Annotated in this window: 62 protein-coding genes (2 of these 62 running past the window's edge); 38 read left to right on the top strand and 24 right to left on the bottom strand. The window is 35.7% G+C overall.

Annotated features, from left to right (window positions below; genetic code table 11):
* On the bottom strand, positions 1-68 hold the beginning of the coding sequence (locus tag ND855_RS00620; RefSeq protein WP_012390137.1) for an LIC10235 family protein. The gene continues 220 nt to the left of window position 1, outside the view; 68 of the gene's 288 nt are visible here — the first part of the coding sequence; it begins with the start codon at positions 66-68; the stop codon falls past the left edge of the window.
* 214 nt (positions 69-282) lie between these two features.
* Between ND855_RS00620 and ND855_RS00615 the strand changes: the two genes are divergently transcribed.
* Both ND855_RS00615 and ND855_RS00610 read left to right on the top strand, forming a co-directional pair.
* Positions 283-618, top strand: coding sequence for a DUF962 domain-containing protein (locus ND855_RS00615; RefSeq protein WP_265356731.1), 336 nt, complete (start codon positions 283-285; stop codon positions 616-618).
* A gap of 1 nt (position 619) precedes the next feature.
* Positions 620-1,210 carry a hypothetical protein gene (locus tag ND855_RS00610; RefSeq protein ID WP_265356730.1) on the top strand — a complete coding sequence of 197 codons (591 nt, stop codon included), beginning with the start codon at positions 620-622 and terminating at the stop codon, positions 1,208-1,210.
* Here ND855_RS00610 and aat read toward each other — a convergent pair.
* Both aat and ND855_RS00600 read right to left on the bottom strand, forming a co-directional pair.
* On the bottom strand, positions 1,188-1,853 hold the full coding sequence (gene aat, locus ND855_RS00605; RefSeq protein ID WP_265356729.1) for a leucyl/phenylalanyl-tRNA--protein transferase: 666 nt from the start codon (positions 1,851-1,853) through the stop codon (positions 1,188-1,190). The two genes, ND855_RS00610 and aat, sit on opposite strands and share 23 nt — an antisense overlap.
* Positions 1,850-2,581 carry a hypothetical protein gene (locus ND855_RS00600; protein ID WP_265356728.1) on the bottom strand — a complete coding sequence of 244 codons (732 nt, stop codon included), beginning with the start codon at positions 2,579-2,581 and terminating at the stop codon, positions 1,850-1,852. The genes aat and ND855_RS00600 overlap by 4 nt, the downstream gene beginning before the upstream one ends.
* A gap of 12 nt (positions 2,582-2,593) precedes the next feature.
* Between ND855_RS00600 and ND855_RS00595 the strand changes: the two genes are divergently transcribed.
* From ND855_RS00595 to ND855_RS00535, 13 genes are all read left to right on the top strand, one after another.
* Complete coding sequence (locus ND855_RS00595) at positions 2,594-3,766, top strand: hypothetical protein (RefSeq protein WP_265356727.1); 1,173 nt, start codon at positions 2,594-2,596, stop codon at positions 3,764-3,766.
* The gene (locus tag ND855_RS00590; protein ID WP_100716893.1) at positions 3,763-4,137 is read left to right on the top strand and encodes a hypothetical protein; all 375 of its coding nucleotides are present in this window, start codon (positions 3,763-3,765) and stop codon (positions 4,135-4,137) included. Before ND855_RS00595 ends, ND855_RS00590 begins: the two co-directional genes overlap by 4 nt.
* 86 nt (positions 4,138-4,223) lie before the next feature.
* Complete coding sequence (locus tag ND855_RS00585) at positions 4,224-4,706, top strand: RNA polymerase sigma factor (protein ID WP_407658685.1); 483 nt, start codon at positions 4,224-4,226, stop codon at positions 4,704-4,706.
* On the top strand, positions 4,690-5,046 hold the full coding sequence (locus ND855_RS00580; protein ID WP_265356726.1) for a hypothetical protein: 357 nt from the start codon (positions 4,690-4,692) through the stop codon (positions 5,044-5,046). Before ND855_RS00585 ends, ND855_RS00580 begins: the two co-directional genes overlap by 17 nt.
* A gap of 6 nt (positions 5,047-5,052) precedes the next feature.
* Positions 5,053-5,433 (top strand): hypothetical protein, encoded by a 381-nt coding sequence (locus tag ND855_RS00575; protein ID WP_265356725.1) that lies wholly within the window; start codon positions 5,053-5,055, stop codon positions 5,431-5,433.
* A 71-nt stretch (positions 5,434-5,504) separates the two neighbouring features.
* On the top strand, positions 5,505-6,179 hold the full coding sequence (locus ND855_RS00570; protein WP_015676633.1) for a response regulator: 675 nt from the start codon (positions 5,505-5,507) through the stop codon (positions 6,177-6,179).
* On the top strand, positions 6,172-7,536 hold the full coding sequence (locus ND855_RS00565; RefSeq protein ID WP_265356724.1) for a HAMP domain-containing sensor histidine kinase: 1,365 nt from the start codon (positions 6,172-6,174) through the stop codon (positions 7,534-7,536). Before ND855_RS00570 ends, ND855_RS00565 begins: the two co-directional genes overlap by 8 nt.
* A gap of 51 nt (positions 7,537-7,587) precedes the next feature.
* Complete coding sequence (gene argJ / locus ND855_RS00560; protein ID WP_265356723.1) at positions 7,588-8,742, top strand: bifunctional glutamate N-acetyltransferase/amino-acid acetyltransferase ArgJ; 1,155 nt, start codon at positions 7,588-7,590, stop codon at positions 8,740-8,742.
* Entirely contained in the window at positions 8,739-10,007 is a 1,269-nt protein-coding gene (locus ND855_RS00555; protein ID WP_265356722.1) for a hypothetical protein, read from the top strand. Before argJ ends, ND855_RS00555 begins: the two co-directional genes overlap by 4 nt.
* Positions 10,004-12,373, top strand: coding sequence for a PP2C family protein-serine/threonine phosphatase (locus tag ND855_RS00550; RefSeq protein ID WP_265356721.1), 2,370 nt, complete (start codon positions 10,004-10,006; stop codon positions 12,371-12,373). Before ND855_RS00555 ends, ND855_RS00550 begins: the two co-directional genes overlap by 4 nt.
* 18 nt (positions 12,374-12,391) lie before the next feature.
* Positions 12,392-13,270 (top strand): M50 family metallopeptidase, encoded by an 879-nt coding sequence (locus tag ND855_RS00545; protein ID WP_291874707.1) that lies wholly within the window; start codon positions 12,392-12,394, stop codon positions 13,268-13,270.
* Positions 13,271-13,327: 57 nt separating this feature from the next.
* On the top strand, positions 13,328-14,260 hold the full coding sequence (locus ND855_RS00540; protein WP_108960553.1) for a UDP-glucuronic acid decarboxylase family protein: 933 nt from the start codon (positions 13,328-13,330) through the stop codon (positions 14,258-14,260).
* A 1-nt stretch (position 14,261) separates the two neighbouring features.
* Positions 14,262-15,389 (top strand): Re/Si-specific NAD(P)(+) transhydrogenase subunit alpha, encoded by a 1,128-nt coding sequence (locus ND855_RS00535; RefSeq protein ID WP_265356720.1) that lies wholly within the window; start codon positions 14,262-14,264, stop codon positions 15,387-15,389.
* Between the two features lie 133 nt (positions 15,390-15,522).
* Here ND855_RS00535 and ND855_RS00530 read toward each other — a convergent pair whose 3' ends face one another.
* The 5 genes from ND855_RS00530 to ND855_RS00510 are packed head-to-tail and all read right to left on the bottom strand — an operon-like array spanning position 15,523 to position 21,446.
* A complete protein-coding gene (locus ND855_RS00530) occupies positions 15,523-16,440 on the bottom strand; it encodes a lysophospholipid acyltransferase family protein (RefSeq protein WP_265356719.1) in 918 nt (305 codons plus the stop codon).
* The gene (locus tag ND855_RS00525; RefSeq protein WP_265356718.1) at positions 16,437-16,970 is read right to left on the bottom strand and encodes a phosphatase PAP2 family protein; all 534 of its coding nucleotides are present in this window, start codon (positions 16,968-16,970) and stop codon (positions 16,437-16,439) included. Before ND855_RS00525 ends, ND855_RS00530 begins: the two co-directional genes overlap by 4 nt.
* Positions 16,967-18,280, bottom strand: coding sequence for a histidine--tRNA ligase (gene hisS / locus ND855_RS00520; protein ID WP_265356717.1), 1,314 nt, complete (start codon positions 18,278-18,280; stop codon positions 16,967-16,969). The genes ND855_RS00525 and hisS overlap by 4 nt, the downstream gene beginning before the upstream one ends.
* Positions 18,281-18,307: 27 nt before the next feature.
* The gene (locus tag ND855_RS00515; RefSeq protein WP_100725787.1) at positions 18,308-19,432 is read right to left on the bottom strand and encodes a DUF1577 domain-containing protein; all 1,125 of its coding nucleotides are present in this window, start codon (positions 19,430-19,432) and stop codon (positions 18,308-18,310) included.
* Between the two features lies 1 nt (position 19,433).
* Positions 19,434-21,446 carry an OmpA family protein gene (locus ND855_RS00510; RefSeq protein WP_265356716.1) on the bottom strand — a complete coding sequence of 671 codons (2,013 nt, stop codon included), beginning with the start codon at positions 21,444-21,446 and terminating at the stop codon, positions 19,434-19,436.
* A gap of 93 nt (positions 21,447-21,539) precedes the next feature.
* On the opposite strand from ND855_RS00510, the gene folP reads away from it, so the two are divergent.
* Positions 21,540-22,355 carry a dihydropteroate synthase gene (gene folP, locus ND855_RS00505; RefSeq protein ID WP_265356715.1) on the top strand — a complete coding sequence of 272 codons (816 nt, stop codon included), beginning with the start codon at positions 21,540-21,542 and terminating at the stop codon, positions 22,353-22,355.
* Between the two features lie 71 nt (positions 22,356-22,426).
* Here folP and ND855_RS00500 read toward each other — a convergent pair whose 3' ends face one another.
* Complete coding sequence (locus ND855_RS00500; protein ID WP_265356714.1) at positions 22,427-23,350, bottom strand: tetratricopeptide repeat protein; 924 nt, start codon at positions 23,348-23,350, stop codon at positions 22,427-22,429.
* A 1-nt stretch (position 23,351) separates the two neighbouring features.
* Positions 23,352-24,257, bottom strand: a complete 906-nt coding sequence (locus ND855_RS00495; RefSeq protein WP_265356713.1) for a tetratricopeptide repeat protein — start codon at positions 24,255-24,257, stop codon at positions 23,352-23,354.
* A gap of 108 nt (positions 24,258-24,365) precedes the next feature.
* Here ND855_RS00495 and mpl36 point away from each other — a divergent pair, with 108 nt between their 5' ends.
* The 3 genes from mpl36 (at position 24,366) to ND855_RS00480 (ending at position 29,341) form a co-directional block, all read left to right on the top strand.
* A complete protein-coding gene (gene mpl36, locus ND855_RS00490) occupies positions 24,366-25,241 on the top strand; it encodes an RlpA family plasminogen-binding lipoprotein MPL36 (RefSeq protein ID WP_265356712.1) in 876 nt (291 codons plus the stop codon).
* Between the two features lie 124 nt (positions 25,242-25,365).
* Entirely contained in the window at positions 25,366-28,590 is a 3,225-nt protein-coding gene (locus ND855_RS00485) for a SpoIIE family protein phosphatase (protein ID WP_265356711.1), read from the top strand.
* A 226-nt stretch (positions 28,591-28,816) separates the two neighbouring features.
* Positions 28,817-29,341: a DUF2147 domain-containing protein gene (locus ND855_RS00480; protein ID WP_100725780.1), complete on the top strand. Its 525-nt coding sequence runs from the start codon at positions 28,817-28,819 to the stop codon at positions 29,339-29,341.
* 64 nt (positions 29,342-29,405) lie between these two features.
* Here the strand turns inward: ND855_RS00480 and dcd are convergent, their stop codons facing one another.
* The gene (dcd, locus tag ND855_RS00475; RefSeq protein ID WP_265356710.1) at positions 29,406-29,930 is read right to left on the bottom strand and encodes a dCTP deaminase; all 525 of its coding nucleotides are present in this window, start codon (positions 29,928-29,930) and stop codon (positions 29,406-29,408) included.
* Between the two features lie 3 nt (positions 29,931-29,933).
* Positions 29,934-30,707 carry an enoyl-CoA hydratase-related protein gene (locus ND855_RS00470; RefSeq protein WP_265356709.1) on the bottom strand — a complete coding sequence of 258 codons (774 nt, stop codon included), beginning with the start codon at positions 30,705-30,707 and terminating at the stop codon, positions 29,934-29,936.
* A gap of 69 nt (positions 30,708-30,776) precedes the next feature.
* Between ND855_RS00470 and ND855_RS00465 the strand changes: the two genes are divergently transcribed.
* Positions 30,777-31,469 (top strand): LIC10067 family putative lipoprotein, encoded by a 693-nt coding sequence (locus tag ND855_RS00465; protein ID WP_265356708.1) that lies wholly within the window; start codon positions 30,777-30,779, stop codon positions 31,467-31,469.
* Here ND855_RS00465 and ND855_RS00460 read toward each other — a convergent pair.
* Entirely contained in the window at positions 31,466-32,947 is a 1,482-nt protein-coding gene (locus tag ND855_RS00460; RefSeq protein ID WP_265356707.1) for a hypothetical protein, read from the bottom strand. The genes ND855_RS00465 and ND855_RS00460 overlap by 4 nt on opposite strands.
* 44 nt (positions 32,948-32,991) lie before the next feature.
* Positions 32,992-33,342, bottom strand: a complete 351-nt coding sequence (locus tag ND855_RS00455) for a VOC family protein (protein WP_012390172.1) — start codon at positions 33,340-33,342, stop codon at positions 32,992-32,994.
* A gap of 100 nt (positions 33,343-33,442) precedes the next feature.
* Between ND855_RS00455 and ND855_RS00450 the strand changes: the two genes are divergently transcribed.
* Together ND855_RS00450 and ND855_RS00445 are read left to right on the top strand one after the other, a co-directional pair.
* On the top strand, positions 33,443-33,946 hold the full coding sequence (locus ND855_RS00450; protein WP_265356706.1) for a hypothetical protein: 504 nt from the start codon (positions 33,443-33,445) through the stop codon (positions 33,944-33,946).
* A 3-nt stretch (positions 33,947-33,949) separates the two neighbouring features.
* Positions 33,950-34,870, top strand: coding sequence for a hypothetical protein (locus ND855_RS00445; protein ID WP_265356705.1), 921 nt, complete (start codon positions 33,950-33,952; stop codon positions 34,868-34,870).
* Positions 34,871-34,904: 34 nt separating this feature from the next.
* Here ND855_RS00445 and ND855_RS00440 read toward each other — a convergent pair whose 3' ends face one another.
* Positions 34,905-36,128, bottom strand: coding sequence for an MFS transporter (locus ND855_RS00440; RefSeq protein ID WP_265356704.1), 1,224 nt, complete (start codon positions 36,126-36,128; stop codon positions 34,905-34,907).
* Positions 36,129-36,215: 87 nt separating this feature from the next.
* On the opposite strand from ND855_RS00440, the gene ND855_RS00435 reads away from it, so the two are divergent.
* Both ND855_RS00435 and ND855_RS00430 read left to right on the top strand, forming a co-directional pair.
* Positions 36,216-36,995 carry an SDR family NAD(P)-dependent oxidoreductase gene (locus ND855_RS00435; RefSeq protein WP_265356703.1) on the top strand — a complete coding sequence of 260 codons (780 nt, stop codon included), beginning with the start codon at positions 36,216-36,218 and terminating at the stop codon, positions 36,993-36,995.
* A gap of 1 nt (position 36,996) precedes the next feature.
* Positions 36,997-38,190 (top strand): pyridoxal phosphate-dependent aminotransferase, encoded by a 1,194-nt coding sequence (locus ND855_RS00430; RefSeq protein WP_265356702.1) that lies wholly within the window; start codon positions 36,997-36,999, stop codon positions 38,188-38,190.
* Here the strand turns inward: ND855_RS00430 and ND855_RS00425 are convergent.
* A complete protein-coding gene (locus ND855_RS00425) occupies positions 38,172-39,140 on the bottom strand; it encodes a patatin-like phospholipase family protein (protein ID WP_265356701.1) in 969 nt (322 codons plus the stop codon). The genes ND855_RS00430 and ND855_RS00425 overlap by 19 nt on opposite strands.
* Positions 39,116-39,400 (bottom strand): LIC_11321 family protein, encoded by a 285-nt coding sequence (locus ND855_RS00420; protein ID WP_265356700.1) that lies wholly within the window; start codon positions 39,398-39,400, stop codon positions 39,116-39,118. Before ND855_RS00420 ends, ND855_RS00425 begins: the two co-directional genes overlap by 25 nt.
* Before the next feature lie 167 nt (positions 39,401-39,567).
* On the opposite strand from ND855_RS00420, the gene ND855_RS00415 reads away from it, so the two are divergent.
* Entirely contained in the window at positions 39,568-40,524 is a 957-nt protein-coding gene (locus tag ND855_RS00415) for a YjgN family protein (protein ID WP_265356699.1), read from the top strand.
* A gap of 3 nt (positions 40,525-40,527) precedes the next feature.
* Positions 40,528-41,724 carry a M48 family metallopeptidase gene (locus ND855_RS00410; RefSeq protein WP_265356698.1) on the top strand — a complete coding sequence of 399 codons (1,197 nt, stop codon included), beginning with the start codon at positions 40,528-40,530 and terminating at the stop codon, positions 41,722-41,724.
* On the opposite strand, the gene ND855_RS00405 is transcribed toward ND855_RS00410, so the two are convergent.
* Positions 41,682-42,602 (bottom strand): GDP-mannose 4,6-dehydratase, encoded by a 921-nt coding sequence (locus ND855_RS00405; protein WP_265356697.1) that lies wholly within the window; start codon positions 42,600-42,602, stop codon positions 41,682-41,684. The two genes, ND855_RS00410 and ND855_RS00405, sit on opposite strands and share 43 nt — an antisense overlap.
* 86 nt (positions 42,603-42,688) lie before the next feature.
* Here ND855_RS00405 and ND855_RS00400 point away from each other — a divergent pair, with 86 nt between their 5' ends.
* The 4 genes from ND855_RS00400 to ND855_RS00385 are packed head-to-tail and all read left to right on the top strand — an operon-like array spanning position 42,689 to position 46,998.
* A complete protein-coding gene (locus tag ND855_RS00400) occupies positions 42,689-43,702 on the top strand; it encodes an LIC_10202 family protein (RefSeq protein WP_265356696.1) in 1,014 nt (337 codons plus the stop codon).
* 1 nt (position 43,703) lies between these two features.
* Positions 43,704-44,774 (top strand): glycosyltransferase family 4 protein, encoded by a 1,071-nt coding sequence (locus tag ND855_RS00395; RefSeq protein ID WP_265356695.1) that lies wholly within the window; start codon positions 43,704-43,706, stop codon positions 44,772-44,774.
* Positions 44,771-45,820 carry a glycosyltransferase family 4 protein gene (locus ND855_RS00390; protein ID WP_265356694.1) on the top strand — a complete coding sequence of 350 codons (1,050 nt, stop codon included), beginning with the start codon at positions 44,771-44,773 and terminating at the stop codon, positions 45,818-45,820. Before ND855_RS00395 ends, ND855_RS00390 begins: the two co-directional genes overlap by 4 nt.
* Positions 45,821-45,822: 2 nt before the next feature.
* Positions 45,823-46,998, top strand: a complete 1,176-nt coding sequence (locus ND855_RS00385) for a glycosyltransferase family 4 protein (RefSeq protein WP_265356693.1) — start codon at positions 45,823-45,825, stop codon at positions 46,996-46,998.
* Here ND855_RS00385 and ND855_RS00380 read toward each other — a convergent pair.
* From ND855_RS00380 to ND855_RS00370, 3 genes are read right to left on the bottom strand one after another with little or no spacing between them, the layout of a single operon-like run.
* Positions 46,979-47,791, bottom strand: coding sequence for an inositol monophosphatase family protein (locus ND855_RS00380; protein WP_100728983.1), 813 nt, complete (start codon positions 47,789-47,791; stop codon positions 46,979-46,981). The two genes, ND855_RS00385 and ND855_RS00380, sit on opposite strands and share 20 nt — an antisense overlap.
* Positions 47,791-48,660 carry a DUF4870 domain-containing protein gene (locus ND855_RS00375; RefSeq protein ID WP_265356692.1) on the bottom strand — a complete coding sequence of 290 codons (870 nt, stop codon included), beginning with the start codon at positions 48,658-48,660 and terminating at the stop codon, positions 47,791-47,793. The genes ND855_RS00380 and ND855_RS00375 overlap by 1 nt, the downstream gene beginning before the upstream one ends.
* 1 nt (position 48,661) lies before the next feature.
* Positions 48,662-49,732 carry a toxic anion resistance protein gene (locus ND855_RS00370; protein WP_265356691.1) on the bottom strand — a complete coding sequence of 357 codons (1,071 nt, stop codon included), beginning with the start codon at positions 49,730-49,732 and terminating at the stop codon, positions 48,662-48,664.
* A 190-nt stretch (positions 49,733-49,922) separates the two neighbouring features.
* Here ND855_RS00370 and ND855_RS00365 point away from each other — a divergent pair, with 190 nt between their 5' ends.
* From ND855_RS00365 to ND855_RS00350, 4 genes are read left to right on the top strand one after another with little or no spacing between them, the layout of a single operon-like run.
* Positions 49,923-50,540, top strand: a complete 618-nt coding sequence (locus ND855_RS00365) for a site-specific integrase (RefSeq protein ID WP_265356690.1) — start codon at positions 49,923-49,925, stop codon at positions 50,538-50,540.
* A gap of 55 nt (positions 50,541-50,595) precedes the next feature.
* Positions 50,596-50,934, top strand: coding sequence for an STAS domain-containing protein (locus tag ND855_RS00360; protein WP_002975971.1), 339 nt, complete (start codon positions 50,596-50,598; stop codon positions 50,932-50,934).
* Between the two features lie 7 nt (positions 50,935-50,941).
* A complete protein-coding gene (locus ND855_RS00355) occupies positions 50,942-52,375 on the top strand; it encodes a dolichyl-phosphate-mannose--protein mannosyltransferase (protein WP_265356689.1) in 1,434 nt (477 codons plus the stop codon).
* On the top strand, positions 52,372-53,019 hold the full coding sequence (locus ND855_RS00350; protein WP_265356688.1) for an SGNH/GDSL hydrolase family protein: 648 nt from the start codon (positions 52,372-52,374) through the stop codon (positions 53,017-53,019). The genes ND855_RS00355 and ND855_RS00350 overlap by 4 nt, the downstream gene beginning before the upstream one ends.
* Here the strand turns inward: ND855_RS00350 and ND855_RS00345 are convergent.
* Complete coding sequence (locus ND855_RS00345) at positions 53,008-53,799, bottom strand: type III pantothenate kinase (protein ID WP_265356687.1); 792 nt, start codon at positions 53,797-53,799, stop codon at positions 53,008-53,010. The genes ND855_RS00350 and ND855_RS00345 overlap by 12 nt on opposite strands.
* Positions 53,800-54,555, bottom strand: coding sequence for a biotin--[acetyl-CoA-carboxylase] ligase (locus ND855_RS00340; protein WP_265356686.1), 756 nt, complete (start codon positions 54,553-54,555; stop codon positions 53,800-53,802).
* Positions 54,556-54,616: 61 nt separating this feature from the next.
* Between ND855_RS00340 and ND855_RS00335 the strand changes: the two genes are divergently transcribed.
* Positions 54,617-55,432, top strand: a complete 816-nt coding sequence (locus ND855_RS00335; RefSeq protein ID WP_265356685.1) for an SDR family NAD(P)-dependent oxidoreductase — start codon at positions 54,617-54,619, stop codon at positions 55,430-55,432.
* A gap of 12 nt (positions 55,433-55,444) precedes the next feature.
* On the top strand, positions 55,445-56,332 hold the full coding sequence (gene metF, locus ND855_RS00330) for a methylenetetrahydrofolate reductase [NAD(P)H] (RefSeq protein ID WP_265356684.1): 888 nt from the start codon (positions 55,445-55,447) through the stop codon (positions 56,330-56,332).
* On the opposite strand, the gene ND855_RS00325 is transcribed toward metF, so the two are convergent.
* Positions 56,297-56,794, bottom strand: a complete 498-nt coding sequence (locus tag ND855_RS00325; protein ID WP_265356683.1) for an MORN repeat-containing protein — start codon at positions 56,792-56,794, stop codon at positions 56,297-56,299. The genes metF and ND855_RS00325 overlap by 36 nt on opposite strands.
* 80 nt (positions 56,795-56,874) lie before the next feature.
* Here ND855_RS00325 and ND855_RS00320 point away from each other — a divergent pair, with 80 nt between their 5' ends.
* Both ND855_RS00320 and ND855_RS00315 read left to right on the top strand, forming a co-directional pair.
* Entirely contained in the window at positions 56,875-57,240 is a 366-nt protein-coding gene (locus ND855_RS00320) for a response regulator (RefSeq protein WP_265356682.1), read from the top strand.
* A protein-coding gene (locus ND855_RS00315; RefSeq protein WP_265356681.1) for a chemotaxis protein CheX crosses the window boundary here: on the top strand, positions 57,237-57,671 show its 5' portion. 174 nt of this gene lie beyond the right edge of the window; the window shows 435 of its 609 coding nt (coding positions 1-435); it begins with the start codon at positions 57,237-57,239; the stop codon falls past the right edge of the window. Before ND855_RS00320 ends, ND855_RS00315 begins: the two co-directional genes overlap by 4 nt.

Raw genomic sequence — 57,671 nt, 5'->3', positions numbered from 1 at the left:
TCCTCTCCTTTTTTTAATTCGGAAAAAATCTTGTTTAACTCATCCGGCTTAATCGATTTAGGCTTCATACATTCTCCTACTTTTTGCTAAATTTAACTCTCTGTTAGATTCTAAATGTTAATGCACATTAGTTTCTACCCACTAACGTGCAACTCTATTTTAAAATCATATCTGAATTCTCGAATATAGATTCAAAAACTAGGGACAAACTCTAATATTTGGAATGATTTTTGAGTTGGCAAAGTGAAAAGATCGACTAAGGTTTAGAGAAAGGACCAATTTATGGAAAAGAAGTACAAAACACTCAAAGATTTTTTCCCATTCTATTTAGAAGAACATAGCCATCCGTTTAACCGTGCGTTACATTTTGTTGGCTCAAGTCTTGCCTTCGGTTGTATTCTAGGATTTATCGCAACTACTAAGTTGTATATCTTAGGTTTGGCACTTGTTAGTGGGTATTTCTTTGCATGGATCGGACATTTCTTTGTCGAAAAAAATCGCCCTGCGACATTTACCTACCCAATTTATTCCTTCGTTTCTGATTGGATGATGTACTTCAAAATGTTAATGGGACGTATTGATGTTGAATTTGCCAAAATTAAGTCAAAAAAAAATTAAGATGAATCTAGTTCTCAATTTGATGATAACTCTTGTTTTGCTCTCGGGTTGTCGCCCGAGAGAAATCACAAAAGAAGAAATCACTTCAATACGGGATCAAAACAAAAATTCACTCATACCTTTTGCCGAATCAATATTACCCAAGATACTTGGTACTGAATTTAAAAACATTGAATCAATGCTCAATAAAGACAAACAGAACGAAGTTCATGTCACATATGGAAGTAACAGTGCGTTAACATTCAATGATCCTTCTGAGTACCGCAAGGTGATGACCGAATACCATAGTTTGGTTTTACTACGCATAGGATATGTTTTGAACCTCCACCATTTTGATTTATTGTCACTTAGCCTTTCCAAACCTTTCTTCATCCAAGGTGAAAAAAATCCAGAAACAGAAATCCAAGAAGCTGAGATTTACCGAACAACGATGAAACAAATGGAGATGACGAATTTTTTTGAGAACCATCCAAACTTCGATCCATTCAAAGCACCTATGATTGGAGAAAAAGAATGGGAAAAGCTAACAGAAGAAGTACAGAAACTTTGGAAAGTAGAATTAGATGAAATCAGTCGTGTGAAGGTGGAATGACCCAAGGAACCATATCTTTGATAGAACGTTCCAATCGATCTAAATAAGATAGTTTTGGAATTTCATAAGCACCCAATTGCCAAGTCACATGGTTGAGCTGTTGGGTGTCAAATAACTCAAATTTTGATTCTTTCAGTTTTGCAAACAAATGAAAGAGCCCAATTTTTCCTGCATCTGATTCAAACGAAAACATACTTTCCCCTGCAAAAAACTTACCGATGGCAACACCATACACACCACCCACTAAAACATTTTCCGCATTCCATACTTCCACTGAGTGCGCCCAACCTTTTTTGTGGAGTTCCAAATAACCATCGATAAAACCTGGAGTGATCCAAGTGTTATCCTTTTCCCGATAAGAACAAGCTTGCATGACGATCGGGAATGCTTCGTTAAAACTGATACGAAATTTTTTTTGTCTTACTTTGCGAAGAACGGTTTTAGAAAAATGAACTCGATGAATGTCAAAAATGGCACGAGGATCCAAACAATACCAACGAATTGGATCCTCAGACCAAGGGAAAATGCCATGTGTATATGCGTATAACAGTCGATCAACGGAGAAATCACCGCCGACTGCAACCAAATCTTCCCTCCATTGCCGAGGGTTTTTAAAAAATTGGTCAAAACTCCTTTTTGTCAAGGTTCCAATACATCCTTTGGATAATCATAAACAATTTTCACTTTCAAACTTTTCCCATTTTCATCATTGATATTGGAAAGACCTTCGAATTGTAAAATACGACGAGTTTGTACATCATACACCAAAAGAAATGGTTTCACAACTTGTTTCAAAAGAAAGTTATCAATTTCTAATCTGAGGTAAAGGGCAGGTCTTCCTTTCCACTCACCATCCTTGATTTTTAAAACCGCAAATTTATAATCATCAAGTTGTACTGGAGCGATGAAGTGGAAAGACATTCTCTCTCCTCTAGACAATGGTTCCCAATTGTTCCTTACAAAATAATCGAAACCTCCATCCATCACAGCGGGAGATTTTGGAGTATATGTTTTTTCAGAAAGAGGATCTTCTTTTTTCCGTTTAAAAAATAAACGAACCGATTTTCCTTTTACATCAGCTCCTTCCGTATAACCATCTCTATCATCAACTGTCTTAAAGGTTGGTACTTCCGAATTTTGATCAAACTCAATGTGTTTGGAACCAAATACTTTTCCATTGGCATCTTTGTATTGGATTTCGGAGTGAGTGTGTTTTCCATTATTATAATATTCTTTATGATTGTCCGAATAAATGTACTTTCCTGTGTTTAGGTCATATGCCTTACCAAAATATTGGTATTTAGGTTTTTCTGCCAAAAGAGGCAAAAAGGATGGAAAAACTATGGCGAAAATTAGGATTTTACGTATCATACTCATTAGACCATGAAAAAATACAGACTGACTGACCAAAGGACACTTTTAGGGATTGTTTCCAAACTGACAACTACGGTTCTACAAGACCGTGACACCAATCAAAAATTCACACTTACCAATCCAGTCGCAGTCAATGATATCTTAAAATCTGTGCACATCACAATCGAAACAACGGAACCCATGGTTTCAAAACCGAAATCCTTGGTTTGTGTCCTAAAAGAAAATCGTGTGGAACTTAGAGTCAAACCTGTGAATCCGTACCAAGACGATTTGTTACAAGTATACGAAATTTTAATCGAACCTTTAGAACGTTCCGCAAAACGAGCAGCGATCGAAGACATTTCCGCATATGATTTAAAGATGGCACAAACTGCGGATTTAGGCACCGTAATTTCTATTTACGGAAAAACCTCTATCATCAACCAAACATTAAATCAGTGGCAAATCCACCTAGAACAAGTGCTAACGAATTTTGGTTACTTTATCAAAAAAGTCCAAATCGGTTTTTATTATGCGGCTGACACACAGTTAATGGAAGCCCTAGCTACATCGAAAGCTCCGTATTATGTCCGTGATGCGAATCGTAGGATTTTTTATACCGATCGCGGATTTTATAGTCCTAAAAAATTGAGTGAAATGTACGTCCGTTCCTATTTGGATTCGTTATTACTCAGCAATACAAAATCTACATTAATTTTTCCATTTTTTGCCAATGGTAAGGTACTCTTAGGTTACTTCGAAATCATCAGCAATTTACCTGATTTAGGTAATCCGGTTTTACAATCTAATATCGAAGGTCCCGAAGGTATTGGCCCCTTACTTAGCTTTTTAGACCAAAAAGCAGAAGAATTTGTTTTCCAACTTGAATTTGCTTATGCAAAAGATTGGGAAACAATCATTCGCACAACACCCGTTAGAGACATTAGCCAAGATGGACGTGGAATTGGAATGACACTTCCGAAAGGAACAAATATCGATGGAAGACCCATAGGTTCACCAGTTTCCTTTCAATTAAAAATCAACTCATCTCCTTACACATTTTTTGGAAGTTTGCGAAGTCTAAAAAAAGGAGACAACGATACTACGAATATTGGATTACAAATTTTCCAATGTGACAAATCAGAAGGTATGTCACTTCTTAGTACATACGCATCAAATTTAATTGGAGAAGCTGTTTCATGACACCTGAACAGTATGAAACAATCGTTACACTATTAAGAGAGATACAAAACCAAGGTGGTTCCGATCCTTACCGTTTGGCTTTGTATTTAGTCCCTCACATTGGGATCATTTTTGGGACCACATTTTTGTTTTTTTTGTTCCAATGGTGGCATAAACAGAAAATGGCATTAATCCAATCAGGACAGTACAAACCGTGGAGTTTTGACATCAGATTGTATTCATTTTTACTAGGTCTTTTGTTGACATTCACTGGATTTACGTTATCGTTTGTATTTATACTCGTCTTAGGTCGTTCTATGGCGATGTTAGGAGGGTTAATCCCATTCGCAATTGGACTCGGTCTCTTGACCTTTTACAAACTGAGCCGTTAACAGAGACCAAACGGAAATGTAACGACGAAGACTGGAATTCCATCCAGCTCGTTTTACGTGGAGATGTTTCTCAATTTGAAGTACTGATGAAACGTTACCAAGGGATGGTATTTTCCCAAGCACGCAAAGCTTTTTTATCGGAAGAAGAAGCAGAAGATTTTACCCAAGAAGTTTTTCTCAAAGCCTATGAATCCTTAAGCCAATTCCGTGGAGAAGCTCAATTTTCTACATGGTTATTTCAAATTGCGAAATTTCGCTTAACAAAAGTTAATAAAAAGAAATCTCATCTCATCACAGATTGGACAGAAGAAGTTTCGAGTCTTGCAGACAAATCAAAACCTTCTGTTGCCGAAATTTTGGACAAAGAAGAAACTCATCATACATTACATTCCCTCATTGCAAAACTCCCAAAATCATACCAACTGCCGATCCATTTGCATTATTTTGAAAACAAACCTTTAAAGGAAATTGCTAACGATCTCAATATCAAACTGAATACAATTAAAAGCCATATCTCGCGGGGTAAGGAACTTTTAAGGAAATGGTGGTCTCATGAAATCGAAGGATAAAAAGATTATTTTTCCTGACGAAATTTTCTCTGAGCCAGATCCATTTCTAAAACACATGGAAGTTCAGTCCATCATTAGGGTCAGAGTGTTAAGCCAAATTTTGCCTCTTAAGTTTTTATTCTCTTCTCTCTTTGTTTCCTTTTTATTATTACTCATTCCCTTTGGAACGATGCTTTTTTCCATCCAACAAGATGAAAGTTCCATTTATTTACTCCCTCTCCTCATCAGCTCAAGTTTGTTTTTTTGTTTTTATTCCTTAGTGCTTGGCTTTTTACTCCTCAACACAAGAATTCCTTTTCTGAATGCATGGAAAGAGAAACTTGGATTTGAAGAGGTTTAAACGTTTGTGAAAGGTCTTTTAATTTCCTTCTTATTTTTATTCGTATCCGCATTGTCTGCAGAACCACTCCCATCGGCAGAAGAATTTTTGAATATGGACCTAGACAAGTCGATCCGATTAGTGGAATCTCTTTCCAAAGAAGAGGCAAAGGTTCTAGTCTCCGAGCTACGGTTGGAAGTGAAAAAATCCTACCCGAAGGCAGATCATTTTTACTTTCTCATTTCGCATTTAGAAGAAATCCAAGCGATCGAAAAAGAACAAGCACGACTTAAATCATTACTCTGGGTGTACGTACTGGCTTTCTTTTTGTTCACTGGATTTTTAGGGTTGATCCTACTCCGCCAACGAAAAGCAATCCGAGACATCAATCAAATGCTTGGCAAATGATCAGGAATCGATTTTTTGTCATCATTTTGTATTCTTTTTGTAATGAATCCCTGTTATTTTAAAGGCAATTCATGAAAATATTGATTGTAGATGACGAAGAAGACATTGCCGGTCTTATCCAATTTCATTTGGAAGAAGAAGGTTTCCAAACAGAAGTCTGCCATAATGGAATGGAAGTCCTCCCACGTTTAGAAAAAAATCTCCCTGATGGCATTATCTTAGATTTAATGTTACCTGGTATTGGTGGTATGGATCTATGCAAAAGGATCAAAGAAAAGTACCCACAAATCCCGATCCTAATGGTCACTGCCAAAACAGGCGAAACCGATGTGGTACTCGGACTTGAGTTAGGTGCAGATGATTATATCCGTAAACCTTTTAATATCAGGGAACTTGTTGCACGAGTACGAACTGTTACAAGAAGGACAACAGATCCAAACCAAGAAGTACAGGGAACCATAACCACTGGAAAAATCCAAATCAATCCAACTGCTCACAAAGTTTTTGTTGAAGGAACTGAGATTGACCTAACATTAATTGAGTTTAAGTTATTACAGCTGTTTGCTGGAAATCCAGGAGTTGCCTTTTCCAGAGACAAACTTTTGGATCGAATTTGGGGCAAAGACGTTTTTGTCACTGACCGTACTGTAGATGTGAATATCAAACGACTAAGAGATAAATTACTCTCCGAAAAAGAACGACTCGAAACGATCCGCGGAGTCGGTTATCGATTCCGAGATGCGTAGTTTTTTTTCAACACTTCTCCTTCTCAATTGGGGTCTCTTACTTGTACTTTTGACCCTAGCATTGGGTGTATTTTATATTTATGATTTAGTTGTTCCAGCCGTAAGACCACTTATTCTTTTTGGTTTTGTACTCATTGCCATATTTGGGACATTTTATATTTCAACAAACATTGCAATGCGAATCACAGATCCTCTTGCAACGGTTGAGAAAAAAACAAAAGAAATCAATGCGGGTGATTTTGGTGTTGAATTGTCATCACCTGACATTCGTGAATTGGCAACTCTTGCATCATCTATCAATGAAATGGCAAGGCGACTTAAAGTTCAATTTTTAGATCTTACCGTTGAAAAGGAAAAATTTAATTACCTACTTCAAAATTTAAAAGAGGGTGTTTTTGCAATTGATAGAAATCATAAATTTCTATTTTTGAATCGAAATATTGCCGAAACCTTAATTGAAAAAAATTCACAATTCAAAGAATTTGTACCTTCAATTAAAAACAAAGAACTACTCAGTTTTATCACCGACAAAATCAAATCTGGAAAAGAAGGAAAAACAGAATTCCAGGATGGAATTCATTTTTATACAGCAAGAATTTATCCAATTAAATCAGATGCGATGGTTCAATTATATATTGGAGTGATTTCTGATATAACAGAAGACAGACAAAACCAGTTGATAAGAGAACAATTCTTCCAAAACGCATCCCATGAATTAAAAACCCCAATTACATCTATTAAAGGTTATGCGGAGACTTTAGAATATAAACTAAAACTACCACCTGATTCAAATGAACGAAAATTTTTGGATGCCATTCTTCGTAACACAGATCGGCTCATACGCATTGTAGAAGATATGTTAACGGTTTCAAGATTAGAAAACCACAAAACAGTTTTAAATCTGACTGATGTTTCCATTTTAGAATTGGTCAAAAATGTTTCAGAATCTCTTGGTGTGATTTATTCTCAGAAAAAACAAAACCTGGTTCTCGACATTCCATTTGACCTAAAGGTTCGAGCGGATCGATTGTTATTGGAAGATTTACTCGTAAATTTGATATCAAACGCTTCTGCTTATAGTCCAGAAGGTTCCAGTGTCATTGTCAAAGCATCCACCACAGAGGAACAAAATTTGATCCAAGTCATCGACCAAGGCATTGGCATTTCTTCTGAAGATGCAGAAAGGATCTTTGAACGTTTTTTCAGAGTAGATACCAACCGATCGAGAAAAGAGGGTGGGACTGGGCTTGGGCTTTCCATTGTAAAACACATTGCAAGGTTACATTCTGGTGAGGTTTCTGTTTCTCCCAATCCGAAAGGTGGCTCCATTTTCTCCTTTGTTTTTCCTAAAAAATAGATTCTCGTAAGAGAAGTCCCCGGATAGAATATTGGTATCCGGTAGGTAATTATGAAGTATCCTTTGGGATTTTACTCCTTTGGCAAAAATATTGGAATCAAAGATACAAGTTTAGATTTTGCTGTGATTTATTCTGAAGTTCGTTGCCATGCGGCAGCGGTATTCACAAGGAATAATTTTCCTGGAGCTCCCATTTATGTTGGCCGTGATCATATCAAAGATGGTTACTTACAAGCCATTGTCATCAATTCCAAAAATTCCAATGTCGCAACTGGAGAGAAAGGGATAAAGGATTCGTATCAAATTTGTGAAACCTTAGCCAAATCATTAGGGATAACCAAAGAAGATATTTTACCATCTTCCACGGGAGTGATTGGTGTTCCTCTACCCATCGAAAAAATCTTAACCGCTTGCACAACTGCCAAAGAAAACTTAAAACCTGGAAATTTAGATGAAGTAGCTGAAGCAATAATGACAACAGATACCAAGAAAAAAATATCCTACCGAACATATTCGCATAACGGAAATGAGGGTGTGATGTACGGAATTGCAAAAGGTGCCGGTATGATCGAACCAAACATGGCGACGATGTTATCCTACATCCTTTGTGATTTTTTACCTGAATCAAAAGATTTAAATGGAATTTTAAAACGTGTTGTGGACCAAACTTACAATTGTATCACAATTGATTCTGATACATCCACAAGTGATACCGTTGTATTGATGTGTTCTGGTAAACTAGGAAACATCCCAGATCAGGATTTTGAATCTATGTTAAAAGACATAGCAACAGAACTTTCCAAAAAAATTGCTAGAGATGGTGAAGGTGCGAGTAAATTAATAGAACTGACTGTTAAAAATGGAAGAGATGATCTCCAAGTAACAAAAATTGGAAAATCAATTTTAAACTCACCTCTCGTCAAAACTGCCATATATGGTGGGGATCCAAACTGGGGACGTTTCATCATGGCAATTGGTAAAGTTTTTGACGAACCAATTCCATATGATCACTTAGAAATCCAATTGGGTGGGATTTCCGTAAAAGGTGCAAACAATGAGACCAAATCAAAGTTAGCCGAGTATTTAAAATCGAATGAAGAAATTTTCATTACGGTTGATCTCAATACAGGTAACTTTCAAAAAACTTTTTGGAGTTGCGACTTTACTGAAGGATACATCCAAGAAAATGCCTATTACACAACATGAGTTTAGCTAAGTTAAAAAATTCATTGAAATTTTTTTTACCGTCAAGTTACCAATTAAAACTTTCGGTTACAAACTTATTCACTCGTACTGTTTTCATTTTATTAGTTTATGTTTCGTATTTTATTATTTTAGTACAAATACCTGAATCCATGTCTTATCGATTAGAATTAGCACTGCTATTGACAAGCGCTTTTGCTCTCATTTTATATCTGCCTTTAATTGAACGATTAGCAAGGTATATGCGAACAAAGTTTTTGTCTGAATATTTGACAGAAGACGCAGAGTCATATCGCCAAGCTATCAAACGATTTAATTTCGATGCATTGATCAAAAATGTTTTTCCCGATATGGTGAAAATTACAGGCAGTCAATCGGGTACGATGGCGGTTTTGACCCAAAATGGAACTTTTGCCTTTCACTCGTATTTTCGCGGAAGGCAAAAAAAATTAAGCCCCACAAAAGACATTTTAGTAAAAGCGAGTTTTCAATCGTTTTTATTAGCGAATCGTAATGGGGCATCGGTCGCCAATACATTCTCAAATGAAAACATTAACAATGACTTCATGGAACTACATGCCAATTATATTTATCCCTTTATCTTTCGAGAAAAATTATTTGGATTCATTGCAGTATCTAATATTCCCAATTCGGACGCAAGCCACAGTTTGTCGTTATTAGCTGGTCAATCTGCACTCACAATCCATAATCATATCCTCTCTTATCACATCTCTGAAAATAAAAAATACCAAAAAGAAGCTGAGTATGCTGTACGTGTACAAAATTTATTAGAAACAGGGACAATTCCAAATATTCTTGGTTGGGAAATTACACCGTTCAAACGAACCAATCGAAACTTAATCGAATTTTTCCAAGTAGAAGATGGGAGTTGGTTTTTTGTCATATTAAATGCAGGAAAATCCTACCAACACATTGGTATTATTCTTTCTTATATTTTAGGAGTTGTATACTCACAATCCAGATTAAAATTATTGAAGGGTTTTTCTGATATTAAAACACTAATCCAGTCCACCTTTCAAAAGTTAGATTGGAAAGAAAATTACGAAATGATCATTGGTAAAATTGGTTATTCTGAACTTTATATTATCCAAGAAGGAAAACAATTTAAGATTATTCGAAATTCTGAAGAAGTTGTGGCGAGTATGGGTTGGAAAAACATGATTAGCATGGACAAAGGTCCCATCATTATACAACAACGCGGAGAACCTGTATTAAAGTTTAATTTTAAAGAGTTGGAAGTCCAATGAGAGAACTGGCAATCACAATCCTCTCTTCTTTACTATTTTTCCTAATCCTATTTTTTTCGTTTATTGGAATTCAAAATAGCTCCAAAAAACTTCCCTTTTATTATTACCCTTCAGGTTTAATTGTTAATATTGGTGAAGAAAATAAAACCCATTGGGGAAATTCAATTGTAACTTCTGATTTGGAAAAGTTTGAATCCATTAGTGATTTTTCTAGTATAGATTCCTATAAGTTAAAACTTAAAAACTCAAATGGAGAAATTTACGAAGAAGAATTTAAATTAAAGAATATTCGCAAAACAGATGTTTTGGGCGTATTTTTTTCTGATTTATTTTTAGCGTTTTTTAGCCTAGCAATTGCTGTATATTTTTACTATTCAACAAGAGATGCATTAATATTTGGATTTTTCTTTAATTTTGGAATAATCATTTTATCTAATGTTTTTGTACTCGCTTTCAAAAATTCCATTTTTTTATTCATTTTAACATTATATTTAGGAAGTTTTTTGCAATACCATTTGATCTATCGCCTTCGAGGAAAGGAAATTAATTCAAAATGGTTATTACCTCAAGTTTTGATATCTTTCATTATGGCAATGATTGCATCACAAGAAAAGTATGACTTAATTCTGATTGAACGAATCGGAATTGTTGCGCATGCAATTACAGTTTTGTTTGGATCGATTAATATCATTGCAAATGTCGTTGAGTTAATACGATCAAAACCTCAAGAAGAAGCACTTCTGAAACGTTTGGTTTTGGTATTTTCTATTGTCATCTATGTGGCCTTACCTACGAGTATTTTGTTTTTTGATGGTTTTCCTTGGTTTTATGTTCACCGATCTTTATTTATATTTACGTACTTATTATTTATACTCAGTTTTTTCTATGGGACATACCGTTATACTTTTGTTCCATCGTTTGTAATCTTTACACCGAGTATTATTACTTTAATTTTAGTTGCTATTATTTTAGGAACCTATGTCGGTTCAATTTTTGTTTTAGATTATCTTTTACCGATACGTTACTTAAGAGACAGATGGGTTTTCAATTTTATATTTTTATTTTTGGTAACTGCGTATTTAATTCCCCTGAAACTGAAAGTGAAGGAACTTTTTGATTATTGGTTTTTTGAGAAAAATCCAATACTCAGTGCCGGTATCAACAAAATCACTGCGTTATTATCTTCTCCATTATCAATGAGGAAAACCATTCTCACGATCAACAAAACTGTTAAGGAAACGGTAAATGTTTCTAATTTAATCATCCTAATCCCAGGTGATCAATTCGCAAATACTGATCTCAGAAATATTGATTTTATGAGAATTTCTCCGCAATCAGAGATTTGGAATTATTTCAAAAGTACTGATCGTGTCACTGTCACCTCACATTTAGAATATGGAATTGGACTTAGAGAAACACTTTATAATTTTCTAAAAGGATTACATGTTCAATTGGCATTTCCAGCTTATGATTCTTCTTCAAACAGAAAAAATATCCAAGCTATGATTTTGATCGGTGAAAAATTAGATAAAAAATATTTTTCCATTGGAGAATTAAAATTCATTAATGAAGTTGTGAAAATTTCGGGAATGTTACTTGAGAACTATAGTTTACTCGAAGATGAAATTCAAAAACGTAAAATTGTAAGAGATATCCAAACAGCTTCCATTGTAGACAACACATTACGATTGATTTTACCTAGTGAAGTAAAAGGGATTGATTACGGTTATATATCAAAACCCGCTGTTGGTATTTCTGGAGATTATTTAGACATCATTCCTATTTCTAACACCAAAATGATTGTTTTGTTAGGTGATGTTGCTGGTCATGGACTTGGAACTGGATTTTTAGTGAGTGCTATTAAAGGTATTGTTAGAGAACAACTTAGAAATGGTACTTCGCTGGAAGGTTTATTCCGAGAGATTAATTCCTTTTTTCGTGCGAGATACAAAGGGAATGAATTTATGACCTTACTTGGTGGAATATTCGACTCCACTGAGAATGTATTTAAATATGTAAATGCAGGTCATCTTTCCTTAATTGAAATGCGTGCTGATGGCCAAATCAAATTACATTCTAAAACCCAACGTGTGTTAGGAATTTTAGAAACAGATTACCATGTTCAAGAATTAAAACTTTTACCCGGAACCAAACTATTTTTGTATTCAGATGGGATTACAGAAGCCTTCAGTGAACGGGATGAAATTTTTGGTGAAGACACTCTCATTGATTTTTTGCATTATAATGCAGACAAAACGGTCAAGGAACTTCCCAGTTTGCTCGACCAAAGAATGACACAATTCAGAGGAAATCGGGAACAATCAGACGATATTACATTTATTGGTCTTTCTTTTAGCCCCAACTAGCCGATACTTAAACCGATGATGGCAGAAAAACCCGTTAAGTTTGTCATTTTTTTATCGCTTATCCTTAGTTTAGTCGCGTTTTGGGACCACCAATTCACTTCGTACTTAAAAGAGTTTGTGGTTTTGATTCACGAAATCTGCCATGCGACGGCTGCTCTTTTTAGCGGTGGTGTTGTGAAAGGAATCGCTCTACACGGTAATGAAGGTGGAGAGACCATTGCAGTTCCAGCATCCTTTCGAGGTTCTTTTATCTTAGTCGTATCCGCAGGGTACATAGGCTCTTCCATTGTTGGAGCATTTTTATTACGATTGGGATTCCAAGGCCGACATGCTCGCCAAACAATGATTTTATTTGGTTTGTTTCTGATTTCTGTCAGTGTGTTATATTCAAAATTAGGTGATCTAGCTTATTTTACAGGTATTTTCTGGGGAGTTGGAATTTTAGTTCTAGGGATGTTAGGCGAAACGACATCAATCCTATCCCTCGTTTTTTTAGGTACCAGCATTTCTTTGTATTCTTTATATGATTTATCTGATTTTGCGGAACGACTTGCTGAAACCGATGCTGGAATCCTTGCCTTTTGGATGGCTGGACTTGGACCTGAAGATTTACAAAATGAAGAAATCCCAACAGTCGTTTTGATTTTGGGATATTTGATCGCAACACTTTGGTCATTATTAAGCATTGGGATCATTTTTATGTCTCTCCGAACATCTCTTTCTCATGATGAAGTCCACCATTCTCCAGATCCTGTGGAACAATTTGAACGTTTCCCTGGGGAACTCTCACCAGAAGCCAAACTCTGGTTGGAAAAAAGAGGGGTTGATCCGGAAAGTGGGATCGTTTTACCTCCAAATTTCTTCTTAGACCCTCCATCGAAAGACAACCAAGGTTAGTCCTTATCGCAAATTTTCATTTGCGTAGGACACCGACTTCACAAATATAGAATCTCAATGGCAAAAAGAATTCTCATAACGGGGGGAGCTGGGTTCATCGGGTCTCATTTAGCTGAAAGACTGCTCAATGCTGGAAACAAAATCATCGTTTTAGACAATTTTCACACTGGTAGAAAAGAAAATCTCACTCACCTACTTTCCAATCCTAATTTTGAACTCATCCGTCACGACATCACTGATCCAATCAAATTAGAAGTGGATCAAATTTATAATATGGCTTGTCCTGCATCACCTGTCCATTACCAAAGTAACCCCATCAAAACCGTAAAAACAAACGTTTTAGGTATGATGAATATGTTGGGCCTTGCCAAACGTGTCAAAGCAAGGATCCTACAAGCAAGTACTTCGGAAGTTTATGGTAATCCGCTCGAGCACCCTCAAACGGAATCGTATTGGGGAAATGTGAATACCATCGGAATTCGTAGTTGTTACGATGAAGGGAAACGTGTGGCAGAAACTTTATGTTTTGATTACCACAGACAACATGGGGTTGAAATCCGAGTCATTCGCATTTTTAATACGTATGGCCCGAGAATGATACCCGATGATGGACGTGTTGTTAGTAATTTTATCGTACAAGCGTTACGCGGTGAAGACATCACGATTTATGGTGATGGAAGCCAAACTCGGTCTTTTTGTTTTGTGGATGATCTCGTAAAAGGTATCATCGATATGATGAACGTTGAAAATTTTGTGGGTCCTGTGAATCTAGGTAACGACGGTGAATTTACTGTCAAAGAACTAGCAGAACTAGTGATCAAAGAAACTGGAAGTAAATCAAAAATAATTTACCTTCCACTCCCTCAAGATGATCCAACAAGAAGAAAACCAAACCTAAGTTTGGCGAAAGAAAAACTGAATTATACTACCACCGTTCCACTTGTGGAAGGTGTAAAAAAAACCATCGAATATTTTAGCAAAAGAGTATAAAATGAAAATAGGCGTAATCAAAGAACCATCGTACGAAAACCGAGTTGCAATCACACCAGATGTGATTGATCCATTGAAAAAGTTAGGCTTCAGTGTTTCGATTGAAACTACAGCTGGAGACAGCGCATTTTTCTCAGACCAAGACTACAAAGATGTTGGTGCAACAGTGGAATCGAGAGATTCTATTTTATCTGGCTCCGATATCGTAGTTTCCATTCATGCATTAGATGAAGCGAGTGCTAAAAAGATTGGAAAAGATAAAATGTACATCGCTACATTATCACCATTGGCTTTCCCTAAAAAAGTGAAAGAAATTGCAGCGGCTTCATTCAAAATCTTTTCGATGGATACGATCCCAAGGATTACACGAGCACAATCTATGGATGTTCTCAGTAGCCAAGCAACGGTTTCTGGTTACAAAGCGGTTTTACTTGCTGCGTCTAACTACAGTCGATTTTTTCCAATGTTAACAACTGCTGCTGGTACAATTACACCTGCACGTGTATTAATCCTTGGAGCAGGAGTTGCAGGTTTGCAAGCGATTGCAACCTCACGTCGTTTAGGTGCTGTTGTTGATGTTTTTGATACTCGACCAGAAGTTAAAGAACAGTGTATGTCACTTGGTGCGAAGTTTGTTGAAGTGGAAGGTGCAGCAGATGCATCCAATACTGGTGGTTATGCGGTAGAACAATCGGAAGACTACCAAAGACGCCAAAAAGAAGCAATTGCAAAGTTTGCCGAAAAAGCAGATATCATCATTACTACGGCGCTCATTCCTGGAAAACGTGCACCTCTTCTGATTACAAAAGAGATGGTTGATAAAATGAGACAAGGTTCTGTCATTGTGGATCTTGCAGCAGTAAACGGTGGAAACTGTGAATTAACGGAAAATGATAAAACCATTGTTTACAAAGGGATCACAATCATTGGGAATTCAAATCTCCAAAGTACACAACCAATGGATGCAAGTAAAATGTATGCTAAGAACATTGTGAACTTTCTCAAACTGTTTGTGAACAAAGAAAAACAATTTAATATCAACTTAGAAGATGAAATCATCAATGCATGTATGATTGCTGAAAATGGTTCTATCCGACACAAACCTACACTTGCTCTTTTAGGAGAGTAATCTAATGATAAAGGCCAGAAATATTTCTGGCCTTTTTCTGTTCTTTTTCCTTCAAAAATCGTCTTTTATCGAGATCTAAATTTGGATCGAATGAATCCAAGTTTACAGTTCCAGAAAATTTAAATCAAATAACCTAGTTTGAAGTTGAGTTCGAATCGATCTCTTGAGGTTGGGTTCTCCATCTACGATGTACCCAAAAGTACTGCTCAGGGAATAACTTTACTTCTTCCTCTAAAGTTTTTGTCCAAAGTTCTGTATAATGGCGAATTACATCATCCTTTTTAGGATATAACTTTTTATCAACAAATCCAAGGTCTTTTACTCTTACAATTACCTTACCATTATCACCAGCTAACACAGAATAATATAACATTTTGGCACCAGTGAGGTATGCCATGAGAGCTGGACCTACAAACGTAGAGGCTTGTCGATTCATGAAAGGAACAAATATGCCTGCTTTACCAGCGTTTTGGTCTGCACCAAATCCAATCCAATACCCTTGTTTGAGTAGTTTGATGACTTGTGTGGATTCCTCAACAGGAACTAAAACAACTCCATTTTTTGATCGCATCCGTTTCAGTAAGGTATCTACAAATGGATTTCTTACTTTTTTGTAAATTCCACCACCCTTCATACGGATTCCCAAAAATTGAACTAAAATTTCCCAAGTACCAAAATGTCCGGAAATAAGAATTACACCTACACCCTCTTTTTTGGTATCTTCTTCAATTTTTAAACTGGATTCATCTACTACAAGGTATTTGTCTAACCAAGCGCGCGTCATGCGAGGAGCCCAAAGAGTATGGGCAAGTAAAATTCCCAAATGACGATAATGAGCTTTGACCAGATTTAAAATCTGATCTTCTGTGTATTCAGGGAAAGCGAAACGAATGTTTTCAGCTGCTACCTTTCTATGTTTTTTATCAAATTGATAAATTAAGTTCGTTAAAAATATCCCATAAGAAAGGCACCATTGGTAAGGCAAAATCTTAAAAGGGAAATAAAATGAATAAACTACAATGAATGATAAAAAGTATCCGATGTATTTCATAAAGTTACCAAATATGGCCATAAAAAGAAATGGACTGTTACTGCAATAAGTCCAATCACAAAACCTATGACCCATCCTCCAATAATATCACTAACAAAGTGGTGTAAGGTGATCAAACGTCCCACTCCAGCAAACAAACTAAATAAAAAGAAATAGGGTGTTTCTCGAAACGCAAAAACAAGTATTGTTGCAACAACAATTGAATTAGCACTATGAGCAGACGGAAACGAATGTTTCATATCTGGATTTGAATCCACTTTTCCCATAACACTCACCAGTGGACGTTTTCTGGCGAAATACTTCTTTAATACCAAAACCAATCGATCAGTCATATACGTAAAAACCAAAACAAATGGCAGACTAAGATAAACAGGTTTGTATAGTTCACTTAAAAACATAAGTGGCAGTAAAACCAATGCAAACATCTCTCCTCGATTGATTCGAGATAAAACCCAACTAAGGTTTTTATGATGTAAGTGTTTTTGTATCCAAGTGGATAACTTTAAATCTACACTGCTAATCCAATTCATTTCAAAAGCTCTTCTTTTATCTTTTGAAGTGCTTCCGAGAAACTAAACGTAAATTGGTCTCTAGTTGCCATGTCTTTTAATGTTACGGTTCCAGCCTTGATTTCGTCCTCACCACGGAGCAAAATCCATCTGTATCCTTTTTTTTCAGCATAAGAAAGTTGTTTTCCCATTTTTTGAGAAACTAAGGAAACTTCGACATTGATCTTTTCTTTTCGTAATTGTTTAGCAAAATTATGATTTTCTGCAAACGAGGAATCATCTAACAGCGGAATGTATACAGTTGCATCATTTTTAAAACTAGGCAATAGTTTATGAACTGTTAAAAAGTTCTGTAACGTTACATCCCCCAGCCCAAAACCAATCCCTGTTAACTCTTCATTTGAAAATAACCCAATGAGATTATCATACCTTCCACCACCATACAAGGAACGTTTGTTTTGTGGTGATGAATCGAAGATTTCGAAAATGAATCCTGTATAATAATCAAACCCTCTTACTACAGAAGGATCAAAATGGACAATGTCTTCTAAACCAATCATCTTAATCTCTTGAAACAATCCTTTGATTGCACTCAGAGTTTCTTCTTTAATTCCAGGGATTTGATTGAGTGTCTCCACAGTTGAATTTAAAAACAAATCAATTTTTGAAACAGCAGAGCTATCATTCGGAATGGTTTTGGAAACAAGAGTGATGTATTCGTCTTGCGTGATTTTGTTTTTTTTGTCCAAAATTTTGGAAACTTCATGTGCTTGGTCTGGACTTACTTTTAATCCATCTAACAAAAATTCATCGAGTAATGATCTATGAGAAATGGTAACTTTAAAACTATTTCGAGGAGCACCAAATGCAAAGAGGATGTCACAGGCAAGGGATAATATTTCTAACTCTGCACGACTCGTTGCAACACCAAACATATCAACGTTTAATTGCCAATGTTCCCTGAGTCGTCCATGGCCTGGTTGTTCATAACGCCATAAATTAGGAATGGAAAACCAACGAATTGGCCTTGGTAACTCTCGTAATTTTTTTGCTACCATTCTTGCAACCGTAGGAGTCATTTCTGGTCTTATGGCAACTTCTCGATCACCCTTATCGATAAAGTTATAAATTTGTTTTCCTACAATTTCTTCACCAGTTTTTGCTCGGTATAAATCTAAGGATTCGACCATAGGGCCGTCATACTCTTCATATCCATAAGACCTTACGACGTCTTTCATGACGGAAAAAAGATAATTCCGAAGGCGCATATCCTCAGGATAAAAATCCCGAGTTCCCTTATAATTTTCTGTAGTTAATTTCTGTTCTTTCAATGTTTGGCTCCTATTGAACCACGAAGTTTAATTAAAAAAATCAATGAGACTATGGTAAATCTCTTTGGCTTTTTTGTCTCCGCTCACACCAGTGATCCTACCGCCTAAACGGTAAAAATCGTTCACTTCTTCTAAATGGCGCAATTCCACTGCCATCCGAATTGGTGCTTGTAATTTAAAATTGATGTCTAAGGTAAACGAAGGTTTCACTTTCAGTGCTTTTACTATTTCCATATCACTGATTTCCAAGGCAACTCCACCTCGAGAAACGTTCAAAACGTTTTGTTTGATATCAAGAATATGGGTATTTGAATCCATAATTCTTTCTTGAAACGTACGTTCAACCTCTTTAAACAAATCCAAAACTTCGCTAGGGATTCTTGTTCTTTCAGTTTCTAATGAGAGGTATGCAAAAAAATGCATTTCTTTCATTTGAATGAATAACGGATAATAAATATAAGATCCTATTTTTTTCTTCTTATATTCATTTACCTTATCATCGAGTAAAAACTCATCTTCAAAAGTCTTTTTAGGGTCAAATACCTCATCCGAATTGTATGATTCAAATGTTTCTGTATCCAGAACAAAAATTGGTTTTTTATGTTCCTTCATGAGATCAATTTCATCACTATGTGTTGAGGATGAAATAAAGACTACTTTCGACTGAGGATAGTTCTTAAGAACAGTTTTTTGTATGTCAGATAAAATGACTTGAGAACTAACGCCGGTTAATTTAGAAAAATCGATATTTGTTTTTGCAATTAAAAAATTAGAAGCAACAACATTCCCTCTTACTTTTTCATTCCGAGAATCTTGGCGAGTCGTATAGGTTTGTCGACGGTCAATTGCCTTTCCAAGCAAAAGATTATCTTTTTGATTTTGGATTTCGTAATCGATTTCTACATGAAAACTTGGAGTCGCTTGGATTGTAAAAATGGTCTCAATCATTTCTGGCATTGTTTCCAATTCCCAGATATGTGCTCCATCTGGACGTTCCCCTTTAAATTTCACTTTCACCGGGGAATCATAACCTTTGAGAAATAATCCATTTCCAGCCATCATCTGTTTGAAAAATTCAGGCAAAACACGGACGGCTTCTAAAGGAACATACTCGCGTTCTTGGTCGAAATGGATTTTGACTCGATTGATCATGTTAGTCTATCTTCTTAAAATTCACACGTCTATTGCGAGATCTTCCTTCTTCTGTTTCATTGTCCGAAATTGGTTGTGAATAATGATAAGCTTGCACTTTCATTCGTTCTTTTGGTACACCTTTCAAACGCAAATACTGGTAAACAGAGAGAGCTCTATCCTCACTTAGATTGATGTTGTATTCCTTATTCCCTATATTGTCGGTATGCCCACCGATTTCAACTTTTTCATTTTTATGTTGGATGAGGAAGTCCGCTAAAAGATCCAATTTTTTCTTATCCTCATCGCTCAATGTTCGTTCGTTGAACGGGAAATAAATAATTGTGTTGTATAAATCATCAAAGTCTTTCAAATTTCGAAGGTACAGAACTGTCTCTTTACCTGACATCTCTTGGATTTTATCTTTCGAAAACAAAAAGGTTTCTTCTTTAAACCCTTTTGCTCGCGCTAAAATCTCAAAGTCCATCGTAGGTGTATGATCTAAATCGAAGTGACCATCTGTAGCCGATAAAGATTTTCCTTTACGAGTCAAATCATCAAAGTAAAAACAAATTGCATTTGGTATGACTAAATCTGTTTTTTTATCTTTTACTACAAATCGGATCCCTTGTATGGTTTTGTCAGGTCGATTGTCTTTAACAGGCCGAATTGGTTGCAAAATGATTTGAGAATATTGTTCTTTGTCTTTTCCCACATTACCGCGGAGATCGAGCAATATCTCTGTCGGATGGAATCCAGGTGAAGAAACTTCCACTCGGTAAAGTTTTCCTGTTTTAATTGTCGTACGAAAGTTTTCTGCATCTTCTAAAGAAAGATCCCCACCGATTCGTTTTGATGTGATGACTTGGATTGGTTTTGTATCATCATAAATTTTTAAAGTTGAATCTAAACCAATCATAATGGCTTCCGATCCATCTAAGACTAGACCTCGGAATACGAAGTCATAGGTCCTTCTCAAATCCTCTGGAACCATTGTACGATAAATATCAAATTGACCTTCTCCACCAGGCCGATTGGAGGCAAAGTAAAACCAAAGATCGTCATACGTCACCGATATTCCTTCATTGTCACTTTCTTCCCAAAGGCTATAGGTAGAATAATCGGAAGGTGTATCAAAAGGAAAGCCTGTCGATTCGCCTGACAGTGGTTGGTTGGTATTAAATGGATTACCTAATAATTTAGGAGTTTCAAATTGCCCATTGGCTTCGTTAAATTCGCTATAGTAAAAACTGAACTTTCTATTTTTATCCCCACGGTTGGAACTAAAATACAATCTAAGCCCATCCCAATGAAAGTTGGGACTGATTTCGTCTTCGCTTGTGTTGATCACAGGACCAAGTGAAATAGGTTTTTGCCAAATACCATCCCTACATTTGATTTTTGGTTTATCAGGATTTTTTTCTGTGTCTTTTGTAATTGGTTCTCGTTTTGAAATCCATAAATCAAATCCACCAAGTCCGCCTGGCCGATTAGAGGAAAACACAACCGAACAACCATCAGGCGAAACGGCTGGCATTTTATCTTCAAAATTTGAATTAATCTCATTCACATGAGTGGGTACGGACCATAGACCTGTTCTTTGATTGATCTTTGTATAATAAATATTTAATCCGTCATAACCTTCTCGGTTTTTTTTGACATCTTTTTGTGTTTTGTCACGAACTGAAGTGAAATATAGTTCGTAAGGTTTTTCCTCTTCATCAAAAAGAATCGAAAACATTCCTTCAAAATTGGTAGTATTCAGTTCTCTGAAATTTTTAGGAGCTGACCAGACAGGCAATTTCATTCGGTCAGGAAAACTTAAGTTTTCAGAAATCCAAAGGTCCATTCCTCCTTCTCCACCAGGTCTGTTGGATTGGAAGACCAAATACCTGCCAGTTGGTGATACAATTGGATTGTATTCCACATTTTGGGTATTGAGAGGTGGGTAAAACCTTACGTCCTTCACTTTCGGAAGTGGTTGGCCGAGGATTGGATACACCGAAATCAGTAAGGAAACAAGGAATTTTTTCATCTGCCGTCTCTCCTATGTATCGGCTGATCGGAATTTTCTGCCAAGGGAAAAATATGGCTTTAAGTGAGAGGTTCTTAAGGAATCTTCACAATCATGGCTGAAATCTTCGGAATCCTAAACATAACAACTGACTCATTTAGTGATGGAGGGAAGTATTTAAATCCAGATGAGGCAATCAAAAAAGGCACACAACTCTTACAAGAAGGTGCCGATTGGTTGGATGTTTCAGGTCAGTCCTCAAATGTAGCTGCAAGTTTGGTCACAGAAGAGGAAGAATGGAACCGTGTGGAACCAGTGATACGTTACTTTGTTCCCAAAGGTGTTCGAATCAGTTTGGATAGTTTTCGTCCGGAAGTCCAAAAAAAAGCCATTGAAGCAGGTGTTCGTTGCCTCAATGATATCACCGGATTTACTTACGAAGGTGATCACGAATTTTTAAAATCATACAGCCAAAAATACCCAGATTTAAAATTTATCATCATGCATTCGCATAACAAAAATATTGCGAAAATTAAATCTACATTATCCCCTGAAAAAGTAATCAAAAAAATACAAAATTTCTTCAGGGATAGAAGGAATGAATTAAGTTCACTAGGAATCGAGGAATCTGCAATTTTTTTTGATCCTGGGATGGGATTTTTCCTGAGTGATGACCCAATGGTTTCCTTTCGAGTTTTGCAAGACTTAGAAATCCTAAAATTAGAATTCCCTCAGCTAATGGTAAGTGTTTCAAGAAAGTCTTTTTTAGGAAATGTATTGGGAAATTTACCTGTTGAAGACAGAGAATTTGCAACCCTCGCATGTGAACTCCATTTGTTAAAAAATAAAATTCCATTCATTCGAACGCATAACGTACTTAAGTTGAGGCAAGCAGAAAAAATTTGGAATTTATGCCAAGAAAATGAATAAATCCAATCCTAAATCATGAATTGATTCTTTTCTTTCAAATCAATGATTATGAATAGAAAATTGTTTTTAGTTTAACTTCTTCCAGAACGAATTGCTTTTCGAACATCTTTCCCTTCTTTCGATAAGGTTGGGAAAAAAACTGATTCTGGGACTGAATATCCTTTTTCCTTGGCTTTACGATAATAAGGTAACAAGGAATCCCATTTTGGATTGTCTTTTAAAACTAGAAGTGTATCTCTCCAAAGTTCCAAAAAATTGATATCAGATTTTTCATTAGTAGAAGCTGATTCAGCCCACTTTAGTGCAATCTCATACCGCCCTAATTCATAATTCCCTTTTAAAAAGTAAAAATGGTAATCTTTGTTTTTTTTAGCAGAGACTTCTAATGATTTTGCATAATCTAGTAAACTATACCAATTCCCTTTGTGGACTTGAATGTCTGCCATTCCATACAAAGCATTTTCATGAAAAGGTACAACTTCTAAAATTTGGTTAAAATAACCTTCTGCAAATTGGAAATTTCCAACTTGTAGATAATAATTAGCAAGTTCTTCATAAGCAAATAACTCCCAACCTTTGACACGCGATAGTGCATCCAAAAGGATTACTTTTTCTTCCAATCGTAATCGAAGATCTAACTCTTTTAAAATTGATTGGTAAGTAACCGAACTACGAGAAGGTGATTCTTTGGATACCTTCTGTTTTAGAACTTCATATTCATCTAATAAAAAATAAAACCGTAATCGATTGAGGTGTAAAGATACATCATTAGGATTTGATAGTATACAATTGTCCCAAGTAGCAGCGGCAGAATCTAATTGAATGGTCTTTGTGAAACGGATTCCCTCTTCATTACATTCTTTTGCTTTCGGATCCGAAGATTCTAAAAATAAGGTATCGGATTCTAGGACATCTTGTTTGGCAATCGGATAACGACAATTTTCCAATCCAAAAATCAATAGAATGGCAAAAGAAAAATAAATGGAAGGTTTCAATTTAGGAAGTACCGTCTGAATTTGCGTTTTCCTTCATCTTTTGCGCAAATACTAAATACTGCATCGCTTTTTCTGGGTTTCCATTGAAAAGATACAACAAACTTAAATCCAAGGCCTCTTGCGGATCTGGCGGTGAAAACTCTTCCGGATTTTCTTTGGAGAGTTCTAATTTCGTTTTAAATTCTTTTAATTTCTTTTTGGCTTTTGATTGGATTCTTTCCAAACTTTCTTTTGCAATTTGGTCTTCTTCTTGCCAAGCAGACTGTAAACTTTCATTAAAATGTGTGAACCCAACATCTTCTTTTACCATTGTAGTCAGTAAATTTGCAGATGCTTTATAATTCCCTTGTTTGGCCAAAATTTCGGATTGGATGATTTTTAGCTGAGCATTCCCCGGATATAAAATCAAATAACGCTCAATCATTTTTAAACTTTCTGGAAAACGATTCCTTTCGTAATAAAACATCGCAAGCCCTCCTAAAGCTGATTTATGGTTAGGTTCAATTTTGATGACATTGTTCAAATACACTTCAGTTTTCTCATCGTTTCCCAATTTCTGGTATGCTTGAGCGAGTAATAAATGAGCTGAAATAAACTTCTTTTCAAAGGATAAGGTTTGTTTTAAGAAACTAATCGCTTTTTCTGTTTCGTTGTGTTTATAAAGAGAAACAGCCAGATTGTAACTGTTTTTAACGTTTGCATGTAATTTGTATGCTTTTGAAAAAAGAGGAATCGCATCTGCGTGTTTACCTTGTTTCGCGTAAATAACACCTAAGTTCTGTAAGGCCAGATGGTAATTTGGATCTTTTTCTAATAAAGTTTTGTATTGTGTTTCGGCACGGTCCCATTCACCATTCCGCTCCAAACGCACCGCTTCATTGAATAGAGTCTGGATTTCCTGTGCCATACAAAGCGATTATCGATTCAGAATCGATTCTCCCCATAGAAATTTTATCAGGAGATTGGAAAAACAAACCGAAAGGTACACACAAGAGTCCAGAGAAAGGGGAAAAATATGCAAAGGCTCATACTCATTACCATTCTATTGTGGTTCGTATCCTGCAGTTCTGCAGATGCTACGAGACGGGATTATAGTGCTTCCGGTGATCCAGAAGATATATTTTTTGAACGTTCACAAAAATCCAAACCAGCTAGTTCGAATGACCCTGTTGCAAGGTCAATCATGGATGATTTAGATGCAAAGTCCAAACCTAGCACCACATCACCACAAGCTGAATTGCCTACAAAAAAACCGACAACTCAGTTTGATGAGGTTGGTCTTTCTTCTTGGTATGGACAAAAATTCCAAGGTAGACCGACTGCCAGTGGTGAACCCTTTGACAGAATGAAGATGACTGGGGCACATAGAACATTACCCATTGGAACTGTCGTTAAAATCCAAAACTTAGAGAACCAAAAAGAAGCTGTAGTTCGAATTAACGATAGAGGTCCATTTGTGGATGAAAGGATCGTTGATGTCTCTGAGAAAACTGCAGAAATCTTAGAATTTAAAGACAAAGGTGTGACTAAGGTTGGAATTAAGGTATTAAAAAAAGGTGAGGATGAATTGGCAGATGACTTGGATGATTCTGACCTTTTAGATGATGCGCCAACAAAACCAGAAAAACTCACTCCTGTCAAACCTGGTGCTACAAAACCATTGGTAACTGGCAAAGGATTCACAGTACAAGTTGGTGTTTTCCAAGAAAAAGAACGAGCGATTAAGTACCAAGAGACAATTAAATCTGAATACAACCAAACAGTCTTTGTCACACCGAGAGATGGCAAATATGTCGTTCAAGTTGGTGATTTTTCGGACCGTGCGAAGGCAGAATCCCTCAAATCAAAATTAAAATACGACGGAATTGATTGTTTCATCGTTACCCGTTAGACATTTCCCCTTACCTCCGAGCAAAAAAGTACAGTTCTGATTTGCTCGGGGACGGTGGAAAATGAATTGATTTCACATATCCTCCTGTTACGATTTCGTATTAAATTAACATCTAGAAGACCCTATGGAAAGCACATTATCCGTTGACCACATACTAACAAATTATTATACATTCGGTAGTTTAATTGTCACTGTCCTCCTTGCGGTCTTGTCGACATTCTTTTTCTCGCTCAAAGACAAAACTGTCGCAACCAAACACCTTGCCTTAGCATGTTTGTTTTTAGCTCTTTTTCAATTTGGGTATTTACTCGGAGCCTTTTATTACCATCCGATTGCCTCTTACCATCGTTGGATAACAGGTGGAATTATCATTTTTGGTATCATCCATTTTGGACAATACTTCTTTCGTTTTCCCGATAATAGAGATTATAAAATCGCAAACATTATCCAAGTCATTTCATACGTAATTGCTGTTGTTGTTGTATTATGGTTTCTAGTAAGTGTTTCCCAAGGGGAAAGGAAATACCATTTTACTGCTCACCATTGGGATTTTAATTCAGAAGGTGCCAGCCGAATTTTAAGTTTATTCATCGCTGGTTATTCTTTTTTCAATTTCATCGGATTACCATGTTATAGATTGTTAAATGTAGAAAAAGACAAACGAAGTACCCTCCTAATTATTATGATTGCAGGTTTGATCGCCGCAGTAGTTCCAAACATAACAAATGTTATGAGTCGTGATGGGGCCATGGAAAGATCGACTTATCTTACAGCAATTGTATTAACTTTCACATTCTCATTCTTTATCATCACGATTACATTCATCAACAACAGTACAGAACGTACAACGTTTATGGCCAAAATTGTGGGGATTTCCTTTGTTACAATCCTTCTCATCATGCAGGCTTTCTCGTATTTGGTGGACCAAGAAAAGGAACTTTCCTTTGATAATACCGCCATTCAAAAAGCCTTACGTGTAGCAGAAGGTGGAGAAAGATCAAAGGACATCGTCTTTATGATTGAATACGATTCCAATGGACAAAATCTTAAAAAAGCGTACTTACCTTCCAATGTTACCTTGGACCTGCCTCTTGTCCAAGCGGATTTATACAATACTGCACTTTACAATGAACTTGTTTCCTTAGGAGATTCCGATTATCGAAATTCCCTCACTTCCTTATTATCAAAAACACCTTATTACTTTGCTGGTTACAAAGATGCCATCACTCATTTTTTAAGTGATAATCCAGATCTAGAAGGCAATGAACTCAAAACCGAAGTCTCTAAACTCATTGAAAAGTTAAACAAACGTACATTCATTAATACCAATAAATTGGTAGATATTGATCCAGATAACTTCTGCGAAGAAGGTGTCAAATACATCGAAAAAGTCAAAAATGTTGATACATTCCGAGACTCAATCCTCAAACACGTAAATGAATGTAAATGGGATGGAAAAGAAATTTCTGGCCGTGACTTAAAAGTGGAAATGTTAAAATTTTTCCGTTATTTTAAGCCAGATTTAACTCGTCACTACCGTAAAGATTTGGATGGACTTTCGCATTACGTGGCTTATATGACCTACGATGCAAAAAAGAAAATCAATCTGGAAGTAGGTTTTAACTACCGCGATTACAGAAATTACATGCATAAATCGGCTAAATTAGAACTCGTGATCCTTGCAATCGTAATGATCGTTTTATTAGTCATTTTTCCATTGTTCTTTCGATCTGCCCTTGTGAATCCACTTTATGCTCTACTTGCTGGGGTAGAAAAGGTAAACCAAGGAAATTTAGAAGTTGAAGTGCCTATTAAAGTTAATGACGAAATTGGATATTTAGCCGAATCATTTAACGGAATGGTATCTTCCATTCGAGACGCCAGAAGAGAACTCCAAGATTATGCAGAAAACTTGGAAGAAAAAGTAAAAGAAAGAACAAAAGAACTCCAAGAAAAAATGGATGAGATCCATCGATTAAAAGTTCAACAAGATGGTGACTACTTCCTAACGTCACTTCTCGCAAAACCATTGTTCTTCAATGCTAACAAATCGGAGAACATTCGTTGTGATTTTTTTGTGCACCAAAAGAAAACTTTTGAATTCCGTAACAAAACGGGAGACTTAGGTGGTGATATTTGTATCACAGGAAACTTAAAATTAGGAAAACCTGATGATTTCCGCCGTTTTACCATGGTGATGAATGGGGATGCAATGGGTAAATCCATGCAAGGTGCTGGTGGATCACTTGTTATGGGTGTTGTGATGAATTCCATTATGGCACGTTCCGCTGGTAACAAACGAATTTTAAACCGTACACCGGAAGAATGGCTAACAGATGTTTACGAAGAAGTGAATGCTGTCTTCAAATCATTTAGTGGAACGATGGTAATTTCTGCTACCGTGATGCTCATTGATGACGAAACGGGAAAGGTTTGGTATTTTAATGCGGAACACCCTTACAGTATTTTATACCGAGATGGCAAAGCAAGTTTCATTGAAAGTGAATTAAAACTTAGAAAACTTGGACTCGATTCTGAATATGCATTTGAAGTACAGTCTTTCCAATTATTACCAGGAGACCAACTCATCCTTGGTTCCGATGGTCGCGATGACATTGATTTAACTCCTGACGAAGATGTAAGAACCATCAATGAAGATGAAACCATGGTATTACGTTTTGTGGAAGAAGCGGATGGTGATATTTATGAAGTCGAAAGACTCGTGAAAAATGCAGGAGATATCACAGACGATATCTCTATGTTAAGTGTTGTATTTAAAAGTGAAAAATCACCAATCCATCATACTCCACCAAAAGACGAAATCGCAAACCAACCAATTGATGATTTTTTCGATACACCAGGTGATGATTGGGATGAAGCACTTACAACTGCAGGAGCTTTCGAAGAAGGCAAGGCACTTTACCAAAACGGTGAAATTGAACGTGCCATCACCGTCATGAAAAAAGCATTCCTCGCTGATCCTTATAACCAAAAACTAAATAAATTTTTAGGACTGGTAAGTTATAAAGGAAAGGAATACGATATTGCTGCAAAAGTTTTGACTGAGTTTTTAAAAGAGAACGAAGGTTCTGGCGAATATTGGTATTACCTTGCGATGTCGGAGAAAAAATTAGGGAATTATGAACGTGCTCTAAAAGCAGCTCAAGAAGCATTAAAATATGACCCTGAAAATTTCCAAAATCTAATAAACCTTGCTGATGTTAGTCGATTATTAGGAAATGTAGACCGAGCTCTTACCTATGTCACAAGGGCACAGTCAATCGATCCAACTAATAAAAACGTGGTCAAACTTTCTAAATTATTAGAAAAAGCAACTAGCCTCAATTAATTGAGGTTAGAATTAAGTTTTCCATAGAAATAGATTCTAAGTTTTAGTTTTAAAGTTTAGAAATTAGAAAAGAGCTAAAATGAATCTCAACATTTTGGCTCTCTTTGTTTTAAGAACACTCTGCATTTTCTTAGATTCAATTGTATAAAATTTTAAAAAACCAGCTTGCCATACATACGAAAATCTGACAAAATAAGCGAATCCATTTTTTAAAATAAGGATCTGTATGAATTTAAGAATTGTATTAAGTGTATGGGCAGTTGTACTTCTATCTAGTACTACATTATTTGCCCAAAATGCTGATGTTGCATTGGGAAGATACCTTCCACCTGAGAAAGATTCGGTCATCGAAATTTTCAAGTGTGGTGATAAATACTGTGGAAAAACAGTTTGTATCAAAGATAACGCATACCCAGAGAAAGACAAAGACAAAGGTGTCCCTGGCACTCCTTACTTAGATCACAATAATGAAGATCCAAAGTTGAGAACACGTCCGAATTTAGGCATGGTTTTCATCACTGGTTTTGATTATGTTGGTGAAGGTGTTTATAAAAACGGCCGTATTTACAATCCACGCGATGGAAAAACATACTGTGGAAAATTCACTTCACTTGACGGTGGAAACCGATTGGATCTAAAAGGAACACTCTGCTCCATCACATTCATCGGAAAAACCAACAATTGGGTGAAACTTGGTGGATTAAACTTAGATGACCCTAAATGGGATTGTACCTTTAAGACTAAAAAATAATTGAAATGATACAAATCCTGCCGACCGAGATGGCTGGCAGGTAAAAGATTCTCACCTAAAGTTTTTACTTTTTTTCAAAGTCTTTATACAATAATGAAGGTTGGATGCCTTGGTTTGCTTGGTACTTCCCTGATTTGTATTCGCTGATTTCCCCCTCAACGGTATGATAAAAAATCTGACAAATTTGCACTCCAGCGTAAACACGTAATGGATGAGTAACTTGGATTTCTAATGTCCAAAAACCTTTAAAACCAACGTCACCAAACCCAGCTGTGATATGAACAAACATTCCAAGCCTTCCAATGGAAGATCTACCTTCTAACATTGGTACTAAATTATGTGTTTCAGTAAACTCTATGGTCCTTCCCAAATAGAGTTTACCTGGTTCCAATAACAATCCTTCTTCAGGTATCTTTAAAGTTTCTACCGGATTTGGTTTTTTCATATCCAAAGGAAATTCAGAATAAACTAACAAATCCTCATGAAGTCTTAAATTATATGAGTTTGGGTTTAACAGCTTTTCATCATACGGTTCAATTTTAATATCAGAACCTAATCGTTTTAAAATTTCTTTACCAGTTAAAATCAAAGTTCATTCTCCCTTAAATATAGGTTTTCTTTTTTCAGCGAATGCCTGTAAGGCCTCTAACCTATCTTTTGTTGTTAACGTTTCAGAATAACATAATTGTTCCCACTGCAAGGCTGATTCCATGGACAATGAAAAACCTTGCCGTATTGCCTTTTTGGATGCAGAAACAGCTATAGGTGCAGATTCCGCAATCTCCCTTGCTAAGGCAAGAGAAGAATCCTTCAAATCCACTGGATTCACAACTTTAGAGACCAATCCTCGGCTAAGTGCCTCGGCGCTAGACAATTTTTTTCCAGAAAAAATCCACTCCATCGCCGTTGATTCCCCCACGATTCTTGATAATCTTTGTGTACCACCTGCACCAGGAATGATTCCTAATTTTGTTTCTGTTAGACCCATGATAGCAGATTCACTCGCATAACGAATATCACATGATAAAGCCAATTCCAGTCCACCTCCAAAAGCAAATCCATTAATTGCTGCAATTGTTGGGATGGATAAGTTGGCCAATTCCGAAAAACAAACATTAATATTGCGAAGAAATTTTTTAACCTCTGGTTCAGACATGTTTTTTCGTTCTTTTAAGTCAGCACCAGAACAAAACGCATCTCCTGCACCCATAATGACAAGGGCTCTAAATTTTTCCTTCTGCATTACTTTGATGGTTTGGTGTAACTCTTCCAAAAATTGTACTGAAATTGCATTTTTTGCTTCGGGTCTGTTCAGTTCAATAAATGCTACATAAGAATCGATCGTTTGGATGGAGACAGTGTTCATAGAATTTCCTGTGGGGTAAAAAATAGAAATGAATCTTCTGAAAAATATCCGATAATGGAAATGGGTACCATGAGAAGGATTTTATACACAATCGGATTCTCGTTAGTGTTTGGAAACAGTTTTTCCTGTGTGAAGTCGTCTTCGGAAGATCCGCTGGCTGCTTTATTAACCTCAGCACCTGTCATTACATCGGTAACCCCACAAATTGGAACACCTGCACAAAACAATGCGAATGCAACCTATAGCGCAACAGAAGTTGTGATCAAAGGTGAAAATTTTGGTATTGATCCTGTTGTTCGTTTCAACGATACACTTGCATCCATTACACTGAATCTTGGTACAGAACTTTACACAAAAGTGCCAGATGGTACTTTTTCAGGTTATATAACAGTTTCAAAATCAGGTGGATCTTGTTTGCCAAATTCTAAATCGGGAGTGAATTGTTCCGGTACAGAATTTTTTGTGGACTGTTATGCAGTGACCAATAAAGTCTATGGCCCTGAAATTGAACTCAAACAAGGACAAGGAATTTCTGTTGAATACGATGGAAATGAAACAAAAGCATACAGAACAGACACATTGTTAAGTGTCCGAAACTTAACGATAGGTTGTGACAGTGTGGTCACTGTTCGAGTGTTTAGTCGTTCTTGCAAAGCTACCGATTATGTACTTCAAAACAACCCTATCATTCCTTTTCCGGCAGGAGTTGCAACGCAGTTTTACGTTACAGCAGAATCTGCAACCTGTAGTTTAGTTCTTTAGTAAGATTTATTCTTCACAAATCGTTTGAATACGATAAGATTCGCTGCTCCCATCCACTCATTCATATACTCTCTAAAAATTGTTTCTCTTGGTTTTGATGTTTTGATTTCAGGATCAAGGTCGTCGTAATTTTTGATCACGAGTCTAGAAATTTCTTTATATTTCTCTTCAATCATTTCTGTAATTTTTTTAAGTAAGGCTAAGTTATTCTTTTCTTCACCAACATTTGGTAAAATCACTTCGTTCCAATAATCGATTACATGTTTTTTTACATATTCACTTGGAATCACACGGATTACCTTTTTACCATCGTTTCCTCTTGCATGGATATAACCCGTGTTCACTTCCATAAGGAATTTTTTGGCAATCATATAAAAGTGAGATGGACCTAAATGAAATAAAAAAACATATTTAAATTGAGTTGGTAACATCATATTCATAAGAATAATATTTTCACAAAAAGTAAAAAACTGTTTTAAGAAAGTTTGGTATTCGAGTTCGAAATCTTCAGCTGACTTACTTTTTTTCTCAATACTTGTCATAGAACGAATTAATTCAGAACGTAAAACCTGTTCGTCTGCACCTAAATGAGAATCTAAACTAATTGCATTTTTAAATAATGCTTTTTCCGCATTATATTTATCCAATTCGTATCTAAAAAAGTAATGTTGGTCTGAGTTCCAACTATACTTTCCATATGCTTGTATATAATTGAGTTCACCTTCTGTTTTGAATTTTTGTTTGATGGATTTCCAATTGTCTTTCGATTTTTCCTGATGATTGTTTATAACTTCATCTGCTTTATATTCAATTCCAGAATCTTCAGGTTCTAGTTCTTTAGGTTTATCATATAATGATTCTTCAAAAACGGAGGAAAGACGGTAAGTTCCTTTATCTCGGTATTTTGGCTTTGTCGGTTTGAATTCTGTTAAACAATTTGGATTATCAATTTGTAAAATAAAACTCATACGTTTGAGCAAAATTTCTAAATGAAATAATTTTTCAAGAGCAGGAAGGATTCGATAGTTTAGTAGTCCATTATTTTGAAATTCTAAATCTGTAAATTGGTTACTTTGAACAGCAGACTTTAGTTTTTCCCAACCTTCTTTGGTTTCTATCAGGAAATATCTCAACATCTCAAAGATTAAATGGAACTGAATGAAGTCATCACGATTGGCATCTTCAATATGCCTTGAAAAATACCGGGAGTAATCTTTCCTTACTTGAGCAAAGAGATGTTTTTCATCTAAGTTAAAGATGATTTCTTTTATTTTTTTTTGTGATTTGTCTAGTTCTTGGTCGAGGGTTTTTCGGAAAGGTAAGATCTCACGTTTATTTGCTTCTGTGAGTCCTGTGCTTAAGAATTGGAGAAAACTTCCAACGATGTTTTGGAAATTATTTAGAAAGTATACGTAACCTTTCTTAAAATCAGCAATGAATTGGATCTCGTGATCATCCCCTCGAAACTCTTGCGACATACCAAGAGGATGTTACGAATAAAAGATTAAAAAAGCAACAGGTTTTAGTTAGAGTAAAAAATCTCGATTAAATTTTGACTTGGATCAGCAAAGGTAAGGCTTTCTCCAGAATCGGTTCCCTCAGGTCCCTTGATAATCTTTACATTCTTTTCTTCTAATTCGCTGATTGCTTCTGTAAAATCATCCACATCCATCACAAAACTAAGGATAGGAAGGGATCGATCTGAAACCTCTGCTTTCACCAAACGAATTCGGAACGAATCGAGAGAAAGAATTGCCTCAGTAGCCTTCTTTGTCTCCACTTCGAAGTCAAAAATGTCCCGGTAAAAATCGATAGAGGTGTCGAGTTGGGAGACGGGGATACTGACGTGGCCAATGCCTTCTACAATAATCATAATGGAATTACACCTTCGTGAACTTTTCTGTCATCATGCTTGAAAAAGCGGCTTTGTCGAGAAAAAAGCAATTTCCTTCCAACAAACTCGCCTGTAAAATTTGAATTCCAATTCCAAGATAGGAAAAAAGAATCAAATTATGAAAGTATTTCGGATTTCACTCCTCATTTTAGCCATTTTCGCCCAATCCTGCAAAGAAGAAGTTGTTCCCTTCTCTCCAAACCATGAAAAACTAGTGGAAACAGTTTTCGCGAAAAACCAAATAATATTAGAAGAATATTTGAAAGATAACCCAAAGCCGACTTGGAAAGAATTTTCCGAAGCAGTTCAAAGTTTGGGTACAACTGGCCATCCAAAATTAAAATCTTGGGCAGACCAGATTCAATCCAACATTCCATCAAATGAGAGTGATTTAGAATCTAGTTATGAAAAAATTTCCAAAATCCAAGAAATATTGATTCAAATCAAAGCCGAGGTACCAAATCAATTGAAGTACAATCGATTTTATTGTCCAATGGTCGATAAATCATGGTTAATGACTGGGAAAGAAATAAAAAATCCATATGCTCCTGAAATGAGAGATTGTGGAGAGTTGATGCAATAATTCATGCCAAAATGCTTTTTAGGAACATCTCTATATGAAGCCTGCCCTCCGAGTTGCAGGCATTCATTCGCTAAACAAGACGTAGACGAAGATTGTATAGCTAAAAACAAACTAGAAGCATTTTTACAAGACAAAGTTACTTTCAAGATCGGCTTTTCCGCATTTTCACAAATTCCTGCAAAAAATTTAGAAAAATTTCTTTGGACTAACAAAGACAACCTCGAACTTATCACTTATTTTTTATACATAGGTGAGCCAACTTTAGTACGCGAAATCATAGAATCATTCTCCAATCATACTTTAAGTTATTTATATAAAGTTGATTTTGAAAATTATATGAATCTTCGTGAATCTTTAAAACGAGAAAAGACCATAAAACATATGTTTGATATTCGGAGTTTCAAATATTGGACATTTGTTAGTTATACAAGAATTTGTGATTTGATTCAATATTTTGTTCGTTATTTGAAAGAACCAGAATATGCCTGTCAATTTCTGACTATCCTGCCTTCCGAAGTAGTATCAAACTTAAACAAATATACTGGATTGGACTATGAAGAAGAAAAATCCTTATACACTGCTTTAGGAGATTCAATTTATGAACTTCCTTTACAATCTCCGAAAATTTACGATCATATGATGCAATTGTTTGCAGAGGATCCTGAAGTATCCATTATTTTATCGACTATGGAAGAATTGGTGCGTCGTCAAAATTTAATTTTGGACACAAGTTCCAAACTCACATCCTATATTTCTGATCATAGAATCGATAAATACTTTCAATATATTTTCTCTGAATTGAGTGGAATCGAAATTGGAACTGCCGAAGAAATATTAAATCAACTTTTAGAAAAAAAGATGATCACACCTCCTCAGAAACGTATGATCATCGATTTTCTTGAAACTGGAAAATTAGAATTATAGTATAATCTAACTTTTGCTAATTTAATCTTATTACCTAACCTGCAATTTTAATATTTTTTGCCAAATAAACACTAAACAATAAACTAAAAACAGAAATCATTCCAACCAACTCGTAATTTAAGAACTGATGGTCGGATGTTTGCACTAAAATCAATCCAGCAACGTAAGAAGCTGCTCCTGAAGCAATCTGTTGAATGGCAGAATTCACTGACATAAAACTACCACGAATACGAGGTTCGACAGCTGAAGTTACCATCGCAAATGCAGGCACCATTCTTCCTGAAACTAAAATCATAAAAACAGTTGTGATGACGAGAACGATAGGCAAAGAGGTTTTTGTTAAAGTAACAACTAATACGATGGGAATAATAGCCAATATTGATATGATTTGATATACTTTCAACTTTCCAAAACGATCAGCAAGTTTTCCAATCAGACGACTTGTAAAAAAAGTAAACAAACCACCAAAAAAATATATATAAGGCAATTCATCGACCGCCAAACCAACATTAGATACTAAAAATGGACTTAAAAAAGGTATAATAGTAAATCCACCAAACATTAGAAAAACCATAAAAATAAAAGGTGCCATATGGTCTTTTTTTAAAAGCACTTCTTTGAGTGATTTAAATTGAGATTGTTTTGGATGTTCATCGGAATCTAAATGATAACGGATTGCTGGTAATACCTTATAACCGATTGGCAAAATCAAAAAACCTGCAATTGCTAAAGATAAAAACGGGAAATGCCATCCATACCGATTGGCTAAGGATAAACCGATTGGAATTCCAATCACAGAGGCAACAGAAAAGGAACTCATCACCACACCGGTTGCTGTTCCTCGTCTAAACACTGGAATGATATCTCCAATGATGGATAAAACCGTTGCTCCAATCATTCCACCAAAACCGCCAGCAATGATCCTTGCAAAAAGGAAAAATGGATAGTTAGGAGCAACTGCACATAATAAAGTTCCAAATGAAAAACCAAAAAATAAAACGAGCAAACTCATTTTACGATCAAAGGAATCTAAAAACAAAGCTCCAATTAATCCGAAAACACCAGCACTGATTGAATAAGAGGATACAAGTAATCCGAAAGCTGCGGAATCAATTTTGAAACTCTGCATAAATACTGGTCCTAATGGCATCATGATGACAAAATCCAGGATGTGCAAAAATTGGAGTGCAGCTAAAATAAAAATTATGGCTCTTTCTTTTTGGATGGTATGAAGCGGATGGGTAAGAGGTTGGCTCATAATACGAATATTGACCAGGTAGTCAAAATTGCCAAAACAAATTATTTAAGAATTGCCAAGTTTTCGAAATTGAAATAAATTTCCCATATGAAATATGCTTTAATTACAGGTGCATCGACAGGACTCGGAAAAGATTTTGCCCACTCTTTGGCAAAAAAAGGTTACACTCCAATTTTGGTAGCAAGGAGTGCTGACAGACTCAAAAGCCTTGCTAGTGAACTCAAACAAAAGTATGGAGTGGAAGGAGTTGTCATCGCTGAAGATTTATCTCTACCGAATGCTGCGGAAAAAGTTTATAAAGCAGTCAAAAAATTAAATCTCAATGTCAATTGCCTAATTAACAATGCTGGTTATGGACTCAATGGAGAATTTCACAAAAATTCTTTTTCAGAAGAATCTAAAATGATCCAACTGAATGTGACAACTCTCGCCGAATTATGCCATTTGTTTTTGCAAGACATGGTAACAAATAAAGATGGTTATATTTTAAATGTAGCATCCACAGCTGCTTTTCAACCGGGACCACTGATGACAAATTATTATGCTACAAAAGCATATGTACTTTCATTAAGCGAAGGACTTGCTGAAGAAGTAAATGGATATGGAATAACAGTTTCATGTCTTTGTCCTGGACCTACACGAACAGAATTTTTTGAAAGAGCTAATATGTCGGGAAGTAAGTTAGTAAAATCATCTTTTTTGGCAATGAATTCACAAGATGTTGTTGAAATTGGTTTAAACGCTTTGTTTGCAAAACGAGTAGTGAAAATTCCAGGGTTCATTAACTTTTTGTTGGCAGAATCCATAAGGATCACTCCCAGAATCATCATTCGTAAAATTGCAAAATCATTAAACAAAGTTGGATGATTTGACCAAAGTACATTTCCACTTTTCGGATCGATTTGGTTTACTTGGTGATCTAAACACAGAGAATCCGATTTACCAAATCAAAACAGAAAGAATTGAGGCAGGAAAACCAATCATAGATTTAGGAAATTCTAACCTAACAGAAATGGGATTAGAGTTTCCACCTTCCGTATTAACGCACATACTTTCTAATTTGAATGCTAGCATTTATGAGCCAATAGCAGAAGGTTTAGAATCAACTCGAAATGAAATTAGTTCCCTCTATCTAAATCGTGGAATCCAAGTAAATGCTTCTAGTTTTCATTTAACAGCGAGTACATCGGAAGCATATTCATATCTATTTAAATTACTCACAAATCCAGGAGATGAAGTTTTAACACCTAACCCAGGGTATCCATTATTTAGTTTTCTGATTGGGTTAGAAAATTTAAAGGAAGTACATTACCAATTAAAAGAAAATCAAAGTGATGGTTCTTGGATTTACGATGCTGAGACGATTGCCAATTCAATCAGTACCAAAACCAAACTCATTGTTTTGGTCAGCCCGTCGAATCCAACAGGATCCAAAACAACTGAAACCTTCTGGAAAAAATGGGAATCATTTGGAATTCAAATTCCAGTGATTGTTGACGAAGTGTTTGAAGCATATGATTTTTTTGGAGAACCCCATCACCTTCCCTCAAACCCAAATTTTCCTCTTTTTGTTTGCCATGGTTTTTCCAAAATGTTAGCTTTGCCTCAAACCAAATTGGCTTGGATTCTCAATCTTTCTCCTGAACCAATCAAAACAGAAATCCAAAAGAAACTCAGTTTCATTGCCGATACTTACCTTTCTGTAAATTCGTTGGTCCAACTTGCAACTAAAGAATTGTTACCATGGAAAACAATGGTTCAAAATCGAATTCGAACAAGAATTATGCGAAACTATTCAATCTGTAAAGATTTTGTGAATCAATTTTCCTCTTCTAAAAAGATACATCCAATAGAAGCAGGTTGGTATTTTTTACTCGAACTAAATCTTGATAAAAAAGATGAGAAAATTGTTGGAGAAATTTTATTCAATACTGGCGTTTTATTCCATCCTGGTTCTTGGTATGGATTTTCGCATAACAGATGTATTCTTGTGATATCTCTCGTTACGGAAGAAGAAATTTTAGAAAAAGGACTAAACTCTCTTCAGTCCTTTTTTAAGTAATTGATAATTTCTGATTTTTTGGCTAACGCATCCGCCTTCCCTAATTCATAGGTCTCTCGAACCCCTTTTGGATTGGTATAATCAAAAGAAGTGATGGGAAGGGGTTTGGATGGTGTGATGAGGAAAGTACGGGCAAGTAAATCTGGATTCTTTCCCACGATGGTATTTGGCTCATAATGGATACCGATGATTTTTGCTTTTGGTGCAAATGTTTCGATCATCATATTATTTGTGAGTCCTCCATCGAGGTAATATTCATTGCCTACTGACTGAAAGTCTACAATTGGAGGAATGGATGAAGAATTAAGTATAAATTGTTCAATGGTTTCTGGATTCACAAAGTCTTTTTCTGTGAAATCAACATCTTCCATATTCCATTTTTTAATGATTTCCGCGGTACGATTAGCTGGAATCCCTTCTGACCTATCTCTATCATCTAATATAAAGGCCCTTCCTGTTTCTGAAATCAACCTAGCCAATCGAAATTTATTTTTAAGCGAATCCTCTTTTGGATGGGCTTTCACGGAGTGGATCCAGATTTTTGCTCCCGATTCCAAGACACGATCAAAACGCATTCCAAATCGAATGGTGCGTCTATACATATCTTCATGAGGGAAAGTTGATTCTCCTCTCAGTAAATTGGAAAAATGAAAATTACGGGAATTCCGTTTTGTGATTTCTTCAAAGTATTCAACAGACTCTTCTTCTGTTTGTGAAAGGATACAAAGTGCCATAGCAGCACCGGCAGAGACACCTGATAATTCATTAAAACGAACTCCCCACTCACGTAAGGTTTTACCAACACCAAGCGCATAAAAAGCCTTACACCCACCACCAGCAATGGCAAGAGAAGCATCATACGTTGGAAAAATCTTGACTAATGTTTGTAAAACTTGTTCACGCACACCCATAAATTCAGCTATCTCTAATCCCCTTCCCAACGAAAGCATAGTGTATTGTTTTCTCCCAGAAACCTGTCAAAATACAAACTCGCACGACAATCTTCTTCCGTTGCCAGAAAGAAGTCATACCCTCCTGCGGGGTATTTGATTTTACAACAACCTTTTTTGTCTTTTCGATCAGGTGGTTGCCTTACCGATTTATCTTGGCCTTTTAAGTCTCCAAGTGTTGGAGGTAATTCCTGCCTTGGGTCTGACCACAAGGTCGTTATTGTAACAAAGATCAGGAAAAAGGGTAAAGATGTACGCATTCTACACAAATAGACTGACCCCCAAAGGTTCCAGTTCTATGAATTTATAAAAATAGTGAATTCTGTTCAACCGTATAATCTGTATTTCGAATCAATTGGAAATATTTTTCTTTACCCTTTTTGAACATAGTGGATACTCTGCACACTATTATCCATTGGGGAAATCAATGAACAACACAAGACTACAATACCACGCCACTGGCGGACAACTCTTCATATTATTTTTGAAGAATATGTTTCTCACGGTAGTGACTTTGGGGATTTATAGCTTTTGGGCTCGCACCAACGTACAAAAGTTTATGGCTGAAAATTTGGAATGGGCTGGGGAACGTTTTTCGTTTCACGGAACAGGAAAAGAACGTTTCATCGGCTTTTTGAAAGCAGCAGGAATTTTTATCGTATTGTACATTGCAATCATGATCATCCTATGGATTGCCAATAAAATCCCTGTCCCTTACTTTGCAACAATCGTTGGTATTGCACTTTACATTGGAGTTATTTTAGCATTGGTTCCCATCATCATTGTTGGAGGGCGAAAATACATAACATCACGAACAGGTTATCGTAACCTTCGATTTGGTTTTGATGGAAAAATCTTAGAAGTTGCAAAACTTTATGGGAAAGGGATTCTACTGACAATCGTTACTTTAGGAATTTATTACCCTTGGTTTTTTGCTGAAAAAGAAGCTTATATCCAAAGTAAAACTCGTTATGGAAATACCAATTTTGGATTCTCAGCTGATGGTAAGGAAATTTTCTTTTTGTATTTAAAAGGATTTTTGCTAAGCATAGTCACACTTGGTATCTATTACTCATGGTTTTTAGCTGATGTGCAAAATTATATCTGGAATCGAACGAGTTTCCAAGGTAAAAAATTTAGATCTGATATCACAGGTGGGAAGATTTTTGTCAATTTTCTGATCGCATATTTGATCATTCTATTCACACTAGGTATTGGATTTGCTTGGGCTGTGGTTCGATTGACGAAACTCTTTATCGAATCAGTCAGTTTAGAAGCTGAAGTTGACTTCTCAACAATTTCTGCCCAACCAGATACACAGGCAAATGCTACCGCGGAAGGTTTGGAAGCACTTGCAGAGACTTTAGAAGCCTTCCTATCATAAACATTGTTTCAAAATCAAACATTTACATCACGATATTTTAATGGTGTCTCGGCGGTCCCAGAAGAAGGGACCGTTCTTGTCCATGGTCAAACCATTCAATTTACATCTTTTGATACTCATCATAAATTAACCATATCTCAATTCGCAGAATTTTCACAGACGCATAAAGGTTGTAAGCTGATTCTCCTTCCTGATGAAAGGAAAGAAAGCCCCATTTTAGAAATTTTTTGTACGAAAGAAGAAACCAAATTATTGGAAAAAATTTGGATCCAAAATAAAAAATCACAAAGCCATGCAAGTGCTCTATTTTATTCCATTCGAGAAATGAATCCTATTGTACTTGGGATTCTTTCTTTACTCATCGTAACGATAGTTGGCTTTTTTTACTTTAAAGGATTGGAGTTTGTTACGAATTTTATTCCTCTCTCAATGGACAAATCCTTAGGAGATTCGGTACAATTGAAGATGGAAGCACAGTTTCAAAAATGTGATACAAAGGCAACCGATCGTTTTTTCTCTGAGGCATTAAAAAAAATTGTTCCAAAAGATAGTAAACACAAATTCGAAGTTTCAGTCTTAAGTTCGACAATCCCAAATGCATTTGCATTATCGAATGGCAAAATTTACTTTTTCTCTGGTTTGTTAAACGAAGCCGACTCACAAGAGGAAGTGATAGGTGTTTTAGCACATGAAATTGCACATGTGGAAAAACGACATCATATGCGAAATTTGGTAAAAGCAGGTGGAACATCACTTGCAATCAGTTTGGTGGTAGGTCCTGGACTGGGAAACATGGAATTTTTAGAAACCTTTACTGAATTAGGTTCCACTATATTAGTTTTAAAATTTTCAAGAGATTTTGAAACGGAAGCTGATAAATCTTCTATCGAATATTTAAAATCTCAAAATATGTCAACAGATGGTTTACTTCGATTTTTCAAAAGAATGGAAGAGTTGGAAAAAGGAGAATCTGATTCCGAAGACAAGGATGAGGTTTCCAATGCAAAAGATGAAAAATCAACTACAAATCAAATAACAGATTTTTTAAGCACACACCCTGCAACAACTGAAAGAATGAAAACATTAGAATCCCTCATTCAAAAAGGTAAAAAAGGAACAATTAAAAAAGTAGTATCAGATGTTACTTGGAAAGAAGTTCAAACTGCTTGTTTGGATTTTAAAAATTCTGATTCCAAGTGATCATAAATTTCTTTGAGTGTTTCGCCTATACTGTGTTTGTTGGTCCAACCCAGTGATTTTAATTTTGTATTGTCACCAAAAACTCTGGAAGTTTCAGATACTCTAACTCTACTTTCATCCACAGAGAATTGAATCGATTCGCCAGAGTACTTTACCAATTCTTCGACCATGGAACGAATACTATGTTCTTCACCAGAACATATATTGTAGATTTCGCCTGATTCCCCTCTTTCGATTAAAGTCAAATATCCAGCAACGATATCACTCACATGTGAAAAATCACGTGTAGGTTCTAAATCACCAACTGAAATCATTTTTTTACCTTGGTGTTTTGCTTCGATAATTTGAGTACAGAAGTTAGGTATCACAAATTCTTTTCGTTGCCCTACCCCGATATGATTGAATGGTCTAGCAATCACAACGGAAACATAAGGACTATATTCTGCATATTGTCGACAGTAAGATTCTGCCGCTAGTTTGCTGCCGGCATATGGATTCACAGGTTTCGGAAGTAACGTTTCTTTGAGAGGAAGTACTTCTACGTTTTGTTTTCCATAAACATCTGCTGAGGAAATGTACAACATCTTACACGGATTTTGCAATTGGTGAAGGGTTTCTAATAGGTTTAAAGTTCCACCCACATTAATTTCTTCTGTCTCCCAAGGATTGGCAATCGCATTGGGAACAAAGGCTTGGGCAGCTAAATGGATCAGAATATCGGGTTGGATTCTCTTCAGTTGATCGGAAACACAATCCCTGTCTCGTATATCACCTTCAAAACAATGGATTTCATATTTGCCATGGGAATTAAGCGCAGGAAGTAGATAACTTCCCACAAAACCACTGGCTCCGGTGACTAAAGTTTGTTTTTTTTTCATATATAAGGGAATTTTCTGATCTGACCCTAAGATTTAGTTGCCATTCTTCCAATTTTTCAAATCCTCTCAACAAAAGAAAGAAAACTGTGGAAGACAAAAAGAAATTCAATCCATCCCCCTTTGTCGAAATCAGAGACCCACAGCTAAACGTACAAGAAATTGTCGAATCATTAGAATCCAAAATTCCATTGGACCCAAACCACCAAATCCATTGGTCGGAACTCACTAAAATCAGCTACAAACCAGAATCCCCTCTCGGATTTAGAAAATTTGACCCTGCGGGAACCGCACATTTATTTGAAAAGGGAATCTCGAGTCCAAAGTTTTCCAATCCGAAGTTTTGGTACATTCGTGGCCCTATCAAATTTATCATCAATCGAGTCATTTCGGTCTATAGCCAGATTGATAAAAAACTTTCTGAAAATCGAATCCGAGCTTTTTTCTCTGTGCTCCATGAATTGGTGCGTTTAGGAAAAAGATTGGAACTTATTGAAAGAAGATTTGATGGTTTTTACCGTGATCATTTATTAAACTCGAATCAAACTAAGTCGCCTAATTTTAGTTGGGCAACAGAATCCTTTTTTGTGGATGCAGGCATCAATCCAAATTGGAATCTTACTATAGATGATTTAAAAAGCTCAAAACAAGTTTTAGTTTTGTTTCCTGAATGGGGTGAAATCCTTAAACAATTATCAATTCAAAAAATTCCATTCCAATCAATTACTTCAAATTCAGAACAATATCAATTGATCAAAAATAAAATTTCGCATAACATACATTATCTCGAATCAATATTCCCTTTATCACAACTTAAAATGCAAAATTTTGATGTTCTAGTTTATTTGCCTTTAAATAGGTTTCCAACTTATTTCATTGAAAGAATTTTTGCTGAAATTTCCTATTTGTTAAACAAAGGAAACCATTTATATTTTTCTGTATCCATCCAACCTGGGTTTGATAATCGACCATTTAGAGACCTACAAATATCCGAAATCAATTTGGAATTGTTACCAAATTATTTAAACACATTAGGATTTAATTCCTTAAGAGATCTATCTGTAACAGAAGATACAAAGGTATTCCGATATACAAAATTCTAAAATGAATGTTTTCCAACATTTAGATGAACTAAAAGATTCGGATGGTGTCGGAAATGATGCTATCGGTTTATCTGAAGTATTTCAAAATTTAGGTTATAAAACACATTTCATCACTAGGTTACCAAGAAAGGGAAAACCACTGATCAGTGAATTTCACTTAGTGGATTCATTTAATCATCCAACTCATTCCGAAGACATCCATATTCTCCATTATGGAGGTTCTGGTTATCCCTACACATTATTTCAGAACTTACCTGGCACAAAAATATTAAGATTTCATAATGTAACTCCTTCAAGATTTTACGAACATACAACAACAGAAGATATTTTTCATGCAATGGAAAAGTTTGAATCACTCTCTTATTTAGAACTAGCAAGTTTATCAATTTTTTGTGACTCAGTGTGGTGTGATTCTCAATTTAATTTCGAAACATTGAGTAGTTACAATTTTCGAAATCCATTTATTGTTCCGATTTGCAAACAATACCAAACTTTTCAAAATTCGGCTATACATTCAAAAAATAAATTCTCTATTGCTTTTGTTGGTAGATATTCACCTCAAAAAAAATGGGAAGACTTAATCAGTTTTACTTCTGAATGGTTAACTGAATTTCCAGAGGCTGAGTGTTATTGTATTGGATCCATCATAGGAGCTTTTGATGGTTACTTCGATCGATTAAAAGAGACTGTCAGAAAGCACCAACTCGAAGATAAAGTACATTTTATCATGGGAAAATCTGATTCTGAAGTTCTATCCATCCTAAATCAAACTAGTGTTTTCGTATCCATGAGTGAACATGAAGGATTTTGTCTGCCTATCTTGGAAGCGTTTGGATCTGGCATTCCTGTATTTGCTTATGCAGCTGGTGCAGTGCCGGGAACGATGCGTAACGGGGGAAAACTTTTTTTTGAAAAAAACGTTCCATCACTTGTGCAAACCATAAAAGAAACCCTACTCCAGAAAGAAAAATATGATGAAATGATTCAAAGTCAATTTTCTGCATTAAAGTATTACAATGAATATCCTTTTCCATCTGTAATCTCAGGCATTTTACAAAGTGGTATCAAATGAACATTCATCAGTTTTCAGCAGGATTCCAGTTAGGTGATGCAATCTCTCAGGAGATGTTAGAGATTAAACGTCTATTAGCAAAGGAAGGTTATCAAGGAAATATCTACGCTGAAAATGTATTGTCCAGTGACCGTAAGTTTGCAGAAAAAATTGCAAAAGTGAAAATTCAGGAAAACGATGTAATTGTTTACCATCATTCCATACACTCTAAAGTATTAGATTTTTTATTACAATATCCAAATAAAAAAATACTAATTTATCATAACGTAACGCCAGAGAACTTTTTTGAACCTTATGACCTACGTTTCAGTTATCTACTTAGAAAAGGTAGAGAAGATTTGGAAATCATTCGAGAAAATTTCCAACATTCTTTTGCTGTCTCCAATTTTAATTTGAGTGAACTCATTCATTTAGGTTTCAAACACGCAAAACATTTTCCACTACACTTAAATTTTCAAAAATGGGACCACAATCACATTGAATCAAGATTAAAAACATTTCAATTTCCATCCTTCCTATTTGTAGGTAGAATTGCACCTAACAAATGCCAAGATGATTTAATTCGTTTTGCGAGAACTTGGAAATCGAATTTCGGAAATCAGTTTTCTCTACGTATGTTAGGTTTTTGTAACCCCGACCAACAATCTTATTTAGATGAACTCAACTTTATGATTTCACAACTAGATTTACTGAATGAAGTAAAAATTATTTCTTATGTCGATGAAACTATGGTAAAACAAATTTACCAAGAAAGTAATTTGTTTTTATCAATGAGTGAACATGAAGGATTTTGTGTTCCATTATTGGAAGCAATGCATTTTCAGATGCCTGTAGTCGCTTATGCTGCTGGTGCTGTTCCAGAAACGCTTGGAAATTCTGGAATTCTTTTTGAAACTAAAAACTTTGACAAAATAACGAGAGATATTAGTAAAATTTTTACCAATACAGAATATCGAAATAACCTCATTTATCATCAAAACTTAAGGCTTGATGCTTATTTAAAATCTACGAGCATTTTACCTTTGTTAGAAGTTATCAAAAATTAACGATGGCAAAAATTCTACTCATTACACCACGATTTTTACAAAACGCATCAGGTGGTGCAGAAAAATTAGCCTTTGATTATGTAGAGATATTATCAGAGACACATGATGTTACAGTTTGTACAACTTCGGCAAAAAATTATGTTACTTGGGAAAATGAATTTAAATCAGGAGTAACAAACGAAAATCGATATAAAATCATTCGTTTTGAAGTTAGGAAAAAACGAAATATTGATTACATGAATAAAATACTAAATCAATGTTTGGTTGCGGGTGATGCGGTCTCAATGAAAGACCAAATGAATTTTATAAAAGAACAAGGTCCCTATTCTCCAGACTTAATTGACTATGTTTCAAAAAATCAATTTGAGTATGATTTGGTCATATTAATTGGATATTTATATTATCCTGTAGTAATGAGTATCCCTTTGCTCAAAATACCATTTGTAATTGTTCCGACTTTCCATGCTGAACCTCCATTCCGATTACCGATTTATAAACAAACATACTTAAATCACTATGTCTATAGTTTTAATGCACCTGAAGAATTAGCAGTATACGAATCTTATACGAACCAACGAGCAAAGGATTACTTTTTAATAGGTACCTACGTCGAAGATCAGTTTCAATCTAATCAATATTCAATATCTAAAAGTAATACAATCCAACTTTTAACAATTGGTCGAATTGAACCAGCGAAAGGTTATCCTGAACTATTCCAAGACTATCATGATTGGAAAAACCTAAGCCATCGAACGGATGTGAATCTCAAATGTTTAGGTTCAGTGTTTTCAATGGATATTTCAAAAGAAAAAGAGATTCTATTTTCAGGATTTGTATCAGAAGAAGAAAAAATTTCTGAAATTCAAAAATCCTATCTTTTGATAAATCCATCAGCTTATGAAAGTTTTTCTATTTCTATTATGGAATCTTGGCTTCAGGAAAAACCTGTTTTGGTAAATGCTAACTCATCGGTAATGAAAGGTCATTGTATTCGAAGTCAAGGTGGATTGTATTATTCGGATAAAATTTCATTCCAAAGAATGTTGGAATACCTTTTAGAAAATGAGAATCTGAAAGTTCGATTAGGAAAAAATGGTAGAAAGTATGTACTCGCTAATTTTTCAAAGGAAGTGATTCAAACAAAACTCAACCAAATGGTCAATAAACTACTCGGTTGATTTGCCCTTCAAACTCTGCTAACAAATACTCATGTACGTAACCATTACTTGCAAGTAAACTCGGGATCATTATGGAAAAATCATTACCGTCCATAGAAGTTAATTTTCCCTTTGCTTCCATGACGATGAGTCCTGCAGCTGCCATATCCCAAGGTTTTAATCCTAATTCGTAATAACCTTCAAATTTTCCTTCAGCTAACCAACATAAGTCTAATGTTGCGGCACCTGTTCGTCGGATACCTCTCGATTTTTGTAAAATCGATTTGTAATATTGCATAAGTGTATCCAATGATAAATTTCTATCATATGGAAATCCCGTCACAAAAAGAGAGTCTTTCATCGACTTTGTCTGGGAGACTTGGATTTGTTTTTTTTCGCGAAAGGCACCTTGGCCCTTGATTGCATGGTAATACGTATTTAGTTCGGGAAAAAAAACCATACCAATTACAGGTGCCATTGTTTCTGTTTCGACAACTCCAACAGAAACACCATAGAGCGGTAAACCATGAGTATAGTTTGTTGTGCCATCCAAAGGATCGATTACCCATGTATACCCAGAACTACCTTCAATGGCACCACGTTCTTCTGATAAGATTCCATCCAAAGGAAAATTTTTTTGGATCTCCTCAAGGATCATCGATTCTGCTTTAAGGTCAGCTTCTGTTACTAGGTTGTATAAACTTTTTTCATCTACTTTTAAATTTGATTCCTTGTGTTTTTCAACGAGGAAGTCCGCAACATTCGGTAAAAAATTTAGAAAATGATAGGATCTATCAAGTAATTCAGAATGCATTAATACCCACCAAATTCGATGTTTTTCTTCATGGCGGTGATCTCAACATCTAAATTTAGGGTTTCATCAGCATTCAATTTATTTCGAACTTGTTCTGTAGTTTTGATCACTTCACTTAACAAAGAATTGAGCTCTGATTTTCTCTTTTCTGCATCAGGAGCATTTGTATTTTGATTCACTCTGATGTATTGGCTCAGAATTTTGGAAACAGTTTCTGGAAAATAATTTAGGAATTGTTTTGCTTTCCGATACGAAAGTGGATCTTCAGCTAGTTTCACTCTTAAATCTGAAAGTGAATGCAAATATTCATTACACAGACTTTGTAGGTTTGTATCCGTAAGTAATTTTGCATCTTTTTCAGTGGATAATCGAAAGGAATCCAACTTTTCCATTTGAGTTTTATATTCAGAAAATTCTACTTTATCTTCAAATTTTTTCTTTAACTCATTCCAATTTTCCTTGGTTCGATTAGATGAAAAGAGTAATGGAAAAAAACTAAATGGATAATGGTGTGGTTTTCCTATTGTTGTTCGATAAATCGCAATTCCTAAAAAAACAACATGCAAAAAAGCCATAAATACGTAGGAGAACACAAGTAATACTCGGTCATCACCAAACTTGGTTCCAAAGCCAAAATATCCAAGAGAAAGGAGTGCTTGTAGATACATTGCTTCTAATGATTGTTTTGCGGAATAGGATGATTTACCACGAGATAACCACATCACGAATGGATAAATCATTGCTCCAAGTGAGGAAAAATAAAAAGGGAATGGCAATAATGCCATAGGATAAGTGAGTAAAGTAGAGATATGGGCCCTTCTGGCCCACTTTTTTTCTTCTTGGTTTTGTTCCAATTGTATGTCAGTCATTCTATTTAGATTCCAACAGTTTTTGTTTGATATCGGATTCGATTTTGATCATCTCTTGTTCCGCCAACTTTCGTTTTTGACGTCCGTCTTCCTGGATTTTTAAGGTTTCGGTAATCGTTTCAATCAATTGTTGGTTCACATTTTTAAGTGTTTCAATTTCAATGATTCCTTTTTCTGATTCTTTTGCAATCTCAACTGTACCAGACTTTAACATCTCCGCATTTTTTTGAATCAAATCATTTGTGGTTTTTGAAACTTGTTTTTGTGCTTCCAAGGCTTTTCTTTGTCGCATCAAACCAAGAGCGATCACAATTTGATTTTTCCATAGTGGGATTGTATTTAAAATTGAACTTTGGATTTTTTCAACCAACACTTGGTTTCCACTTTGGATCAAACGGATTTGTGGGCCAGTTTGCAGTGAAAGGATTCTAGTTAGTTTGAGATCGTGAATTTTTTTCTCAAAACGATCCACCATTTGCACCATATCTTGGTACTGTTGGGATGCTAAGGTATCTCCTTGCGCTTTTGCTTTTTCCAACATTTCAGGAAGAATTTTGTCTCGTAACTCTTGGATTTTTTTGTCACCTGCGGCAATGTAGATTTGAATTTCTTTGAAATATTCTAAGTTCTTCTCGTATAACGCCTGCAATAAAGTTATGTCTTTTGTGAGATTGGTTCTTGCTGAATGCAGTTCATCAACAATTTTTCCAATTTGAGATTCTAGATCTTCAAACTTTGCTAAAAATTTTCGAGAAACATCAAACAAACCACCGATCAATGGGATTTTAGAAAGAGTACTTCCTTCCCCCGCAAAACTATCCATGTCCAAGTCTTTGATTTTAAATAATAATTGATTTAACAAATCACCCGCATAACCAGCATCCTTCGTTTTAATTTCAGCTAAAACTTTATCCGCAAAATCAGATACCTTGGCTTGGGCAGAGGATCCATAAGAAACTATGTCATTTGGATTATTGAGTTTAATTTGTCCGGTTAATTCCTCAACTTTTTGAATGTCTTCTTTTGTCAGTTGAAGTTCCGGGTCATTTGTTTTGAGTTCCAGCGAGTCCATTTGTATTGATCCTTTATCGTTTCTCCCAATGATAAAATCGTTTTTTAAAATTGAATCAAGCAGAAAAATTCATCGTGCAAAAACATGAACTAGGAAATTTATTTCTTCAAAAATAGTGATCCAAAACTACGGTTTGGTGACAATTTAATTGCATGGATTGTTATACTCTGATACATTCCACAAGAAAAATATGCTAAATACTAATTTGAAACTACCAACCTTACTCCCACACATTCTTACTGTTGATGTTTGTACAATTGAAAACTCTCTGTTAGACCAAACAGAAGTCCGAAATTTACTCCATAAACTTAGATGCCGTAACCACCTACACTATTTGATCATCAAATTCTTAGTATGCACTGGTTTATCTTTACCTGAACTCATCCATCTGAAGGTTGCAGATTTTAATTCAGAAATGAATCGTTTCCATTTAAAGAACGGTGGTCGCCTTCGTAGGCGTCATATCTTTCTTGAACCCAATTTTGCGATCGAACTCTATCGGTATGCGTGTGAGTTTTTACCAAGTGATTATCTCTTCCCGGGAAGGGATGGAGTTTTGCGAACACGTACCATACAAAAAATTCTCAAAAATGCAAGCCGTCTCATCTCTAGAGAAATCCATATTCCCTTTTTAAGAGATGTGATTGCTCTCGATTTGTACCAAAAAGGTTTCCCCGTTTGGGAAATCCAAGAATTTTTAGGCCATCGGACATCACGTTCCACTCGTCAGAGGATTATGTTGCATATTCCTGAAGCAGAACACAACGATCCTCGACTTTTTACGAGAAACAGAAACCAAGCGGCGTAAAAATTTCTTGAACCTTTGGTGTTTTCAAAGATTCTAGTCTCCAAGTAGGCTCGCTTTGGAAATAAAAACCAAAAAAATCGGAAAGCACACACTCGTTCACCTCAATGGTCGTTTAGACATTACACATTCTGATGAGGTTGAGGCAAAATTAGCTGATGACGTGCAAAACGGGGAAGGTGACATCATCATCAACCTGGAGCTTATATCCTATATCTCCTCTTCTGGGATTCGTATCTTTGTGGGTATGGTTCGAGAACTCGACAAACAAGGAAGAAAACTCAAACTCTGTTGCATCACTCCACCTGTAAAAAAGGTTTTTGATGTTGTGGAACTACTCGATTTGTTTGAAGTTTTCGAAACGGAACAAGAAGCCGTTAATTCCCTCTCAAAGTAGAACGAACGTGGCTTACGCCTCGTTTTTATTCATCTCCCTTCTCTATTGTTTCCAAGTTGGTATCAACTTAGGAGTATTGCCTGTTGTATGGCCAGATGAGGTTTTATTTTATTCACCTGCCATCTCATTTGCGAAGACAGGACATTTAAAAACCGAGGTCCTCACTGGACTCATACCAGGAATGGAATCCAAAACATTATGGATGCCACCCGGTTATTTATTATTTTCAGGTTTTACATTATCTATTTTCCCTGATTCGTTAATCACCCTTCGCATAGCGAATGTTTGTATTATTTACTTAACTGCACTTGGATTTTACATTTTACTCAAAAGGCTTTCGATTTCCGAGGTTGCAGCTCAAATTGCTTTCGCAAGTGTAATTTGGGAACCTCTAGTGTTTCGATTTGGAACTGTCGCTCGGATGGAAGCTCTCACTGCATGTTTTTTTATACTAAGTTTACTCTTTGCAACAAACAAAAGTAAATCGAATTGGAATCCTTTTTATGCTGGTTTGATGTTGTCGTTTTCCGCATTATCTCATCCTATTGGTGCGTCTTTTGGACTCATCACTCTCTTTTTAATATATCAAAATTTTGGTATCAAAAAAATAGTTTGGTTTTTGTTAGGTGGACTTTTGCCAATATTGGGTTGGATTTATTATATCCATCCCAATTGGGAATGGTTTCAAATTCAGTTTGGTGCTCAACTTACGAGAAAACAAAACCTTCTCAAAACTTTTACATTCATTGATAAGTTGAAGATTTTTTCATTTGGTTTCGGATTTCCTAAAATTCGATTGGTGATCATCTGTTTGCAATTAGCAAGCTTAAGTTTTTTGACTTTCAAACATTTCCAAAACAAAACAAATCGAATGAATTCTTGGAATTTATTTTGGGTCTGGATTTTGTCTGTTTTTGTAGCTTTGTATACTTCTTCTGAAGGTTGGTATGTATACCATAGTCTATTCCCTTTAGCTTTTGGAATGGCATTATTACTCCAAGAAAAATCATTCTTTAACAAAATTCCATATATCGGGATTGTAGTATCCTTACTTGCAATGATCTTAATGGTTTCGATCCATTGGTCAAAATCGGATGCAAACGAAATCCAAACTTTGCATTTTCAAAAGATTGAAAAAAGTTTAACAAATTCAAAAGCACTATACATTCAAAGTTTACCAGACCCTTATTTTTATCTCAAATCCAAACGCCCCGATTTGGATATTCTAGAATTTATTCCTGGTGAACTGGAACTTCCATCAACTACTTATATCAAAACGATCCATTCTCGTGATAGTTTTATCTTTTATGATGAAAATCTGATTAATGAAACCATCAAAGAATATTTAAAAAACGGGAATTGGATTCGGAAAGAATGGGATATACCCGTTCCATCAAATCATTGGTTACATTACAAAACGATTGTATATACGAGAAAATGAACCTGACAAATTTAAAACATTTCTTATGTTACTTTGTTTTTCAGTTTAGTTTCCAATTTTGTTACCATTCAGATAAACCATCGCAACAATATCTGTCTTTATTAGGAGCAAATTCTTTGAATCGTAAAATCACAATTGTTGGAGATTCACTCGCTCAATGGTCAGATGGATTTGGCCTGAAACAAAAATTACCAAGTGAATTTACTGTTACGGATCTTTCAGTCGCTGGTTACTCTACAGAAGATTGGTTACAAAATAAAAATCGTTTGAATGAGATTCCAACTCAGATTTGGATTTTTGAATTAGGAACAAACGATGCGATGGTTTATGGAACCTCTGGTTATGAAACTCGCACACGTTCCTTAATTGATTTTTTGCAAAACTCTCAAAATTCGATAGTGTATCTTACCCTAATTCCAAGAACAAATATGGCATCGATACGGGAAACAATACGCACCAACAATGAAACTCTTCGCCAAATCAAATCTCAAAAACAAAATATAGATATAATTGATGTAGAATCAGTATTTGAATCCTACAAGGGTGATGTACCATTGTATCCGGTCTCAGACCCAATTCATCCAAACCAAATAGGCTATGAAATTATGGGTGAGTTGTATCGAAAAAAAATCTTAGGAATTTAAATCGGCTAAAATTTTTAATCCTTTGAGAGTCATCATTGGATCAATTTCATCAAACACTTGGTTATGCGAAGCATGGATCGTTGTCACAAGACCACCTGTTCCCACTACCACATAATCACCAGGATGTTCTTCCTTGATGGCTCTTACAATTTCTTTCAAGAGGCCAATCCAACCAAAGAAAAAACCTGCTTGGATAGATTCTACAGTTGATTCTCCCAATACACGAGAAGGGGAACCAAATACAATAGGAGGGAGTTGGGCTGTGTTTCTCGTTAAGGCATCCATGGATATTTTTAATCCAGGAGCAATCACACCACCTATGTACTCTGGTTTTTCGCTAATCACACAAAATGTAGTCGCAGTACCCAAATCAACTAAGATGGCTTTTTTTCCAGGATAGGTTTTAGCACAATAGGCAGCATTGACAAGTCGATCCGCACCAATTTCAAAAGGTCGAGGGTAACTGATTCCAAAGTTTAAATTCATTTGGTAGTGAACACGGAGTGGATTTACATCAAACCAATCCTCTAACATTCTTTCTACAATGGGATTGAGCGAAGGCACAACACTAGAATAAATTGCCTTTTTGACTCGGTCTGCTTTGACATTTTCTTGGGTCAAAAATCCCTTTAGAAATAGACCTAATTCATCCGAAGTTCGATCTCTTCGCGTAACAGTTCTTTTGTGAAAATCAGGTGTCTCCTGACCTTCACGAAAAACTCCAAACACTGTGTTAGTATTTCCAACATCGATAACTAATAATAATGGTGATTCTGTCATTTATATCATCCGAAATTTTGGTGAAGTGTCCATAAGCTCAATCTTTTGGCCAGTTTCAGTCATAATCAGAAGGAATCCTAATTCATCAATTCCCAAAACTCGACCTCTTACGATTCTTTCATCCCATTCAGTCTCAATGACTTTGTTCTTTAATAGAGAATGATCTTCGATCCATACTAAATCTTTTAAAACTTGGCTTTGGTCTAGGAGTGTGATCACAGCTTGGTTGATTCCTAAGACCAAATGATTGACAAATCTTTCTAAATCGCCTTCTCCCAACTGAGAATCACACAAAAACGTAGCTTTCTCTTTTAAATCCTCTGGTACGGATTGTCCAAAAAAGTTGAGTCCAATTCCGATCACAACATCATAAACACCATTGATAAACTCAGATTGAACTAAAATTCCTGCTATTTTCTTTTCGTTTTTATAAATATCATTTGGCCATTTGATTGTTGTATCTGCTTCTCGTTCAGGAAAAAAATGGAAAATTGTTTTGAGTAATGCAGAAGATATAAAAATCGAAAGTAAAGGCAAAGAAATTTCCGCCGCTGAAATTCTGATTTTCCCAGAGAATATCAATGGTTCTTCGCCTAACGACTGCCATAAATTTTGGCCCCTTCCTTTTCCTGCCGTCTGTTCTTCTGCAATCACCCAAGATCCAAAAGAAACTTCCGGATTTCGGATCCATTCGTTTGTGGAATTTACAGACTGTAATCTATGACCTAGTTCAGGTTTTAAAAGTCGATATTGCATTTGAGTCTATTTCCTATATGATTCCGATTGACGAAACCAAAAAATAGATTAGAGTCATAGTATGAAATTATCTGGAAATACAATTTTGATTACAGGCTGTGGAATGGGAATTGGTGCTCTAACAGCAGAACGATTGGCAAAAGAGGGAAACGATATCATTGGAGTTGATATCAACCAAACCCTTTTGAAAGAAATCCAACAGAAAGTGGAATCGTTCGGCAGAAAATTTTATGGTTATGTTTGTGATCTTTCCAAAGAAGATGATATCGGAAATCTCATTAAAAAAATCAGAAAAAATAAACTTAGTTTCCAAGTATTGATTAATAATGCAGGGATTGCGCCTAGTGGTCCTTTTGAAGGAAAGGATTTTTCTGTTTGGCAAAAAGCCTTACAAATCAATGTTCATGGACCAATGAAATTGGTTTATGAATCTTTGCCAATTCTCAGAGAACAAAAAGAAGCATGTATCATCAATTTAGCAAGTATTGCTGGCAAGTTTGGAACAGAAGGAACTGTTACTTATTCCGCAACCAAACATGCCATGGTAGGATTCTCTCAAGCGTTAAAAATGGAATTATATGATACTCAAATTGGTGTTAGCTGGATTTGCCCATCAATGGCAAAAACTAGAATGATTGATGGTGTCAAACCTTCCTTTTTTACTCCTGTTATTGAACCAGACCAAGTGGCAAAGGCAATCTGCAAGGCGATAGTGAAAAATCCTGGTGAAGTCCTGGTCCCTTCTTATCTCAGGTCTACTATCGTGATAATGCCTGCTCTCTTTCCTAAGTTTTCACTCTGGCTTGCGGTAAAAACAAAAGCGTCAAAAGGTTGGTTACTTGCCAACAAGGGGCTTGAGAAAAATATTCCTGTTTAGAGGATAGGTTTTATGCACATTTCTGAGATCCTCGGCAAAAAACAAACTACTATCAGCTTCGAATTTTTCCCTCCAAAAAATGAGGAAGCATCAGAGGATTTGTTCCGAAATATCCAAGAACTCTCTCAAATGAACCCTGCTTATGTGAGTGTCACTTATGGAGCAGGGGGATCAACTCGTGACCTAACACACGATTTAGTCGTCAAATTACAAGAGCAGACTGGTTTAACAATTGTTAGTCATCTTACATGTGTTGGTTCTACCAAAGAAGAAATTGGTGAAATCCTAAAACGATATCAAAAAAGTGGAATCCACAATATCATGGCTCTTCGCGGTGATCCACCAAAAGGCCAAAATGAATTTCAAAAAACAGAAAATGGATTCGAATACGCTGGAGAATTGGTAGGTTTCATCAAAGGGAATTATCCAAATATGGGGATTGGAGTTGCTGGATTTCCAGAAGGCCATCCTTCCACGCCCAATCGTTTAAAAGAAATTGAATACTTAAAATGGAAAGTTGACCAAGGTGCTGACTATATCTGCACACAATTGTTTTTTAATAATGATTCTTTTTATGATTTTGTAGAACGATGTGAGATTGCTGGAATCAAAGTTCCAATCATCGCTGGTATCATGCCAATTACTTCCAGAAAAGGTATGGCACGTATGGCAGAATTATCACTTGGTACAAATTTTCCCGCAAAACTTTTGAAGTCATTATCACGTGCTGAAGATGATGCTTATGCTGAAAATGTTGGGATCCATTGGGCAACGGAACAAGTCCGTGATTTATTAGATCACAAAATTGCAGGTATCCACATGTATACACTCAACAAATCCAAGGCCACACGCAAGATTTACGAATCACTCGGGATCCGAAATTTTGATCGTATCGTTTGATTCTTCTTTTGGTTTAAAACCAATGTATTGATTTTGGTGCCAGTAACCTTCTAGCACCAAACTACCTTTTGCGTTTGTGATTTTACATTTTCCATTCAGTTCATTTTGAGACCAAGTTCCTTCCAAAATGAAACCATCTGCAAAAATATATTTTCCGAACCCATCTCTTTTGCCTTTGAGATAATTTCCGTTAAACTGATCTCCATTGGCATAAAGATAAGATCCTAATCCTTCTTTATAACCATATTTGTATTCACCTTCAAAAACATCTCCATTAGCATATCGATAAATTCCAAAGCCATGTTTGGTATCTTCAAAGAATTCACCTTCAAAAAAGTCACCATTTTCATAGGAAACGGAGTGTTTACCGTTTCGGCAATTTTCCCCTTCGCATATTTTTTGGTTCGACTTACAAAAGACAAAAATGTAAAAAAATAAAAATATAAAGTATTTAGAACGCATGGATGGCTTACTTGAGAAAATTTCGTCGACTAAGTGTATACATGCTCATATAAAACTAGTTTGAAATTAAGGCAATCCATATGTCACAAAAAAAAGCACTTGTAGTTGATGATAGCACGGTCACCCGATTGATGATTCGGAAAATCATTTCCGAAAAACACCCCAATTGGGAGATTTTAGAAGCTGAGTCAGCAGATAAGGCAAAATCCATTTTACCAGACCATCCAGACATTGATTTATTCAGTTTGGACCAAAATATGCCAGGGACTATCTCCGGCTTAGATTTAGCTGAGAATTTAAAATCCAACTATCCGAATTCAAAAATAGTTTTAGTCACTGCAAACATCCAAGATGCAATTAAAAATAGAGCCAAAGATCTGGGAATTGATTTTGTCGAGAAGCCAGTTACACCTGAAAAAATCATACCTTTGTTGGACAAAATATGAACCACTTAACGGAGTTAGAACGAGATTCATTATGTGAACTTTTTAATATCAGCTTGGGTGGAGCTGCAAAATTGATGAGTGAAATGATCTCAGATGAAATTTTACTAACTGTACCTAGTTTAAAACTAATCACCGAATCAGAAGCAAAAAATTTTGAAAACCTAGCGAACAAAGATGTATGCACCGTTGAACAAAAGTTTATTGGTGATATTGGGAACGGATCCGCATTTCTATTATTCCATAAAAGTGCTAGTTTAGAAATCGTAAAAATGATGATGAAAGACTATGTAGCACTGAATGAAGTATCACAATTTGAAAAAGATGCACTCAGTGAAATTGGTAATATTATTCTAAATGCAATTTTGTCAAATTTGGCAAAAATGTCCAATTACAAAATAGAAACTCAAATACCTGAATTTTTTTCAGGAAAA

It is taken from the genome of Leptospira paudalimensis, assembly GCF_026151345.1.
In the GTDB taxonomy this organism is placed as follows: Bacteria; Spirochaetota; Leptospiria; order Leptospirales; family Leptospiraceae; genus Leptospira_A; species Leptospira_A paudalimensis.
The sequence above is the reverse complement of the archived record's forward strand: the minus strand, read 5'-3'. Positions and strand labels throughout refer to the sequence as shown.

Coding starts and splice junctions, on each gene's coding strand:
- ND855_RS00370 (WP_265356691.1), bottom strand. CDS start 49,732: ATGGACTCGCTGGAACTCAAAACAAATGACCCGGAACTTCAACTGACA.
- ND855_RS00380 (WP_100728983.1), bottom strand. CDS start 47,791: ATGCATTCTGAATTACTTGATAGATCCTATCATTTTCTAAATTTTTTA.
- ND855_RS00455 (WP_012390172.1), bottom strand. CDS start 33,342: ATGATTATTGTAGAAGGCATTGGCCACGTCAGTATCCCCGTCTCCCAA.
- ND855_RS00480 (WP_100725780.1), top strand. CDS start 28,817: ATGAATTTAAGAATTGTATTAAGTGTATGGGCAGTTGTACTTCTATCT.
- ND855_RS00585 (WP_407658685.1), top strand. CDS start 4,224: ATGAAACGTTACCAAGGGATGGTATTTTCCCAAGCACGCAAAGCTTTT.
- ND855_RS00420 (WP_265356700.1), bottom strand. CDS start 39,400: ATGCGTACATCTTTACCCTTTTTCCTGATCTTTGTTACAATAACGACC.
- ND855_RS00335 (WP_265356685.1), top strand. CDS start 54,617: ATGAAATTATCTGGAAATACAATTTTGATTACAGGCTGTGGAATGGGA.
- ND855_RS00580 (WP_265356726.1), top strand. CDS start 4,690: ATGAAATCGAAGGATAAAAAGATTATTTTTCCTGACGAAATTTTCTCT.
- ND855_RS00340 (WP_265356686.1), bottom strand. CDS start 54,555: ATGCAATATCGACTTTTAAAACCTGAACTAGGTCATAGATTACAGTCT.
- ND855_RS00590 (WP_100716893.1), top strand. CDS start 3,763: ATGACACCTGAACAGTATGAAACAATCGTTACACTATTAAGAGAGATA.
- ND855_RS00600 (WP_265356728.1), bottom strand. CDS start 2,581: ATGATACGTAAAATCCTAATTTTCGCCATAGTTTTTCCATCCTTTTTG.
- folP (WP_265356715.1), top strand. CDS start 21,540: ATGGCTGAAATCTTCGGAATCCTAAACATAACAACTGACTCATTTAGT.
- ND855_RS00550 (WP_265356721.1), top strand. CDS start 10,004: ATGAGAGAACTGGCAATCACAATCCTCTCTTCTTTACTATTTTTCCTA.
- ND855_RS00425 (WP_265356701.1), bottom strand. CDS start 39,140: ATGCTTTCGTTGGGAAGGGGATTAGAGATAGCTGAATTTATGGGTGTG.
- ND855_RS00515 (WP_100725787.1), bottom strand. CDS start 19,432: ATGATCAATCGAGTCAAAATCCATTTCGACCAAGAACGCGAGTATGTT.
- mpl36 (WP_265356712.1), top strand. CDS start 24,366: ATGCAAAGGCTCATACTCATTACCATTCTATTGTGGTTCGTATCCTGC.
- ND855_RS00395 (WP_265356695.1), top strand. CDS start 43,704: ATGAATGTTTTCCAACATTTAGATGAACTAAAAGATTCGGATGGTGTC.
- ND855_RS00405 (WP_265356697.1), bottom strand. CDS start 42,602: ATGAAAAAAAAACAAACTTTAGTCACCGGAGCCAGTGGTTTTGTGGGA.
- ND855_RS00445 (WP_265356705.1), top strand. CDS start 33,950: ATGCCAAAATGCTTTTTAGGAACATCTCTATATGAAGCCTGCCCTCCG.
- ND855_RS00540 (WP_108960553.1), top strand. CDS start 13,328: ATGGCAAAAAGAATTCTCATAACGGGGGGAGCTGGGTTCATCGGGTCT.
- ND855_RS00565 (WP_265356724.1), top strand. CDS start 6,172: ATGCGTAGTTTTTTTTCAACACTTCTCCTTCTCAATTGGGGTCTCTTA.
- ND855_RS00495 (WP_265356713.1), bottom strand. CDS start 24,257: ATGGCACAGGAAATCCAGACTCTATTCAATGAAGCGGTGCGTTTGGAG.
- ND855_RS00570 (WP_015676633.1), top strand. CDS start 5,505: ATGAAAATATTGATTGTAGATGACGAAGAAGACATTGCCGGTCTTATC.
- ND855_RS00555 (WP_265356722.1), top strand. CDS start 8,739: ATGAGTTTAGCTAAGTTAAAAAATTCATTGAAATTTTTTTTACCGTCA.
- ND855_RS00320 (WP_265356682.1), top strand. CDS start 56,875: ATGTCACAAAAAAAAGCACTTGTAGTTGATGATAGCACGGTCACCCGA.
- ND855_RS00365 (WP_265356690.1), top strand. CDS start 49,923: ATGCTAAATACTAATTTGAAACTACCAACCTTACTCCCACACATTCTT.
- ND855_RS00485 (WP_265356711.1), top strand. CDS start 25,366: ATGGAAAGCACATTATCCGTTGACCACATACTAACAAATTATTATACA.
- ND855_RS00460 (WP_265356707.1), bottom strand. CDS start 32,947: ATGTCGCAAGAGTTTCGAGGGGATGATCACGAGATCCAATTCATTGCT.
- ND855_RS00415 (WP_265356699.1), top strand. CDS start 39,568: ATGAACAACACAAGACTACAATACCACGCCACTGGCGGACAACTCTTC.
- ND855_RS00595 (WP_265356727.1), top strand. CDS start 2,594: ATGAAAAAATACAGACTGACTGACCAAAGGACACTTTTAGGGATTGTT.
- ND855_RS00470 (WP_265356709.1), bottom strand. CDS start 30,707: ATGAACACTGTCTCCATCCAAACGATCGATTCTTATGTAGCATTTATT.
- ND855_RS00345 (WP_265356687.1), bottom strand. CDS start 53,799: ATGACAGAATCACCATTATTATTAGTTATCGATGTTGGAAATACTAAC.
- ND855_RS00375 (WP_265356692.1), bottom strand. CDS start 48,660: ATGACTGACATACAATTGGAACAAAACCAAGAAGAAAAAAAGTGGGCC.
- ND855_RS00465 (WP_265356708.1), top strand. CDS start 30,777: ATGAGAAGGATTTTATACACAATCGGATTCTCGTTAGTGTTTGGAAAC.
- argJ (WP_265356723.1), top strand. CDS start 7,588: ATGAAGTATCCTTTGGGATTTTACTCCTTTGGCAAAAATATTGGAATC.
- ND855_RS00615 (WP_265356731.1), top strand. CDS start 283: ATGGAAAAGAAGTACAAAACACTCAAAGATTTTTTCCCATTCTATTTA.
- ND855_RS00350 (WP_265356688.1), top strand. CDS start 52,372: ATGAACCTGACAAATTTAAAACATTTCTTATGTTACTTTGTTTTTCAG.
- ND855_RS00530 (WP_265356719.1), bottom strand. CDS start 16,440: ATGAAATACATCGGATACTTTTTATCATTCATTGTAGTTTATTCATTT.
- ND855_RS00510 (WP_265356716.1), bottom strand. CDS start 21,446: ATGAAAAAATTCCTTGTTTCCTTACTGATTTCGGTGTATCCAATCCTC.
- ND855_RS00545 (WP_291874707.1), top strand. CDS start 12,392: ATGGCAGAAAAACCCGTTAAGTTTGTCATTTTTTTATCGCTTATCCTT.
- ND855_RS00435 (WP_265356703.1), top strand. CDS start 36,216: ATGAAATATGCTTTAATTACAGGTGCATCGACAGGACTCGGAAAAGAT.
- metF (WP_265356684.1), top strand. CDS start 55,445: ATGCACATTTCTGAGATCCTCGGCAAAAAACAAACTACTATCAGCTTC.
- ND855_RS00440 (WP_265356704.1), bottom strand. CDS start 36,128: ATGAGCCAACCTCTTACCCATCCGCTTCATACCATCCAAAAAGAAAGA.
- ND855_RS00325 (WP_265356683.1), bottom strand. CDS start 56,794: ATGCGTTCTAAATACTTTATATTTTTATTTTTTTACATTTTTGTCTTT.
- ND855_RS00390 (WP_265356694.1), top strand. CDS start 44,771: ATGAACATTCATCAGTTTTCAGCAGGATTCCAGTTAGGTGATGCAATC.
- ND855_RS00525 (WP_265356718.1), bottom strand. CDS start 16,970: ATGAATTGGATTAGCAGTGTAGATTTAAAGTTATCCACTTGGATACAA.
- ND855_RS00610 (WP_265356730.1), top strand. CDS start 620: ATGAATCTAGTTCTCAATTTGATGATAACTCTTGTTTTGCTCTCGGGT.
- ND855_RS00385 (WP_265356693.1), top strand. CDS start 45,823: ATGGCAAAAATTCTACTCATTACACCACGATTTTTACAAAACGCATCA.
- ND855_RS00535 (WP_265356720.1), top strand. CDS start 14,262: ATGAAAATAGGCGTAATCAAAGAACCATCGTACGAAAACCGAGTTGCA.